Here is a 55,333-nt window from a genome sequence, read left to right on the forward strand (position 1 = left end):
CGCGGCACCGCCGACAAGCGACAGGTCGACGGCGTCAACGCGGCCCTGCAGCACAACATCGGCCTGGGCGGCGCGGCCGTCGTGACCGCGTACCAGCGCGCCGAGCGCTAGGACCGCGAACAGACGCGCTAGACGAAGGAAGCGGTCGAGGAGCTGGGACCGAAGGTGAGGGTCGCTGCGGGGGCCGGGGGCAGGCAATGGCCACCCGGTTTCCTGCGGCGCTGATTGGCTGATTGCGACGAGGCCGGTTCTCGGTCGGAGGCCCGGCCGGTCCATCCAAGAAATCACCAAGTGCGCTCGGCAACGATGCCGCGGTGGACCAGACACCTGAGCAAGTGCGCTTGTCGCAACGCCTGTGGGACCCCCTGTGGCAACAAGCCAGGCACCGGCCGGCGCGCCTCGGCCCCGGCCGCATCGCAGTACCCCTGCGCATCCTCGCCGTCCTTACCTGGGTCGGCTCCGCGATCATGCTGGCGTTCGGCTTCATCCCGGACCTGTTCGAGTCGAAGAACGGCAGCCTTTACGGCGGCGAACTCGTATTCCTCTACTCGCCGTTCTGGCCGCTGCTGTGCGGCATCGCAATCGGTTCGGGCGCGGCGGCCGCCGGCTACGTCGTCACCGCCACCGGCCCGGACGCCCCGCGACACCACGCGGTGCTGGCGTGGTGTGCCGGGGTGTGGGTCCCGCTGATCCCCGTCCTCATGCTCGCAATCGACCGAGACCGGCAGGCTATTCCCTCTGCCGTCGCGTGGCTCGCCGGCGCCGCGGTGGTGATCACCTGTCTGCACGTGCGCCATCGGGCTCCCCGGCCGTGGGTGGGGCTCGTCCTCGCCTGCCTTGTCGCGGCGCCATGGATCCCCGCCATCCATGCGAATCTCCGGTTCGGGCTCGCCCTGAACGCCGCCAAGCCACCGCCTGACGGCGAACTGCTCGAAATGTTCATCGCCGATGTCTCGACCCGGACCTACGTTCCCGGCATCGCGCTCGCCTTCGTCGGGGCCATGGCCACCGCAGGCGTTGCACTGGCCGCGCACTCCCGGTCGGCCGTCGCCCAGCAGATCTCTGCGCACCGTGGCGGCTGGCGGCTCACCGCATTCATCTGTGCCGTCGCAGCCGCCGTCATCGTGCTCGAGGTGTCCGGCGTCGCGGGAATCTCCTCGGGCTTCATCGAGAACTACTGGGGGCTTGGCCACCCTTGGACGTGGCCACACGCCATCCTCGTCGCGGTGGCGATCGCCTACGTGACCCAGCGCTCGTTCAGGACACCGTTGGTGCAGCGCGGCGACGTGGCCGCGACATTGGCCATCGGCGTAAGCGCCCTCGCCGTCCACATCCTGATCGCCCTCATGCTGATCGTGAATCTGGTCGCGAATGCGGTCACCGGACCGCGGGCAGACACCATTACACCGCCGGAAGGCCTCGTTCTCCTGATCGCCTGGCTGGGCCTCGCCGCGTTGATCCCCATAGCGCTACGTGAGCGGTGGGACGGCACGGTCGGACAGTCGGTTGCGAGAGTGGGACTGCTGTTCCTGGTCCCCGTCTACATCGGGGTGTTGGGCGACCAACTCGGTTACCACTGGCCCGTCGTCTTTTGGGCGAAGGCTCCGCAAGTTGCCATTTGCCTGGCCATCATCGGTTGTGTCGCAACGATCTTCGGCCTACTCGGCAAATCAACACCCATATCGTCGGAGATGGCGAACCGGCTGGTGCTCATCCCACTGCTGATCGTCAGTGGCGCATCCTGGCTGCCGAACGTCATCGCCGCCCCGTTGACACCGATCATCGCAGTCACCGCCGCGTTGTTTGCGCTGTTGTGGGCGTTTCCGGCAGCCGACCGCGACGACGAACACACCGGCGGCGTCCTGACGGTGTCAGCGCAGCTGTTGCTGGTCGCCGCGGCCGCGGCGATCGTCACCTGCCTCCCGGACATTTCGGCCGGCGACCCGACACTCGCGATGCTGCTGTTCGGCGTGCCATTGAGCGTCCTACTGTGCGCCAAGGTAACCGAAGTGTCGAGACAACAGCCGGTAGATATCCGGGGCGATCTCGTCGACGTCCCCCCAACGCGGCCGTCGTGACCGCCTACCGGCGCGCCGAACGCTAGAACCGCGCGAACCAGCTGGTTCGCGCGGTCTCACTCCGACGCCGCGCGAACCAGCTTGTAGTTCACGAACTCCCGGATCCCGAGGGATCCGAGCTCGCGGCCGACACCGGAGCGTTTGGTACCGCCGAACGGTAGTTCCACCGCATCCAGGCCGACACCGTTGACGTAGACCATCCCGGTGTCCAGGGCGTCGGCCACCCGGTCCGCCTGTGCCGCGTCATCGGTGAACACATACGAGCCCAGGCCGAACGGTGTGTCGTTGGCGATGCGCACGGCGTGTGCCTCGTCGGCTGCCCGGTAGACGATCGCGACTGGTCCGAACAGTTCCTCGTGATGAATCGGGTTGTCCTCGGCCACATCGGCCAGCACGCCGCAGGTGTGAAACGCACCTTGCCGCGCACTCGGCAGCAGCGCCTTGGCGCCGGCGTCGAGCGCCCGCCGAACCTGGGATTCCAGGTTTTTCGCCGCCCGCTCCGACGAGAGCGGGCCCAGCACGGTCTCCTCGCTCATCGGATCGCCGGGCGCCACTTCGGCCAGCTTGCCGACGAAAAGCTCGACGAATTCATCGAAGTGCCGGTCCAGGATGATGATCCGTTTGGCGCCGTTGCACGACTGCCCGCCGTTGTCGAGCCGCGCCTCGACCGCCGCGTCCACGGCTGCGGAGAGGCTCGCGACGTCCAGCACCAGGAACGGGTCGGAACCACCGAGTTCGAGGACCGACTTCTTCAGCGCGCCGCCGGCGAGCCGGCCGACCACCGCGCCTGCCCGCTCGGACCCGGTGAAACTGACTCCGGCCACGCGCGGGTCGGCGATGGTTTCGGCGATCTGCTCCTCGGCGGCGAAGATGGTGGTGAACACCGCTTCCGGAAAACCTGCCCCGGTAAAGATCCGCTGAATCTTCAGCGCGGACTCCGGGCACTGCGGGGCCGGTTTGAGCAGTACCGCGTTCCCGGCGGCGAGACTCGGCGCGGCGAACCGCGCGACCTGGTAGTAGGGGAAGTTCCACGGCATGATCCCGAGGATCACGCCGAGGGGTTGTTTCCGGAGCACCGCGCTACCGGTTCCCGACTGCAGGTCGATCGAATCCTCGGCGAGGAAAGCCTCGGCGGCACCGGCGTAGTACTCGTAGATGTCGGCACTGAACTCGACTTCGGCACGCGCCTGGCTGATCGGCTTCCCCATTTCGCGCACCGCGGTTCGGGCGAGATCGTCGAGTTGTTCGCGGTGCAGCTCGGCGACCCGCTTGAGCGCGGTGGTGCGCTCAGCTAGCGAGATGTTTCGCCAAGAACGTTGCGCCGCTTGCGCATCGGCGATCACGCCGGCCAGGGCGGCGTCGTCGATGAACGGCCGCTGCTCGCCGGTCTCACCGGTGGCGGGGTTGACCACTTGAAATGGAATCGAGGTTGACATTGCTGCGCTCCAGGTGCTCGTGAACGGATGGGATCAGGCGTCGAGTTGGTCGTATACGTCGGGACGGCGACGACGGATCACCACCGCGCTCACCGATCCCACGACAAAGGAGGCGACCACGAAGCCCATTACGCCGTAGGCCTGACCCTGCGTGCCGGTAAGCAGGCTGAAGTTCGTGACCACCAACAGCAGGATCACCGCCAGCCCGATGGTGGAGATGATCGGGGCAATCAATGTGTGCCAGATGCCTTTACCGGTGGCGACCCGCCGGAAGAACACCAGCATCGCGACGCTGACCAGCGTCATGAGGATCACCACTCCCAATGAGGAGGCGGCACCGGCGAGGGTGAACACGACAGACACCGGATCGAGCTGGGCGATAATCGAGGCCAGCACGAACACGCCGATCATGATGCTCACGACCAGGGAGGCACGCGACGGCGCGTGATGCTTGGTGCTGACCTCGCCCAGCCGCGAGGGCAGGACACCTTTCTGCGCCAGGACGAACACATACCGGGTGACGATGTTGTGGAAGGACAGCGCACACGCGAAGAAGCTCGTGACCAGCAAGACCCGGGCCAGGTCACCGAGAATCGGGCCCGCCACCGTGTGCATCAGGTCGAGCACGACGTTCTCGGGATCGTCGGCCGAGCGTTGCACCACGTCGCCGACGCCGACCCCCGCGACCACACACCACGCGGAGAAGGCCGAGAACAGGCCGATGACGAAGACGGCGATGTAGGTTGCGCGCGGAATGGTGCGGTTCGGGTCGCGGGCTTCGTTACGGAACACCGCGGTGGCCTCGAACCCGATGAAGCTGTAGAAGGCGAACATGACGCCGAGCGCAGGCACCCCCTCCCCCAGCGTGCTCAACGGAACCGAAAGCGAATGGCCCGCACCGCCATTGGTGGCGAATACCCCGATGTTCATCACGATGACGACGACGGTCTCCAACGCCAGGGCGATCAGCAGAACCTTCGAACTCAGCTCGATGTCGCGATAGCCGAGCAACCCCACCAGGGCTACCAGCATCAGGGAGAACACCCACCACGGAACATCGGTCCCGATCAGATTGCGGGCCGCGACACCGAAATACGCGGTCACGCCCAGCAGCATCATCGAGTACGCACAGATCGCGACCGCGGCGGCGCCGGTTCCGGTGATCCGGCCCAGACCCGCCTGGATGTAGGAGTAGAACGCGCCGGCGTTCGGCACGTATCGGCTCATCAGGGTGAACCCGACCGAGAACACGGCGAGCAGCGCGGTACACACCAGGAAGTAGTAGGGCGCTCCCGCGTTGGCGCTCTGCGCGATCAGAACCGGCAGGTTGGCGGCCACCACCGCCAGCGGCGCCGCCGCGGCGACGACCATGAAGACGATCGGGCCGACGCCGAGGTTACGGCTGAGCAGCGATATCCCGGCCGCGTCGGCGCGGGTGCTCGTCGCATCCGCGGATGCTGACTGAGAGCCTGTGGTCATGTGTGGGTTGTCCTTTGGTGTTCGATCTCGCGGGTCAGTTCTGACCGGGAATGAGCAGGGTGCGCAGCGAGGCGCCGGTGGCGAGTTCGTCGAGGGCGGCCGCGGCCTCCTCCAACGGACGACGGGCGGTGACGAGTTCGTCGATCTTGAGTTCGCCGTCCATGTAGCGGTCGACCAGCTTGGGGATGTCGATCGCGGGACGGACGCTGCCGTAGTTGGAGCCCAGGATGCGCTGATCGGCCTCGGCCAGGGCAAGCGGCTCGAAGGACGCCTTTTCGCCGGCTGCCGGAAGTCCGACGACGACGGCCGCTCCACCCAGGCCCAGCATTCCGATGGCCTGCTCGGTGGTGGCGATCTTGCCGATCGCGTCGAACACGTAGTCGGCACCGTCGGGAAGCAGTTCGCGAAGCGCCGCCACCGGATCTGTGTTCGCGGCGTCGATCGTGTCGGTGGCACCGAGGGTGAGCGCCAACGCGGTCTTCTCGGGCTGGATGTCGACGGCGACGATCCGGCTCGCACCCGCGATCCGGGCGCCTTGCACGACCGACAAACCGACTCCGCCGCAACCGATCACGGCTACGGTCGCACCTTCTTCGACCTTCGCCGTGTTGGTGACCGCGCCGACACCGGTGGCGATCGCACATCCGATCAGACAGATGACGTCGAGCGGGGCGTCCTTGCGAACGCGGATGGCTCCGCTGGCCGGCACGATCGCCTCCTCGGCGAACGAAGAGACACCCTGGTAGTGGTAGATCGTCTCGCCGTCGCGGCTGATCCGTGAGCTGCCGTCGTACAGCACGCCGCCGGGGGCGACGAGGTTCATCGCGACAGTGCAGCGGGCCTCATGACCCGATTGGCAGTACCGGCACTCGTAGCACGGGGCGACCCAGGACAGTACGACGTGATCGCCGATCTCCAGATCGGTTACACCGGGCCCCAACTCGGTGACCACCCCGCTGCCCTCATGGCCGAGCACCATGGGCACCGGCAGCGGCCACTCGTTGCGGATGATGTGCAGATCGGAATGACAGACACCCGTCGCCGCGATCTTGACTCGTACCTCACCCGGTCCGGGCTTGGCCAGGTCGACGTCGGCTACCTCGACTTTTCCGGCGTTTCCGGAGAACAACACTGCGCGCATTTTCGCTCCTAGTTCGATTTCTTCTTGGTGGTGGCTGCTGTCATGACCTCGTCGAGGACCGTCACCACGTGGTCGGCGTGTTCGGCCTGAAACGGCAAGGGGGGACGGATTTTCAGCACGTTCTCGGATCGGCCGGATGCGCTGATCAGGACGCCCCGGTCACGCAACTCATTGACCACTGCCGAGGCCGTCGCGGCGTCCGGCTCGCGGCTGACGGGGTCGACGACGAACTCCGCGGCCACGAAAAGCCCACAGCCGCGGACGTGCCCGATCTCGGGGTGTTGTCGGGCCACCTCCTCGAGCCCAGACCGCAGTCGTGCGCCGACGGCGCTCGCGTTGGCGATCAGGTCGTCATCCTCGATGACGTCGAGCACCGCGTTCGCGGCGGCGATGCTGACGGGGTTTCCACCAAATGTGTTGAAATAGCGAATGTCTCGACCGAATCTGTCCATCGCGGCGTCGGTTCCGACCACGGCGGCGATGGGGATTCCGTTGCCCATCGGTTTCCCGAGGACCACCAGATCCGGTTTCAGCCCATGCCGGGCGAAACCCCACCAGCCGGTCCCCAGCCGGCCGAAACCTGGCTGGACCTCGTCGGCAATCCACATCCCGCCGGCCTCGTGCACCGCATCGGCGGCCGGGGCCAGCCACCCCGCGGGGTCGGTCTGCACACCGTCGCTGGACAGCACCGAGTCGACGATCATCGCGGCCAGGCCGACACCGCGTTGGCCGAGCGTCGCGATGGCCGCCTTGACCCGGGCGGCGAAGATCTCGGCGGCGGCCGCGGGATCGTCCCGGTACGAGTCGGGTACGTCGACCAGGATCACTTCCGGACCGATGGGGTTGTTGGGCCCCAGGCTGGGCGAAATCTCGGCGGCGGCGGCCGTCGTGCCGTGGTAGGCGTGACTGGTGCAGATGATGCCGCGCGCACCGGTCTCGTACCGGGCCACCCGCAGCGCCAGGTCGACGGCTTCGCTGCCGGTGCAGGTGTAGACGATCTTCGACAACTCGGGCGGGAAGAGCGCAAGCAGCCGCTCCGAGTAGGCGATCAGCGGCTCGGTCAGATATCTGGTGTGGGTGTTGAGCACACGCATCTGTTCGTCCACCCGCCGCCGAACGTGCGGATGGCTGTGCCCGACCGCCGGAACGTTGTTGTAGGCGTCGAGGTAACGCCGGCCTTCGGCGTCATAGAGCCAGACGCCGTCGGCACGGACGACGCTTACCGGGGCCCGGTAGAACAGCCGGTAGCTGGGTGCGAGAACCGCGGAGCGGCGCCGGATGAGTTCTCTGGCCCCAGGTTCGAGCGACTCGTCGTTGCCGTCGAACGCGTTCGCCATGAAAGTGCGGTGAAGGTTCATCATCGGTTACCGCTCTGCCCGGGCTTCCGGTCGTCCAGCGCGGAGGCGGTGGGTTTCTCACAGACTGAATGCAGGTGTGCCGCAGCCTCTTCTGGGCTGATGGCCAGCACGCGGTGCAGCGTCGGCAACGTGAACCGCATCCGCATGCTGCCGTAGGCAGTTGGGTTCGTGCTCGCTCGCGAGGTCCACGTCAGCGCCTGCACACACAATCTGGAAGCCGCCAACGGATAGACGACAGCCAGCTCGTCGTCGGTCAGCGGCGTCACGGAGTGGTACCCGCCGATCACCTGGCCGAGCGCGCGGAGCGGCTCGGCCTGACGCATCATGGCGTAGGCACCTGCGATCGTCGGCTCGGCGACCCGCACGCTGTAGAGAGCGTCGTTGAAATCCAGTACCCCCGAGACTTGGTCCCGCTCGACATCGACCAGGACGTTGTTGTCGTTCAGGTCGTTGTGCACTACCGCGCGCGGCAGTGCCGACAGGGTCGGTTCGACATCGTCGAACCACCGCAAAGCGGTTCGCACATAGTCCATTTCGGCGAGCTCGGGGGCATCGGCCAGGCAGGACGCGATCGCGGTCCGGGCCCGGGTCACATCCCAGTGATGTGTGGCGCGCAGAGATTCCGGCGGAAATCCTTCGAGGGCCGCGGTGATGCGCGCGGCCGTGGCACCCAACTGGACCCGGAGGGCATCCGAATGCCGGTCCACCTTGGCCCATTCGACGCCGTGCACCCAGTTGAACACGGTCAGCACTTCGTTTCCGCCGTCGAGTCGGACGTGCCGGCCACCGCTGGCCGGCGGCACGATGGTGGGAACCGCGACTCCGGGGTCTCTACCCGCCATGTGTACGAGAATGTCTTCCTGCCAGCTTTGTTCGAGGTGGCCTTCGCCACGAATCTGCAGCTTCGCCAGAAAGCACTCGCCGGAATCGGCAGTGGCCCGGTAGTTGCGGTCGAATTCGCCGCCCAGAAACGTCAGGTCGACAATCGACAGTCCGTACTCCTCGCCGAGGAGGTCTGTCAGCGTCGACCCCCAGGAGTCATCGGTGACGGGCAGTGCACCTCGCGATTGCGGCATTGATCGTCCTTCCGCTGGCCGGGTGTCGCCGGACGCAGCACGTGAATGTGGGGCAGCACACATTCAATGAGTTCAAAGCGATGCGGTCAATGCCATAATTGGCGCGCATTTCGCCCATAAACTGTGCGCATTGCACATTTCAGATCCTGTGACCGCAGGCGCCGAGAGAGAGCGGGAACGACCCATGGAACAGCTGGACACCACCACGCAGCTGATCAGGACGACCGCCCGCCGGCTACTCGACGTCCACCTCGACGAGATCGTGGAACGCACCGTGGCCCGCACCATCGAGGACGAGCCCACCTACACCGGCGGTCCGGTCAGTCGAACGGACCTCCGGTACCACATGGATCGGACGATGCGGTTGGCGCTCTCGCGACTGGCCGGCGACGACATCCCGGCCGATCTCGAGTCCGTCGCGCTGGAGCTCGGCAAAATCCGTGCCCGCCAAGGTGTTCCGCTGTCCAGCGTGTTGCACGCGTTCCGGATCGATCTGAAGTCGTTGTGGGAGGCGCTGATCGACGAGGGTCGCGCGGTGGGCGCGGATGTGCGGGCCGACTTCCTCGAACGCTCGTCGCTGATGGTGTGGGAGGCCGTCGAACTCAACACCGAGCACGTCGTCCGCGGGTATCAGACCACCCAGGACAGTCTGGATGAAATTCGTTCAGCCGCATTCGATCAGCTGCTCACGGATGGCGGGCTCGAACCGAGCGCAGTCGAAGATGCGGCTCGCGTACTGGGGTTGCCCACCGAGGGCAGTTACCACTGCCTCGTCGGCTCCTTCCCGATTCCGCGGCCCGAAGTCCTGGCTGAATGCAGTGCGGCCCTGCAGGCATCTGGCCGGGCTTTCTACTTCAGCTGGTGGGCCCGGGAGCTACGCGGAGTGGTCCACGCCTCCGACGATTCCTTCGACATCGCCGGGGAATTGGCAGCGTTGAGCGGGCAGACATGCTCGGTAGTGACGGCCGCCGGGCTCGATTCGGTGGCACGCGCCATCCGCCTGGCGCGGATGGCCGTCCATGGTCGCTCCGACGTCGGGGTCGAACGACTGCAGGACAACTGGCTCCATGCCGTCGTCGCGGCGAACCAGGAGTTGTCCGAGGAGATCCACTCAGCTGTCTTCGGCCCGCTGAACAGGCTGAGCGAGAGCGAACGCCACGGTCTGACCGAGACGGTCGGCGACCTCACCGCCAATGGCGGAACCATCGCCAACATCGCCGAGCGAACATATCGGCACCGGAACACCGTGCGCGGACGACTGCGCGCGTTCACTGAGCTCACCGGCTTCGACCTGACCAAGACGAATGACCTCGCCACCGTCACCATCGCGTTCATGATCGACGCCAACATGAAGGCGACGGGTTGATCTCTCGACGGCGCGTCTGCTCGCGGGAGAACTAGAGGGTGATGACCTCGTAGGCACCGTCCGCGTGGCGCGCCCGGATCGTCTTCTTGTCGTACTTGCCCACGCTGGTACGCGGCACCTGCTCGATGAACGTCCAGCGCTCGGGCAGCCACCACCGAACCACCTTGTCCGCCAGGAATTCCCGCAGTTCGGCCGGCTCCGCTGAGGCGCCGTCGTGCAGCACCACGACAGCCAGCGGGCGTTCCTGCCAGCGCTCGTCGGGCACCCCGACCACGGCGGCCTCCAACACCGCGGGGTGGCCGATCAGATGGTTCTCCAACTCCACCGAGGAGATCCACTCCCCGCCGGACTTGATCACGTCCTTGGCCCGGTCGGTCAGCGTCACATATCCCTGCTGGTCGATCGAACCGACGTCTCCGGTGCGCAGCCACCCGGTGTCGAACTTCTCGGCATCGCGGCCCAGGTAGTAAGAGCCGGTGATCCACGGCCCGCGCACTTCCAGTTCGCCGACCGCGTCGCCGTCGTCGGGCAGGGGTACACCCTCGTCGTCGACGACACGCACCTCCACGCCGCACATCGGCCGGCCCTGGCTGACCCGCATCTCCCACTGACGTTCCTCGGACACCCCGGGCAGCGGCTTGGCCACCGTGGCCAGAGGCGAGGTTTCGGTCATCCCCCACGCCTGCTGGATGTACACGCCGTAGCGTTCCTGGAACGTCTGCATCAGGGACAAGGGCACTGCCGAACCACCGCAGGCGACCAGTCGCAGCGATGAAACGTCGTGCCCCGGTTCCTTTTCCAGCCGATGCATGACGTCGTTCCAGATGGTCGGCACGGCACCGGCCAGCGTGGGGCGCTGCGATTCGATCAGGTCTAGCAACGAGGCACCGTCCATGAACCGGTCGGGCATCACCAGATTGGCGCCGGCCATCAGGGCGGCGTACGGCAACCCCCACGCGTTGGCGTGGAACATCGGCACGATCGGCAGCACCGAGTCACTGCAACTGACGTCGAGCGCGTTGGCCGTGCAGGTGTTCAACGCATGCAGGTAGCTCGACCGGTGGCTGTACACCACACCTTTCGGGTTTCCGGTGGTGCCGCTCGTGTAACACATTGCTGCCGCGGAGTTTTCGTCGATCTCGGGCCAGTCGAACTCGGCGGGCTGGGCGGCCAGCAGCTCGTCCCAGCGCAGCACGGTCTTTCCGGCCAGGGCGCTGGTATCGCCGTCGCCGACCACGATCACGGTGTGCACGGTCTCCAGCAGGGGCAGCACCGGGGCCAGCAGCGGCACCAGGGATCCGTCGGCGATCACCACGCTGTCGGCGGCCTCGTTGGCGATGTAGGCGATCTGCTCGGGCGACAGCCGGATGTTCAGGGTGTGCAGCACCGCGCCCATCGAAGGCACGGCCAGATAGGCGGCGAGGTGTTCGGTGTTGTTCCACATGAACGTGCCGACCCGCTGGTCACCGTCGACCCCGAGCCCGCGCAGGGCATGGGCCAGTCGGGCCGCCTGCCCGCCCAGCTCGCGATAGCTGATCGTGCGGTATCGGCCCTGCCCACCTGCGGTGGTCACGGTCCGGTCGCCGTTGACGCCGCAGGCATGTCGCAGGATCGCGGTGATCGTCAACGGCCAGTTCTGCATCGTGCTCTTCACGGGCGCGATGGTATGCGCTTGCCGTTCGACACCGGCGGGAACGAATCGAATTTCCCGAACGATGTATGTAAGGGAAGATGAGCTGGTAACGACGGAAGGACGGCCCGATGCGCATGAAATGGTCCCTGGCGGCAGTCGCAGTGGCTGTGTTCGGGGTGATCGGCGCATCGTCCGCGGTGGCTTCGGCCGAGGAAACCGCTCAGCAGGTGATCAGCCGCCTGCAGTCCGAGGGGTACACCGTCACCATCGACAAGATCGGCACCGCGCCGCTGGAGCAGTGCACGGTCACCAGCGTGCGCAACCCCCAGCAGGTCACCCAGCTGGTGCCTTACGTCGGGCCGGGCCTCGGCGGCGATCGGATCCTGGTCCCATCGATCACCAGCCGGACCGTGTCGGTGTCGCTCAACTGCCAGCGCTGACGCTCACTTCGAACAGTTCAGCGAGACTGTGATGGTGCGTCGCACCACCACGGGTACGAGGTCGAAATTCCTCTCGCCGTCCTTGCCGAACCGTTCCACCCGGATGAGCTGGGTTTGGGTCTGTGGGTTGCGGATGCTGGTGACGGTGCACTGATCGAGTGGGGCGCTGCCTACCCGATCGATGTTGACGTAGAAGCCCTCGGCTTCCAGCAGTCCGATGGTCTCGATCGCCGAGTCGGCAAATGCCGATCCGGCGGGCGCCAATATGCTTCCCAAAGCCGCCCCCGACGCGGCCACCATGATGATCGATGCGTACATGGCCGTGTCATCCTTACCCTCTCGCATACCTTTTCGGTACGCGGTTCACCTTTGTTACGAGCCAGGCATGGGTAAAGGTTCAATACCCGACGAGGCCCGGCCGGGCGGTACCGGCCGGGCCTGTAGCTACATGTCAGGCGTGCGCGGGTTCGGCGGTGCGGTTGGCATGGTCGTCGACCATGGTGAGTTCGTCGAACGGATCGTCACCGCGCAGCACCGCATCGACCTTGGCCTTGTCCACGGTGTGCGTCCACGACCCGACGAGCAGGGTGGCCACCGCATTGCCGGAGAAGTTGGTCACCGCGCGGGCCTCGGACATGAACCGGTCGATCCCGACGATCAGTCCGACCCCGTCGAGTAGATCGGGGCGATGGGCCTGCAGGCCGCCGGCCAGCGTGGCCAATCCGGCGCCGGTCACGCCGGCGGCTCCCTTCGACGCGACGATCATGAAGACCAGCAGACCGATCTGCTGCCCGACGGACATCGGGGCACTCAATGCGTCGGCGATGAACAGCGCCGCCATCGTCAGGTAGATCGCGGTGCCGTCGAGGTTGAACGAATACCCGGTCGGCACAACGACACCGACGGTGCTTCGGTCGACGCCCAGGTGCTCCATCTTGGCGATCAGCCGCGGCAGCGCCGACTCCGACGAAGACGTCGAGAAGATCAGCAGGTACTCGCGGGCCAGGTACCGCACCAGCTTGAAGATGGACACCCCCGATACCGCACGCAGCAATACACCGAGCACGCCGAACACGAACACCACGCACGTCACATAGAAGCCCAGCATCAGGGTCAGCAGCTGGGTGACGGCGGTCCAGCCGGTCTGCCCGACGACGTTGGCGATCGCGCCGAAAGCACCGATGGGCGCCAGCCACAGGATCATGATCAGCACCTTGAACACGAGTTTCTGCAGGTGCTCGATGCCGCGCAGGATCGGTTCACCGGCGCTGCCCATGCCCTGCAGCGCGAACCCGACCAACAGCGCCACAAACAAGGCCTGAAGCACGCTGCCCGCCGTCAGCGAGGAGAACAGCGTCTCCGGGATGATGCCCTGGACGAAGTCCATGAGTCCGCCGGACTCGTGTGCCTTCTCCGCGAGTTCGGCGCCCTTGCCCGCCGCGCTCTCCGACAGATGCATACCGCTGCCCGGGTGGATCAGGTTGCCGACAACCAGACCGATGGTCAGCGCGACCGTGGACATCGCCAGGAAGTAGCCGAAAGCCAGGCCACCGACCTTGCCGACGGTGGCGGCCTTGCGTACCGAGCCGATCCCCAACACGATCGTGCAGAAGATGATGGGGCCGATCATCATCTTGATCAGGTTGACGAACATGGTGCCGAGCACACCGACGCTCTTGCCCACCTCGGGTGCCACGAGCCCGACCACCACGCCGACGACGACGGCCGCAATGACCGCGATGTAGAGCCAGTGCGTGCGGTCGCGACGCTGCGGGGGCGCCGGCTCTGATTGCGGGTGTATGGACACGGTCATCGGTCCACCTCCAGTTTCGGGTCCGGTTCGACAGTTCGGTTCATCTGCCGATGTCGCTGTACCAGTACCTTCGACCATAGGGTGAGCCAGGTCACGTTTTTGTTCATTACGTTCACGCAGCGATCTGGCCCCGAGGCGGGCGACTTCGGGGCCGGATCAACAATCGATCGCTCAGATACCTGCGCAGAGCGAGACAAACGGAATCGGTGCGCAGATGCCGACGGAGAAGTAGGGCGTGATGTCGCCGTTCCATGCCGGCGGCGGGGGCGGTGGAGGCGGCGGCAACGGGGCTGCCACGCAGGTGTTCGAGGGCGGATCGTATACGGTGCCCACTCCGCACTCGGTGGCGTTGCCGACCGCCGGAGAAATCGCCGTCACCACTGCCAGTGACGCGACCGCGGCCACGATAATGGTTGTCAAGCGATGAATTGCGCAGCTCATCGCAGGTCTCCCTTGGATCTACCCTCGACCCTGCTTATTGTCAGATTCTACGACTCAGCCCCCGCGAACAGCAGCCCCGAATTGACGGGCGCGAAGGTCGCAAGGGTCACCGGCGCGAACCCGCTACCAGCGGATATCCGGGCCACTATGTTGAAAGATCATTGCCTTCACAATCGGAGGTGCTGTGACGCACTGGCGGCGGCTGTCGGGGCTGGCCTGGCCGCGCTCGCTGGCCGGACAGGCCATCGCGCTGCAGGTCCTGGTGGTCGCGCTGGTGGTGCTGGCCGGCACGGCGCTGGCCCTGCTCGATGCCCGCCGCGACGGCGAGGACGCGGCCCGGCAGCAGGTGATCGGCATCGCCACGGCGCTGGCCGATTCCCCCTCGACTTCGGCGGCCATCGAATCCGGCACTGCGACACAGGTTTTGCAGCCCGTGACCGAGGCTGTGCGAACCGGCACCGACATCGCGTTCATCACGATCATGGCGCCGGACGGAGTCCGGTTCACCCACACCGATCCCAGCCAGATCGGCGGGCACTACCTGGGCACCGTCGAACCCGCGTTGCGCGGCGAGACATTCAGCGAGGTCTATACCGGGACCCTGGGGCCGTCGGTGCGCGCGATCGCACCGGTGCGTAGCGCCGACGGGCGCATCGTCGGCCTGGTGTCGGCGGGGATCACCCAGCAGACGTTGGGCCAGCGCTGGCGCGCGCAGATTCCCGTGATCGCTGCGGTAACCGCTGCCGCACTGGGGGCTTCGCTGATCGGGGGGTGGGCCATCCGGCGCCGGCTGCTCCGCCAGACCCGGGGTCTGCGGCCCGATGAACTACGGGTCATGTACGACCACCATGACGCGATCCTGCATTCGGTGTCCGAGGGGCTCATCGTGCTCGATCGTGACGGCGTGGCGCTGGCCAATGATGAAGCGCGCCGGCTGCTGGGCCTGGCGGCCGGACCGGTACGTGTGGAGGATCTCCCGGAGTTTCTGCGCAGCGCTGATCCCGGGGTGCGCGACGAGCTGCACGTCACCGCAGACCGGGTGCTGGTGGTCAACCGGGCCCGCGTCGCGGACTCCGGTTCGGAGGTCGTCACGATCCGGGATCGCACCGAATTACAGGGCGCCCTGGGCGAACTCAGCTCACTACAGGTCCTGGCCGACTCGCTGCGGGCACAGGCACACGAGTCGGCCAACAAGTTGCACACCGTGGTCACCATGGTTGAGATGGGCCGGCCCGAGGAGGCGGTCCGCTTCGCCACCAGTGAGTTGGAGCTGTCGCAGCGGCTCGTGGACCGGTTGTCACTGATCGTCGGGGAACCGGCCCTGGTGGCCCTGCTCCTCGGCAAGACCGCTCAGGCCGACGAACGCGGGATCACCCTGACCGTCACCGAGGACACCCAGTTGTCCACCGACACCGTGCTCTCCGGGCAGGAGATGGTGACGGTGCTGGGAAATCTGATCGACAATGCGATGGATGCCTGTGACCGTGAGGATCCGTGGATCGAGGTCACGGTGACCCAGGACGATCAAGAGTTGTTGATCCGGGTGGCCGACAGCGGCCCCGGTATGGACCCGGACACCTTCGAAAAGGCCATGCAGCGTGGCTATTCCACGAAATCAGCCGACACGGCCGGCCACGGGCTGGGGCTGGCGCTGGTGGCCCAGGTGATCCGCAAGCACGGCGGGACGCTGCGCGCCGACGTCACCTACGGTTCAGTGGTCACCGCAACGGTGCCGCGGCGATGAACGCTGACGCGAAGAGCAGAGGGGAACAGATGATCAGCGTCCTTATCGTGGAGGACGATCCATTGATCGCCGAAGCCCATCAGGCCTATCTCGGCCGCCTGGAAGGGTTTTCGGTGTCGGCGGTGGCGCACACCGCCCGCGACGCGATGCGGGCGGCGGCCGCGGCCGCCGCATCCGAGCAACCCATCGATCTGGTGCTGCTGGACATCGGTCTGCCCGACGCCAGCGGAATCTCGTTGGCCTCCGGCCTTTCCGGGCTGCGGCCTGCACCGGACATCATCGCCATCACCTCCGAGCGCGACCTGGAGATGGTGCGCGCGGCGGTGGCCCACGGCGCGCTGACCTATCTGCTCAAGCCTTTCGCGTTCGCGGCATTCCGCGACCGGCTGGAGCGCTACCGCCGCTACCGTTCGGCGCTGCCGTCTGGAACCGATGCCGCCAGCCAGGCTGAAGTCGACCGGGCCCTGGCCGAATTACGCATTGCCACAGACAAATCCACCGCGCCCAAAGGCGCGGCGCCGCAGACCACCGAGGAGATCGCTGCCGCGGTGCGCGACGAGCCTGACGGGTTGACCGCCGATGAGGCGGCCAAACAAGTCGGAGTGTCCCGAGTGACGGCGTGGCGCTACCTCGAGCGTCTGGCCGATGACGGCATCGTCATCCGCACGACGGAGTACGGCAAGGCCGGGCGGCCGCGTACCCGCTATCGGTGGCGCTGAATCAGGCGCCGGCCGCCTGGAGGGCGGGCAACTGGTGCATCTCGACCGCGTCCGCCGAGACCAGCTGCGAGTACAGGGACTCGGCGACGTCGAAGACGTTGACCTGGCCGGCGTAGTCGGCGATGTACAGCCTGGTGCCGCTGTCGGACATGGCGACTGCAGCGGGCTGTGCGTGGACGTCGACGCTGCCCTGGATCTGGCTGGTCAGCGCGCACCACACGATGACGCGGTCGTAGTCGACCACGTACGCGCGGGTGGCGTCGGAGCTCAGCACCAGCTGGGTCGGCGCCCCGCCGACCTCGACGGCGTCCACCACGGTCCCGGCGGACAGGTCGACGGTGTGCACGACACCGCGATGCTCAAGATCGGAGGTCAGCACGTAGGCGACGCCGTCGCCGATCGCGATGTCGCGGATCGGGGCGCCGATCCACACCGTGGCCTGCGCCTGGGCGGTTTCGGTGTTCACGACGACCAGCCGGCTGCCGCGGAAGTCGGAGGTGGCGACGTACAGGCGCTTGCCGGTCGAGTCGACCTCCAGGGCGTCCAGGTTGACGCCCGCGCCGGTGGCGATGTCGATCGTGCCGACCCGCTCGGCGGTGGTGTCGATGACGGCGATGTCGATGCGCTCCTGGCCGGCGCGGCCGGCGAACACGCGCTTGCCGTCCGGGCTGATGGCCAGGGCGGTGACGCTGAAGGCCAGCGGGTACTCGTTGAGCACGGCGCCGGTGATGGTGTCGACCGTCGCGATCGAGTCATGCCCGGCGGTGGAGACGCTGACGTAGGCACGGTCATCGGCCACGACGACGGCGAAAGGGTCTCCTGCGAGGCGGACCGAACCCACCACGCCCATGGTGTGGGGGTTGATCACGGTCAGGCTCTGCGCCGCGGTGTTGGTGACCACCACGGTGTCCCGGTCGGGGTCGACGGCGATGTCGCCGATCGGCCCGCGTCCGACCTCGGCCAGTCCGGCCACGTCGATGTCGTCGAGGGCACCGTCGAATGCGACGCCGCGGGCAGACGTATCGTCGATGGCGCGTTCATTGCGGCCGGGGCGCATCGCTTCAGCGAGCGCGCGCAGGAAGTTGTTTGCCATCGTCATCGGCACCTCCGCCGGCAAGGCTTTCACCGGCTCTAGATTCCAGGTCCATCTGCGCCGGGAGTGGCGCGTTTGCATTGAGTCTAGCGACGAAACCGACAGGTCCTGGACGAGTTCGTAGCGAATACACGGCAGTCGCCGACACTCTCTCAGAATGCGCTTAAGAAATTCTTCGTTATCGACTCGTTACCTTTTGGTCGCATTCGATTAAATGCCTGTTACCAGGGACTTCCCAGCACCCCCTGGACGTGTCGCATTTCACGAGCAGCGGGGCCGTCAATAACAATTCTTACCATCGCCGGCAAAAGTGAGCGGTAGATCACATCGCGACACGCCAGCAAACTTTCTTGGGCGTCAACTCGCGGAAGCGGGCAGAGACGCGGGAAATGTGTTACGGCTGTGAAAGATGAGCCGTGCCGGATCGTAAGTTCGCTGCCCACAGCAATGCCCCCGACACCGGTTAGAGCCGCAGCGCGGCGGCGGTGGCCGGACCGACGATGCCGTCGACCTTGAGCCCGCGCGTGCGACGCTGGAACTCCCTGACCGCGTCCTCGGTCTGCGGGCCGAACACACCGTCGACCTCGAGGTCCCCCGCATACGCCGAGTAGGCCGACTTGAGCCGGCTCTGCAAGTGGGCGACCTGAGGGCCTTCCATGGGCCGGAACAGCAGGGTCTCGGTGTACTGACCCTCGGGTACCGGTGGCCGGGGCGTGGGCGCCGGTTTCGCGATATCGCCGATCTGCGCCTGGATGTCCGCGCGCAGGATGTCCATGTCGATGGCGCCCGGATCCCACTTACCTTGCGCGCGGCCCGCATACTCCTTGTGCCCGATGGTGCGCTCAGAAGTCTGGGCCAGCCGGCGATTGATCGCGGCGCAGCACCGCACCAGCGCGAAATACTGTGCGTCAGGCCAGTTCTTGCGATGCGGCGCGGTGGGGCTGGTACCGCTGTTGGCGCACTCGATGCCGATCATGTGCCAATTGCCCATATTCGTCGGCAACCACGGATACATGCCGACACCGGCGTGCCAGGCCACCCCGAGGGCCACCACGGTGACTGTGCCGTCGCGCGCGATATGCAGCTGCGACAACGGGCCGGGAAGATCCGGGCGGCCGTCGGCGATCGACGCGGCGGTTGCCGTGTCCGACCCGGTGTGGTGCACCATCACCCCGCGGATGTCCTTGAAATCGCCGTGTCCCCGCGTCCGCCACCCGGGATACTCGACGAGGTCGATGCCTTCCGCCCGAAGCACATCGGCCAGCCAAACGGGGTCACCGGTCCATTGCCCTGTCTGAGGCACTGAGATTCGTCCTCCCTACGCAGCAAACTACCTGCGAGGACAAGCCTACGCGGGACCACCGACATCGTCCCGAACACACGAGGGCGGCGAGACAGGTTATGCATCAACTACTTTGCTCGATATCGCCTCACCTGGAACCCGATGCCGGGCGCTGTTCGCGAAAGCACCAATCAGCAAATAGTCGCTCACGGTGCCGGCGGCGCCTTCCATACGCATCTGCGCCCGAATGTGCGAGCATCTGCGCATGGACCCGAAGGACGATCCCGAGGCCCGCATCCGGGAACTCGAGCGCCCACTGGCTGACGCCGCTCGCACCTCGGAACTCGGGACCGGCGCCTCCGCCGCTCCGCCACCGACCCAGCCCTGGACGCAGGCGAACAGCTTCCCGCCACCGCCCCAGGGACCACCCGCACCGTGGCCGGGCTATGAGCCGTATCCGGCACCGCCGCAACCGCCGCGCAGCACGGGCAGCACGCACCTGTTCCTGGTGTTCGGCGGATTCGTGCTGGCCCTGGTGGTCGGCGGCCTCGTGACGGCCTATCTCATGGTCAACAAGACCGACGCAGGAGACACCGACGCCGGCACGGTCACCGACAGCCAGTCGACGACCATCCGGCAGACCACGATCAGCGGCGTGCCACTGCCCGGATCCGTTGCACCGACACAGGTTCCGGCAGGAGAGACGGTGATCGTCTCAGGGATCAACGAGCACCGGACCGTCGAATGCCGGGAAAACACCGTGATCGTCAGCGGCATCCAGAACGAGCTGGAGATCACCGGCCACTGCATTGCCGTGACCGTGTCAGGCGTCGAGAACGTCATCACCGTCGAATCCGTCGAGACCATCGGGGTATCCGGATTCGACAACCGGGTCACCTACCGCACCGGGCAACCCGACGTGTCGAACTCCGGTGAGTCCAACGTGGTCGAACAGGGCTAGCCGCTACAGCACCTTCGACAGAAACTCTTGCAGCCGAGGGTGTTTGGGGCTGTCGAACACCTCGGACGGAGTGTCGTCCTCGACGATGTTGCCGTCTGCCATGAAGATCACCCGGGAGGCCACCTCTCGGGCGAAACCCATCTCGTGGGTGACGACGACCATCGTCATGCCGCCCTCGGCCAGGTCCCGCAGCACCTGCAGTACATCGCCGACCATCTCTGGATCCAAGGCGCTGGTGGCCTCGTCGAACAACATGATCGAGGGGTTCATCGCCAGCGCCCGGGCGATCGCGACACGCTGCTTCTGGCCGCCGGACAATGTGGCAGGCTTGACGTTGGCCTTCTCCGCCAGGCCCACCTGGGTCAGCAACTCCATCGCCCGCTTCTCTGCGGCGGCCTTGTCCATCTTCTTGGTCAGCAGCGGCGCCAGCGTCACATTGTCGATCACCGTCATGTGCGGGAACAGGTTGAAGTGCTGGAACACCATACCGATGTGTTGACGGACCTTGTCCAGGTTCACTTTTCTGTCGGTGAGGTCGAATCCATCGACGGTGACCTTGCCCGCGGTGATGTCCTCCAACTTGTTGAGGCACCGCAGGAAGGTGGACTTACCGGACCCCGACGGTCCGATGACGCAGACCACCTCGCCCTTGCTGACCGTGGTGTCGATGCCGTCAAGCACGACCAGGTCGCCGAATGACTTCTTGAGGCCCTCGATGCGGATCTTGACGGTGCCCTCGGGCTCGGCGGCCGCGGCTTCCGGTACCAGCTGGGTCATTTCACCATCCTCTTTTCGAGCCGGTCGGAGAGTTTCGTCAGCGCCATGATGACGATGAAGTAGATGATGCCGATGATCAGCCACATGGTGAACGACTGGTAGTTGCGCGCGATGATCAGTCGTCCGGTCTGCGTCAACTCGGCGATGCCGATCACCGACAGGATCGAGGTGTCCTTGAGGGTGATGACGAACTGGTTGACGTACGACGGGATCATGGTGCGAACCGCCTGCGGCAGAATGACTTTGCGCATCGTCGGCAGATATCCGATACCGAGGCTGCGGGCTGCCTCCATCTGCCCCTTGTCCACCGCCTGGATTCCGCCGCGGACGATCTCGGTCATGTAGGCGCCGGCGTTGAGCGACAGCGTGATGATGCCCGCCGTCAGCGCCGTCATCTGGAACCCCAGCGCGGTCGGGATACCGAAGTAGATGAAGAAGGCCTGCACCAGAAGTGGTGTGCCACGGAAGATGTCGACGTACGTGGTGCCGATGGCCCGCAGCACGATCGACCGCGATACCCGGAAGAGCCCGAAGATGACGCCGAGTACCAGGGCGATGGCGATCGACACCACCGTCAGGATGATCGTCATCTTCAGACCAGCCATCAGGAACGGGAAGGTGCTCTTGACCAGACCGACGAACGAGTTGTCGGCCTCGGCGGCACCCTCACCGAGGTACTTCTCGACGATCTGGTCGTAGCGCCCGGAATCCTTGAGTTCCTTGAGACCCGCGTTGAACTTGCTCAGCAGTTCGGCGTTGCGGCCCTTGTTCACCGCGAAGCCGTAGCTGGAGCCCTTCTCCTTCGGCGTCACGGTCTTGAACCCGTTGCCCTGTTGGATGCCGTAGGCGAGCACCGGGTAGTCCTCGAAGACGGCCACGGAGTTACCCGTCTTGACTTCCTCGAACATCGACGCGGAATCGGCGAACGAGACGATCTGGAATCCGTACTTGTCCTTGATCGACTCGGCGAACTCGGCGCCCTGGGTGCCGTTCTTGACCGCGACCCGCTTGCCCTTGAGGTCGGCGTAGGACTTGATGTCCTCGTTGCCGGCCAGCACGGCCATCTGCACGCCGGATTCGAAATAGGGGTCGGAGAAGTCGAAGACCTTCTTGCGCTCATCGGTGATCGACATGCCGGCGATCACCCCGTCGGCCTGATTGGCCTGAACTGCCTGGAGCGCGGCGTCGAAGCCCAGCGGTTTGATCGTGATGTTGAACTTCTGGTTCGCCGCGATCTCGTTGATGAGATCGATGTCGATGCCGACGAATTTGCCGTCCACGTCCTGGAATTCGAACGGCGCAAAGGTGATGTCGGTGGCGACAATATAGGTCTCACCGTCGGCGGCGGCGCGGGCCGGGGCCAGCATCGCGGCCCCGAACAGGCCGACCAGCAACGCCACGACGGCGGCCATCAGCCGTTGCGGGGACCGGATGACTCCGGCGATGCCCTCGCCCGACGCGGATTCGGCTCTCATCGTCCACTCTCCTATCCAGGTAGAAACGACGAGTCCCCACGCTATCGTCGCGACACCGATTAGGGCGGTATTTCCGAGGGTCCGAGAGGCAGCACCGGCTTAGCCGCTGGAGTCGAAGTCGGCCGGGACTGACGCCGAGGGCACGACCGCGAACTCCTCGGCATGGTCGGTGTCGGCCGGCGCGCAGGTCTGGAGGTACTTGTGGCCCTGGGCCGTGGTCAGGCTGTCACTTGCATGTAATACGGGGCCGGCGATCCTCAGCAAGCGGTAGCCGAGCGGTCGCCGAACGAAGGACGGGTCCTGGATCGCATTGTTCAGGGTCAGGTAATGCGATCGCAGCAGAGCGTCGGCCCGTTCCTCACTGTGTCGCTGACACTTGCCGAAATCTGGCCGAATACACGGCGTTTCACTGTTGATCGATCCGCGGTGCGGATACCGCAGCCCAGTCCGCTTGCGCCATAGCGATTCTGATGGTCAGGGCGTTGTCGAGCACACAAAGCGCGTCGCGCTTCTGTTGTTGTTGCGCACTCATCGGACCCCCCCTGTCATCCCCCGTTAACCGCAGCTTTACCGATCGGTGAGCGCGCCGCCAACCCGAGGATCCATCCAATTGCACTGCGCGGGAACAAGATAGTTGCGCAGGAAAGGTCCGACCCGTCGCGCCATCAGCCAGTGGCAAACTGCGTGTCCGCCTTTACAAATCACTCAACCTGTCCACCTCGCAGCCTCGGGAAGCCAGGCTGTAAATGGATGTTCGGTCCGAGACGTCACATAAAGAGGTAGTGCACTACGCGTGAGGAATGGATATGGGCGGCCGTATGTTTTCTGCATGAGAGCGCTGGAAAGTACGGCGCTTGGTTCAGAGGAAGTTTCGACATGAGCGTTTTCCATCCGGTTTCCGTGGTCAAGCGCGAAGCCTCACGACAGAACGCACCGGTCCTGCATTCACACGAACCGGTGCTCATCACCGAACAGCAGGTGCTGTTCAGTACCGCCGCAGCAGCGGGCACGCCCACCCATCACAACGTCGTGGCGATGGTGTCACATGCGGTGTCGTCGGTGGCAGAACACTGGCATGCCCACGCTAACCGGCGGCGCGCCACCTACTACCCGCCACGGTGCAGCTATCTCGAGCACAGCCTGATGGCTCGGGAGATGGATCGACTCTGACCGCCCCGGGTCAGCCGGCCAGCGCGACCGGCGCGACCACCTCGGAGTACCGCGACGCGTCGCCGGCGATGGTCCGGCTGCGTCGGCCGTGGACATCGACCGGGACATCTCCGGCCAGGGTGATCCGGCTCAGCCGGCGGTACTGGTCGTCGTAGTCGGCTACCGCGTAGTGCTGGGTGGCCCGGTTGTCCCAGATCGCCAGGTCTCCGGGCTCCCAGCTCCAACGAATCGTGTTCTCCAACTTGATGACCCGATCTTGGAGTAGCCGGAACACGGTGGCCGACTCGGCGGGGCCGAGGCCGACGAACTGTTTGATGAAGTGTCCCAGCAGTAATACCCGCTTACCGGTCTCGGGATGGACCCGCACCACGGGGTGCTCGGTTTCGTAGTACTCCGACACGAATTCCTCGCGGTACTGCCGCTCGGCGTCGGCGAGAACCGGGCGCCCTTCGTCGTCGAACCGGTCTCCGGTGGCGTAGTCGTACTGGTTGGTGTGCACCGCCCACAGGTTCTCGACCAGCGCGCGGAGCGGCCCGGGCAGCGCGTCGTAGGCCGCCTCGGTCGATGCCCATGTCGTGGTCCCGCCGTAGTTCGGCAGCGTCACCGCCCTGAGCAACGAGGCTTTCGGGATGCGGTCGACGAATGTCACATCGGTGTGCCAACTGTTGGCCTTGTCATACCGCGAGTCGATGGGCAGGATCCGCTCGCCGCGCGAGGTGACGGTCGGGTGCGCTCTCGTCGGGGTACCGAGCAGCCGCGCGAAAGCCAACTGACCGTCGTCGTCGAGATGGTGTTGCCCGCGGAAGAAGATGACCTTGTGCTCGAGCAGGGCATCGTTGATCGCCGACGCCGTGGCCGGGTCAAGAGTGCCGCTGACGTCGATTCCATCCATGCGAGCCCCGATGTGGGCACCGAGCTTCACTACACGTAGAGAGGACACCCCGTCACCATCGGCAACAGGGCGCCTGAGCACCACAGTTGCGCTCACCACGAGCGCAACGAGCCGCGAAGGTCAGTCGATCCGGATGACGTAGGTGCCGTCGTCGTCGCGCTCGATCTGTCCGTCGAGGGCGTTGATCCACACCGGGGTGTCGCGTCGCGAACCGAGGAACGCGCTCTGCACGGAGCCCCCGGGCTGCAGGTCGACGTTCCACTCGTCGTCCTGGGCGACGATGGTGACGATCTCCTCGCCATTGGCGCGACGGATCGAGATCAGCTGACCGTTGGAGTCCAGATCCTCCAGGTCCGCATCGTCGTCATCGAGGTACCCATCAAGCTCGGCGTCATCGAAGATCTCGGCGTCCGAACCCCTGCCATCGTCATGCACGCCGACGACTGTACTCAGCATCACGTCCACCGATGCAGACCCCGGCGGATTGAACCGCTAACGTGCATCCGACGTTTACAGGCTATTCGCCCGGGGAACAAGATGTCCCGCTGTGGCGTTGGCGAGAAACATTGGTCTTGAACTTAGGAGGATCATTTATGGCTACCGATTACGACGCCCCGCGCGTCAAGGAGACCGACGAGCCCGCTGAGGAGTCGCTGGAACAGCTGGCCACGCGGCGCACCGCAGCCGACACGGCAGTCATCGACGAGGACGAGGTGGTCGACTCCTTCGACCTGCCCGACGCCGATATCTCCGGCGAGGAACTGAGCGTCCGGGTCATCCCCAAGCAGGCTGACGAGTTCACCTGTTCGAGCTGTTTCCTGGTGCAGCACCGCAACCGGATGGCCTTGCAGAAGGGCGACCAGCAGCTCTGCGTCGACTGCGTCTGACGCAGTCGACGATTCAAGGCCCGACGGCCGTCGCGCTCAGCGACAACAGTTCGGGTCGAGCACGGTGCACAACGCGACGAGTGAGTCCCGGCGCGGGCGGTGGTAGACGTTCATGCCGCGCCGTTCGGACTCCACCATCCCGGCCCGCCGCAACTGTGACAGGTGGTGGCTGACCGTTGATTCGGCCAAGCCGACCGCAGCCGCCAGATCACACCCACAGACTTCTCCGGCCTCGGCGCTGAACAACAGCGACACGAGCTTGACCCGCACGGGGTCGGCCAGCGCTTTCAGCCGCAGCGCAATCTCCAGCGCCCCGTCGTCATCGATCGGGCCGGCCGCCACAGGTGAGCAGCAGACCGGTTCAGAGGTGTCGACCACCGGCAACGCCTTGGGCATGCAGCCATTCTGCCAGAGGATATTGACATACGTCGAAGAGGTGGCATCATCGATGCCGTCCGAATAATTCGACATAAGTCGCAGAGGTTGGGAGCCTGTCATGTCCCGCGCACAACTCGCCTTGAACGTCGACGATCTCGACGAGGCCATCACGTTCTACTCGAAGCTGTTCAACACGGCACCGGCGAAGGTCAAGCCGGGCTACGCCAACTTCGCCATCACCGCTCCCCCGCTGAAGTTGGTGCTGATCGAAAACCCCGGGCACGGCGGAACACTCAACCATCTCGGTATCGAGGTCGAGTCCAGCGACCAGGTGCACGCAGAGATCGCCCGCCTCACGGACGAAGGCCTGTTCACCGAGGAGGAGATCGGCACCACCTGTTGCTTCGCCACCCAGGACAAGGTGTGGGTGAGCGGTCCCGCCGGCGAAAAGTGGGAGGTCTACACAGTTCTCGCCGACTCGGAATCCTTCGGCACCAACTCGCCTGCACTCGATGCCGCTGCCGCCGAGAGCGGGTGCTGCACATCGAGCGCACCCGAGACATCAGCGTGAACCCACCCGCTTCAACCAGACTTTCCACCCTGGATCGGCTGCTGCCCGTCTGGATCGCCGCGGCGATGGCCGGCGGCCTGCTGCTGGGCAGGCTTGTTCCCGGGGTCAACAACGCTCTGAATCGCGTTCAGGTTGACGGCATCTCGCTCCCGATCGCGCTGGGCCTGCTGATCATGATGTACCCGGTCCTGGCCAAGGTGCGCTACGACCGCCTCGACCGCGTGACCGGTGATCGCAAGCTGTTGATCAGCTCGCTGATCCTCAACTGGGTGCTGGGTCCCGCCCTGATGTTCGCGCTGGCCTGGCTCTTTCTGCCCGATCTGCCCGAGTACCGGACAGGTCTGATCATCGTCGGGCTGGCCCGGTGCATCGCCATGGTCATCATCTGGAACGACCTGGCCTGCGGCGACCGCGAGGCCGCCGCGGTGCTGGTCGCCCTCAATTCGATCTTTCAAGTGCTCATGTTCGCCGTGCTCGGCTGGTTCTACCTGTCGGTGCTTCCCGGCTGGCTCGGCCTTGAGCAGGCCCGCATCGACACGTCGCCGTGGCAGATCGCCAAGTCGGTACTGATCTTCCTGGGTATCCCACTGCTGGCCGGCTATCTGTCGCGCCGCATCGGTGAATCCGCGAAGGGCAGGGACTGGTACGAATCGACGTTCCTGCCGCGTATCGGCCCTTGGGCCCTGTACGGCCTGCTGTTCACCATCGTCGTGCTGTTTGCACTCCAGGGCGACCAGATCGCCACCCGCCCGTGGGACGTCGCTCGCATCGCGGTGCCGCTGCTGGCGTACTTCGCGATCATGTGGGGTGGCGGCTACGCACTGGGAGCAATCCTGGGGCTCGGCTACGAGCGCACCACCACCCTCGCGTTCACGGCCGCGGGCAACAACTTCGAACTGGCCATCGCGGTGGCAATCGCGACGTACGGCGCAACATCCGGCCAAGCCCTGGCAGGTGTGGTCGGCCCGCTGATCGAAGTGCCCGTCTTGGTGGCGCTGGTCTACGTGTCACTGGCGTTGCGACGCCGGTTCACCCAGGCGACTGCCACCCCGGCACCGATACCGGGCAGCCGATGACCTCACAGCAGCACCGGCCCAGCGTGTTGTTCCTCTGCACGCACAATGCCGGCCGGTCCCAGATGGCGATGGGCTTTTTCACCCACCTCGCCGGGGACCGGGCATCCGTGTTCTCGGGAGGCTCGGAGCCGGCGGACAAGGTCAACGCGGCGGCCGTGGCGGCGATGGCCGAAGTCGGTATCGACATCGCACACGAACAACCTCGGCGATGGACCGACGACATCGTCGAGGCGGCCGACGTCGTCGTCACGATGGGATGCGGGGATACCTGCCCGTACTTCCCCGGCAAGCGCTACGAGAACTGGGAATTGGCCGATCCGGCCGGCCTCGGGGTCGAAGCGGTCCGTCCGATTCGCGACGACATCGAGCGGCGCGTTCGCGTTCTACTCGTCGAACTCGGACTCGGCCCCGCCCACTGATTCTCCGGTGCCCGGCGGCGGTGGTCGCCTACCGTGACGAGCATGACTGAAGCCGCCATTCGACAGCGCATCGCCGATGGTGTGAATGCGATCCGTGCGCGCGACCTCGACACGCTCACCGCCCTGTATGCACCCGACGTCGTGTCCTTCGACATCGGGGCACCGCTGCGCTACGCCGGAGACGACAACAAGCGACGGGCCTGGCAGGAAGTCTTCACCGCGTACACCGGCCCGATCGGCTACGACGTGCACGAGTTGACCGTCACCACCGAGGGTGACCTCGCGTTCGTGCACAGCCTCAACCATGTCCGCGGCACCCTGTCCAGTGGCCGCGACATCGACATGTGGGTGCGGTGGACAGCGTGCCTGCGTTGCGTCGACGGCGTCTGGATGGTCACCCATGACCATGTCTCGGTGCCCGCCGACCTCGAATACGGCAAGGCTGTCCTGAATCTGACGCCGTGACCCCCCTGAACCGCCATCAACTGGAAGCATGAGGACATGAGAACCCTGATCACCCCACGCCACCTGGTCATCTCCGCTTGGTCCGCGGTCGCCGTGGTGGCAGCGGCGACTGCGGTCGCCGCAGTTCCCGCTCCGTCGAGCGTGCTGGCGGCCTGCCCGAACGGCGAGGACCCCGATACCTACACCGGCACCTGTGTGCCCTACCTGGTGCCGAACTCACGGAACCTCCCCAGCAGCAACAACCTGTGCCCGCCCGGAGTCAGTGGCACTGAATGCGGTTCGGCAGAGGTCCAGGCCACTCCCACTGCGCCGGTCGCACCGACGGGCCCTGAGCAGGCACTCGAAGACGTGAGCACGCCTGACTTCTGACGGCCGGTCATCAGCCCGGCCGGTGGGGAGGTATTCGATGTCGAACATGACAACCGGATCCCACTGGGAGATCCAGCTCGAAAATGACTGGTTCCGTGTGACTCGGTGGACGATCGATCCGGGTGGCGCCATCCCGATGCACCGGCACGACTACGAGTACGTGGTTGTCCCGGTGGTCACCGGCACCATGCACGTCGTCACTGCCGACGGCATCGAGATCGTCGCGGAACTCGTAGCCGGACAAAGCTATTCACGACCGGCAGGCTCCGAGCACACCGTCGAGAATCGCGGTGACCGCGACCCGATCGTCTTCGTCGAAGTGGAACGTCTGGCCTGACGTCGAGGCGATACCGGATCGCCAGTACGCAAAGCCGGCTGCCGCAGGAGGTGCACATGGTCAGCGTCACCGCCCCGTTATGGGTAGGCCTGCTGATCGGTGCCGCATTCAGTGTGCCCGCCTCGATCTGGGGAATTGGCAACCCGGAAACGATCATCCGGACTGCCAGGCTGGTTGATCGGCTCCTCCTCGGCTGCTTTCTGTTTGTCACCGCGATCGGTTCTGTATTGCTGTATGGGCTTTACGCGCTGGGATTCTCGATGCACTTCTCACCGAGGCCGACGTACTTGATCGGCGTCACCCTCGGCGGGATCATGTTCGGCGCCGGAGCGGCGGTGAGCGGCTACTTCCCCGGCACTGAAATGATCGCCCTCGGGGAGGGGCGCCGAGACGTCCTGGCAGCGCTGCCCGGCGGACTTCTCGGCGCCGCCGCGTGGACCGCGGTGTACCAGACCGATGTAGGCCGCTGGCTGGTGCACACCGCAGACCTCGGTGACCTGGTTGCTACCGGAGACATCGCCGATATCCGACCCATCCCCATGCTCGCAATCGCAATCGCTTACGCGGCAGCCGCGTTGACGCTGTTGTATTACTTGCCGCGATATGCCGGGGGTAGGCACAGTTGTCTTCAGCACCTACGCACGACCACCGCCCCGGTCGATGAACATGATCGGGCCTTTGCCGCGGATACCTCCGCCTACCTCGCCGAAGGTACAACCGCGCCGGCCTGGACCACCCTGCTTTCCCCGCCGGCCTCACAGCGGACGCCAAGCACGACCTTCTTCGCACGGACCACCGCCATGGCGGCCACGTTCGTCGCCGCGCTCGTGGTTCTGTCGCTGTTCCTTCGTCAGCCCTTCGGCATGTCGACCACCTACTCCTGGGTGGTGGGGCACCTTTTCATGCCGGGCTTCGACTACAGCCGACAGGTCTTCGCCACGATCGGCTGGGAGCCCCTTGTGGTTCTCGGCGTCCTGCTCGGATCTCTGTTCTCGGCACTGTTCATCACGGGTCGCTTCAATGCGTTCCGCCCCGTCGTACCGCCCTCATGGCGCAACCGATTCGGCCCCAGCCGCGCCAGGCGGGCAGCGGCATGCTTTGCGGGATCCTTTTTCGTGATCTTCGGGGCCCGGATGGCCGGTGGATGCACCAGCGGGCACACCCTCAGCGGCGGTATCCAGTTGGCGGTCAGTGCATGGCTTTTTACTGCGGCTTTGCTCGGTGGGATGCTGCTCACCGCCCGCTTCGTCTACGGCCATTGCAGCTGGCAGGTCGAGCCGGCGCAGCCCGAGCTGTAAAGGCCGTCTCGATCACGAAATGTCGGCGAGCGTTCTTGCGGGTTTGCCGACAGCACCACTCCTGCTGGGAGAAGTTCCCCCGAATCGGGGGACGACGTGAGCTCCCCGCGCCCATAATCTCGGTGCCATGGCGAACAACGGAAACAATGATTGGACCCAACCAGCAGCTCTTGCCATCCCCAAGGAGGGCTACTTCGAACTGACCCGGGGGCGCTATGGCCCGGTGTTTCCCCGCACCCCCGCCTGCTACGGCTTCAACATCATCGCCAAGGTGAAGGAGGGCCGCGAGGACGCGATCCGCGCCTACGGCAAGCAGCTCGAAGCGGCGGTCGCCGCGCAGCCCGACGTGCTGGCCCCGCTGAAGCTGCATTACCTGCGGTGGAATCTGTTCGACGTCGGCTCCGGTCTGCATTTCCAGTACCAGGGCATCTTCGACACCGACTTCGACAAGTACACCGAGGACGCCGTCAAACTGTTCAGCTCGACGGGCATCACCACCGCCTTCGTCAACCTTGAGGGCTTCCCGGAGGACTGGAAGACGAACCCCGAGGCGTTCATCATGTTCGTTCGCAACCACCAGGTGCCCAGCTTCCTGGAGTATGGCGAATACCCGTACGTCACGTCCGAGGAGGTCAAGAAGGCGTTGCGGCTCAAGGCCGCGTTCTCCGAGATGCTGGACCAAATGCAATGACCGATCTCGAATTCGACGATATCCAGCACATCATGCTGACCGGGACACCCCACTTGACCGGTCGGTACGAGTTCCTGTCCTTCGACACCCCCGAAGCAGGGCAAGCCTGGCTGGCCGAGATGGTGCCCCTCGTGCAGTCGGCCACCGATGTCCGCGAGACGGTCAACGTGTTCAAGCGTTGGGTCAACCTGGCCTTCACCTGGAACGGGTTGCGCGCATTGGGCCTGGACGAGGAGACGCTGGCGACATTCCCGGACGAGTTCCGGGAGGGCATGGCGTCGCGGGCCGACATCCTCGGGGACACCGGGGCGGCCGCACCCGAACACTGGGTGGGCGAGCTGGCGAGCGACGATCTGCACGCGATTGTCATCCTGTTCGCCCGGGACGAGGAGGAACGCCTGCGGTGCGTCGGCGAACACGACGCACTGCTGGCCCGCTGCCCGGGGGTGCGGTCACTGTCGCATCTGGATCTGGCCGCCACCGCACCGTTCGAGTACGACCACGATCACTTCGGGTACCGCGATCCGGTGTCCCAGCCGCAGATGAAGGGTTCCGGTGAGGTGTTGCTGCCCGGCTCGGGCGGGGCGCTGGCAGCGGGCGAGTTCATCCTCGGCTATCCGGACGAAGAGGGGTTGGTCGCGAACCAGCCCACCCCCGAGGTGCTTTCGCGCAACGGCAGCTTCATGGCGTACCGCCGGCTGGAGGAGCATGTCGGGGTCTTCCGCGACTACCTGAAGCAGAATGCCGAGGGCGCCGAGGGCGAGGAGCTGCTGGCCGCCAAGTTCATGGGCCGGTGGCGCAGCGGTGCACCGTTGGTACTCGCACCCGAACATGACGATCCGGAACTGGGTGCGGATCCGATGCGTAACAACGATTTCGATTACGGAACGATGGATCCGCACGGCTATGCCTGCCCGATCGGCGCCCATGCCCGCAGGCTGAATCCACGCGATACCGAGCCGAATCCGAATCGGCGCAGGATGATCCGGCGCAGCGGCACCTACGGGGCGGCCTTGCCCGCAGGCGTCCCTGACGACGGAGTCGAACGCGGTATCGGGATGTTCCTGATCTGCGCCAGCCTGGTCCGTCAGTTCGAGTTCGCCCAGAACGTCTGGATCAACGACAGTTCGTTCAAAGATCTGGGCAACGAGCACGACCCGATCTGCGGCACCCAGGACGGCACGCTGGACTTCAAGATTCCGAAGCGGCCGATCCGCAAGGTACACAAGGGGTTACCGGCATTCACGACGCTGCGAGGCGGGGCGTACTTCTTCCTGCCCGGCCTGAGCGCACTGCGTTACCTCACAGACCTCAAAAACTAGGAGACACCATGGCTACACAGTCATACGCCCGTACCTACAACCAGGCCCACATCGCCCGGCCGCGCAACGGCAAACGACGCGTCAGCATCTACTGGTCCTGGAGCTACCCGTGGGAGGTCCAGCGCGACCCCGCCGAGCTGTACAACCGGTTCTCCACGGTCACCGAGGTGCGCCTGGCCACCTGGCCGGCCTACGAGACGCCCGAGTACAGCCCCAAGGAGTTCCTGCAGGGCATCGACGGAACGCTGGAACTGTTCCACCGCTCGTCCTTGGCCTTCCAGGACGTCGCCGGCGAGGCGACCGGGCATCCGGTCGCGGTGTTCCAGCGGGTCGATCAGGCCGGGTACCGGCTGCCGATCGATGAACGCATCCTGGACGACACCGACACCCTGATGATCTTCGGCCTGGACCACCTGCTGGGCGACGAGGCCGCCACCGAAGAAGAGATCGCCGCGATCCAGCAGTGGCTGAAGCGCGAGGGCACCTGCCTGATGCTGGCGCCGCATCACGACGTCGGGTTCATCGACGACAAAGAGCAGCAGCAGATGGAGTACCTGCACCACGGTGATCCGCTGACACCGCGGATCCAGCGCTTCAGCGGCTACGCCCGGTCGCTGCTGACCGGACTGAACATCCCGGTGCACAACACCTGGGGCCTGCGTCCGGCCACGGTCGAGGGCACCAGACAGATTGTGCCGCTTACCACTTTCCGCGATCTGGATTCCGCGGGCCTGCTGCGCGACGTCAGCACGCTGGCCTTGCATCCGCACCTGCCGCACTACGAGCTGACCGCGCCCGAGGGACCGGACCTCAGAGTCTTGGGCCGGCAACCGATCGACATGACCCGGCCGCATCCGTTCACCCTGGCGGGGAACACCGAGTTCAACGCCATTGTCCACATGCCGCCGTCCGGTGACCGCGCCGGTGACATCGTGCTGGTCGACTCAACCCATTTCACGACGCTGTTCGGCGCCAGTGACAGCCTGAAGTCCTTCTGGCGCAACCTGGTGACGATGGCCTGATGGGGGCCGGCATGAATGACCTGCTGCTGCGGGGCTCGAATATCGCCGTCGTCTTCTTCGTCGTATCGAGCACCCTGGCGGTCGGTCTGGGCTTGACTGTCGGCCAGATCCTGGCTCCGCTCAAGAACGTTCGCCTGGTTGCACTGTCCCTCGCGGCGAACTTCGTGCTGGCGCCGCTGGCAGCGTTCGGGCTGTGGCGGGTGTTCGATCTGGACGATCCGCTCGGGATCGGGCTGCTGTTGTGCGGGCTCGCTGCCGGCGCACCGTTCCTGATCAAGCTCGCCGAGTTCGCGAAGGCCGACATGGCTTTCGCGGTGGGCCTGATGGTGCTGTTGATGGTGGTCACCGTGGGCTATGTGCCGCTGATCCTGCCGATCTTCGTCTCGGGCGCCGCGGTGAACCCCGCTCAGATCGCGATGTCTCTCGTGGTTCTGATGCTCCTTCCGCTGGCCGCGGGCCTGCTGCTGCGGGCCCGCGGTCCCGGGGTGGCCGCCCGCCTCCAGCCCGTGATCGCGAAGATCTCCACCGTCAGCATGATTCTCGTGATCATGTTCACGATCGCCGCCCATTTCAACAGTGTGCTGTCGGTTTTCGGCACGTTCGGCATCCTGGCGGCTGTCATCTACACGGTGATCTGTGGCGGGATCGGTTGGCTCATGGGCGGTCCCGGGACACGGGAGGTGCTGGCTCTGGGAACCGCTCAGCGCAACGCCGCAGCGGCGTTCGTGGTGGCCGGGCAGAACTTCGATGATCCGAAGGTGGTCGTGATGATCACCGTGGTGTTGATCGCCGAGTTTCTGATGTTGTTGCCGTTCTCGCGGCGGCTCGCGCGCTCTCGCTGAGCAGCCCGAGCCGGTCGGCCTCGGCCACCGCGGCGGCGCGGGAGGAGACACCGAGTTTGCGGTAGATCGCCTTGGCCTGACTCTTCACGGTTTCCCGGCCCAAGATCAGCTCACCCGCGATGCGCTGCAGTGACAGGTGGGTGGCCAGGTAAGGCAGCAGCCTGAGCTCGGCCGTCGTCAGCGACGGCCGAGCACCACCGGCCGCGCGGGCCGCCGACAAGGCCTGGATCTGGTCCAGCCATTGCCCCACGCCGACGGCCTCGGGTTCACGCCGATGGGCACGTTGCGCCGCGCCCAGGTGACGGTCGCACAGGTCGGTGTCATCGATCTCGACAGCTGCGCCCGCCACCAGCACATGTGCCATCAGGGCGGTGCGGGCGGACAGATCACCCAGCCGTTCGAGGAGCCGTTCGGTCGCGCGGGCGGCCGAGCGCGCTCCCGCCACGTCGCCGCGCCGGGCCCGGACCAGCGCGTCGACCGCGTAGACCACCACGATCGGGACCATGTCGGACAAGTCGCGTGAGTCGACGATCGAACGCGCGGCGTTGGTGTGTGAGATGGCGGCCGACAGGTCGCCGTCACCGAGGTCCAATGCGGCGAGATGTGCCAGCACGGCGGCCTGGAATCCGGGTAGGTCTTCGATCACCGGCAACGCAGATTCCAGGGTGGCCCGGGCCTGCTCGGATTCCCCGAGCATGGCCAGGGCCGTACCTTTCATCGTGGTGGCCGCACCCCACCATGGATTGACCAGGTGATCACCTGCACCACAGACGGTTTCCGCAAAACGGATCACCTCCCCCACGCCGCCGATACCGATCAAGGACCCGATCAGCGCCGCGGCCACCTCCACCGACGGTGTGCCGTCGGAGAGCGGTTTGCCGGAGTCGGCCGCGCTCGCGGTCAGCAATGACCGCTGGATCAATTCGGCGTCACCGGTCATCACCCCCAGCCAGGCCCGCGCGATCGCGGCGTCGGGGTAGTCGGTGAAGGTCTGCTCATCGATCAGGCTGAGCCGCCGGGCCAGGACGCCGACCCGGCCGTCGAAGCCCAACCGCACCGCGTCCATCACCACCAGCGCGGCGGCCTGCGCACGGTCCTCGGCGGCCAGCGCCTGGGTCAATGCGCCGTCGACGTCACCGGCGTGGGCCAGCCGATCCGCGGCTCTCGCCGCCAACTCCCGGAACCGGTCCGGATCCCGATCGCGCAGTCGTGCGCGCAACAGATCACCGAACAATCGGTGATACCGGTACCAGACACCTTGGGTATCAAGGGAAACCAGAAACATGTTGCCCGAGTGGGTGATTGCGTCGAGCATCGCGGCCGAATCGGTACGGCCCAGCAGCGCGTCGAGTTCGTCGGCACAAAAGCGGTCCAGGACAGCTGATTCCGTCAGAAACGTGGCGGTGTCGGGATCGAGCTGACTGAGCACTTCCTCGACCAGATAGTCGGCCAGCAGCCGGTGCCGACCGGTAACCGCCTCGGCGGGCGCGCCATCGCGCAGCGCCAGCGCCGCCATCACCACACCGGCCGCCCAGCCTTCACATTTGTCGAGAACCCTTGTGACCGTGGCCTTGTCCATACCGGCACCGAGGGCCGCGAATGCGGCCGCACCTTCGGATCCGGACAGCTTCAGCTCGGGAACTCCGATCTCGCTGACATAGCCCTGCAGTCGGCGTCGCGCCAGATCGAGCGCGGGAATCTGCCGGCCGACCAGTACCAGCGTCGTCGAATTCGGGGCCAGGTCCACCACTGCGCGCAGGGCGTCGACGGCTGCGCTCGCCGACAACTCGTGAACATCGTCGAGCACCAGAACGACAGGCCCACAACTTTCGAGCGCCCGGACGAATGCCGACACCAGTTGGCTTTCGGCGCGGCCCGCGCCCTGCAGGTAGTCCAACACCGCCGGGTCGATGGGCTTGACCTGATTCAGTGCCGTGGCCAGGTGCAGCAGCAGGTGCACGGGGTCGTTGTCGAGATTGTCGAGCCGCGCCCACGCGAACGAACGCTGATCGGCGTCGTCCCACTGCTCGACCACGGTGGTCTTTCCGTATCCCGCGGGGGCGGCAACCACGACCAGACCGGTGCGATCCTGCAGTACCCGGGTCACTCCCGGGCGGGGAACACCGGCGCGTGCGGTAGCCGGTCGTCCGACTGTCGCCACCGGAATGTGCGCCGGCCAGGATCGTGCTACCACTTGGATATTTTAGGCCAGGGGCGCCACAGCGCGGCTTTCCGCACGATGGGCGCGGGCGCGGAGCGTCAAATCTGTTGACGGGCTACGACAGCGACGGATTCAGAAAGACATACAGCGCAACGATTTTCCCGTCACGCACCAGGATGACGTCCAACCCGGTGTACGCCGGCTCCTCCCCCTCGGTGCCCGAGCCCCACGCAAGGATGCCCGCATTCGCGAGAACCTGCGGTTCGCCGCGGTGGGTGTACACGAATTGCGGGTGCGTCGCCCGCAGGTCGCCGGCAAACTTGTCCACCGCGTCGCGGCCCACGAAGGCGCCGTCCGGTGAGTAGACGACGCAGTCGTCGCAATAGAGATCGTCGATTGCGGCGCGCCGGCGTCGGGCGTCCCCCTCCCCGAATACCTCGGGGAGATTGCGGGTGAGCAGTTCCAGAGTCCGTTCGTTCGCAGCCATGCCCAATTAAACGGACTGCAGTCCTATTCCATTCCGGCGGGCGTCGCCGTCAGCGTCAGAAGTGCCAGCGGGTGGTCTTGACGCGTTCCTGAAACGCCTCGAGTGCCGCCAGGTCCTTCTTCATCAGCGGCTTGTTGACCTTCTCGGTGAAGAAGTCGATCAGCGGACCCGCGAAGAACGCGGTCATCACGGTCCCGATGCCGACCTGCCCGTGGAACGCCAACGCCAACGCGACGAACAAGAGGTCCTGGGCCACCCGCACCACTCGGTACGGGAGGCGCGTGTGGTCGACGATGATCGGGGCGATCGCGTCGTACGGGGCGTTGCCCAGCGCGGCGGTCATGTACATCGACGCACCGGCGGCAAACAACGTGATCCCGACGAGGAACATCACGGTCTGGATCAACCGGGTGGGCTCGCTGGGGACATGTGGGCTCAGCAGAGCCGAGAACCATTGGACGAAGTACCCGGTCATCACCATGTTGATGACCGAGCCGATCCCGATGTACATGCGGCCGAAGAAAAAGACCGGGATCAGCAGCACCGCATTGCTGATGAGCTGGTACGTGCCGAGGTCGAGACCGATCGTGTTGCTGATGCCGATGTTGGCCGCGGTGTAGGGATCCACGCCGACCTGCGCGACGCGCAACACTGCGGACCCGAAGCCCAGGACAGCCACACCCACGAGCGCCCAGAACGATCGCCGCCAGTAGTGCATGTTCTGACTACCCACAATCCACGACTATGGCAGAGCTAGGTAGTCGTCGAACGCGGCGCGCCGGAAACAGGTCGTCCGACCACCCAGCAAACACCTCGGCCCGCGCGCACCCTCGTCTCACCGGCTGGCTGACCTCGCAGGGTGAGTGCGCTCCGTTCTAGGACAGCTTCGTCAACGTGAACGAGAACCGGTCACTGCGCTCGGCCGGGCCACAGTCGCTCGCTTCCCAGGTGGCGTAGCCGTTGCCGGCCAGCGACGCGTCGTCCCAGGACAGCGTGCGTGAGGCGGTGAGCGGGGTGCCCTCACAGGTCCCCGCGTCTGGCCACGGGCTCACCATCGTCCAACGCCCGTTGTCCAGGTGGGCCTGGCCGCCATACGGCGCCCACGTCGCGCCGCCGGTGGCCGCCACGTCGGCGCATCCCGAACCACAGGACGTCACGGTCCAGGTGCTCCAGGTCGACGGACCGTCGTGGTCATAGCGATAGGTGCCGTTGAGGTCTTCGGCGGCAGCCGGGCCCGCGAAACCGATCGCCGTTCCGGCCAGAACCATCGCCGGAACAATGCCCATGACAAGTCTCACGTTCGCACTCCCTGAAGTCGCCCCGACCCGGTGACCAAAAAATTGACGCGCAGAGCATCTCACACGAACGTGCCTCGGGGACCGCAGGATTGACACAGCGACGGCCGTGGGGGCCGCCGCTGAGTGTGCCCGTACTTAGCTGGCAGGTCCGGCCCGCCACCCGTACCGGCGGGCGGGCCGGCGGCCGGCGGCTAGCGGGATTCGACCTCGAACTCGATCAACCCGGCGCTGCGGGCGTTGACGACGACGTGTTCCCAGCTGGTCGCCGCGGCCGCGATCACCGTTATGGCCGTCGCGAAGCCGGCGAGTGAGGCCAGCACCGTCGCCCACGGCCCGTCGATGGCTACGCCGAGCAGAATGGCGAGGAACGCCCCGGCGAGCACCAGTCCGGCGGCCGGCGCGCTGCGCCACCATGCCCGGCGCGATGATTCGATCGGCGTGGTCATGTAACCCACTGTCCCCGCGCTGGCTGAGCAGGGATGAAGCGTTTCCTATGGAAATGTTCTGAACCGAACCGCCCGTCGGCAAAATCACTCGACCCCTACCGATGCACGTTGCCCGGCTAAGGTGGTCCAACATGGCCAACTTGGACCGTCGAAAGATGATGATGCTGTCGGGTCTGGGCGCGATGGCGGCGGCAATACCCGCCCCTCTAGCCAATGCCCTCCCGACCAGGCCCCAGACACCGCGCATTCCGGCGCCCTCAGCGCCGCAGGCAGCGATGAACTACGTGTTCGCGGACGAATTCGACGGGCCCGCGGGCTCGGCGCCGAATTCGTCGAAGTGGACCATCGCCAAGGCCCGCGAGACCATCAAGGACCCCACGTACTGGGAACAGCCGGGCCGTATCGGCCAGTACCGGGACGACCGCAAGAACGCATTCCTGGACGGCAAGGGGAACCTCGTCATCCGGGCCACCAAGGAAGGCGACGCCTATTACGGCGCCAAGCTGGCCAGCGTGTGGGAAGGCGGGGCCGGGCACACCTGGGAGGCGCGGATCAAGTTCAACTGCCTGACCGCGGGCGCCTGGCCGGCCTTCTGGCTGGGCACCCTGGGCGAGGGCGAGCTCGACATCGTCGAGTGGTACGGCAACGGCAAATGGCCGTCAGCCACCACCGTGCACGCCAAGTCAAACGGCGGCGAATGGGAAACCCACAACATCGCCGTCGACACCGGCTGGCACACGTGGCGCACCCAGTGGGATGCCACCGGCGCCCGGTTCTGGCAGGACTACACCGAAGGGGCGAAGCCCTACTTCGAGGTTTCGGCGAGCCAGCTCCCGGACTGGCCGTTCAGCCAGCCCGGCTACACGATGTTCGTGGTGCTGAACCTCGCGGTCGCGGGCTCCGGCGGAGAAGACCCCAGCGGCGGGACCTATCCGGCCGACATGCTCGTGGACTACGTACGCGTCTGGTAGGTGCGCGAGTGCCACAACCACGGCACTCGGCTCATACTCCGGCAGCAACTGCGGAGCGAGGCAGCGGGCGACCGGTGTACTGAAAGGCCGCGCGGACCCCGATGTCCACCGCATGGTCAGCGAACCGCTCGTAGTACCGACTCAGCAGCGTCACGTCGATCGCGGCTGCAATCCCGTGGCTCCATTGTGGATCCATCACCTTGCCGAACAGGTTGCGGTGCAACGAATCTATTCGGTCGTCGTCGCACCGCAGCTGGTTCGCCCTGACCGGATCGCCGGACAGCACGACATCTCTGGCAGCACTGCCCATCTGCACCCCGATGGCCGCCATGTCGGCGAAGACGATGCTGATGTCCTGGGGCACGGCGCGCTGCGGGTGCCGTCGGCGAGCCGCCTCGGCGACGTGTAACGCCAACGCCCCCATCCGGTCTGCGTCGACGGCGTGCTGCATGCTGGTGACAACGGCGCGCAGATCAGACGCGACGGGAGACTCCAGGGCCAGCAGGCGGTAGGCCATGGCCTCGACCCCAGCGGCCTTCGCCGAGATACGCCGGTGATCGCCGATGGCTTCTTCAACCGCCGAAATCTGGGCGCACAGAAGCGCTTCGGTGGCATGGCTCATGGCGATCCCCGCCGCATGACAGAGCATCGCGATGTCCGCGGTGAGGAGATCCAACTGTCGATGAAACTCATCTCGCATGTTCCCCACGATAAGAGGCGGAAACGTATGGATGGGCGCCCCGCGGCATCAACGATTCGTAAGTATTCGGTTGGCGCACGTGCGGCGGTCGACGATGGAGCATTACGTTGGCGTCGACCGGTGTTGGTTGTCAATGGATGTCACACAAGGATCCGAAGATGAGCTGTTCGATTCACATGAGGAACGTCGTTGCGTTCTTGAGAGCCGGCTACCCGGCCGGCGTGGCCCCCACCGGGCACATCGCGTTGCTCGCCCTGTGCCCACGGCGGATCACCGACGCCGAGATCGCCTTCATGGCAGACGAATTCAAACTACAGCGTCGGGTCGGCTAGACCTCCATACGTGAACCGATGATGACGGTCCGTTCCGGAGGCAGGTTGAAGTACCCCGCCGCATCAGCCGTCACGAGCGAGGTGGCGATGAAAAGGCGCTTGCGCCAAGGGACCATGTTGGGTTCAGTTCCCGGGACGAGGTCCAGGTGCGACAGAAAGTACGACGCATTCTCGAGATCGATGCCACCTTCGGTTTCCTCGGCGGGTATCAGCTTGAGCGCCGCCGGGACATTCGGCCGCTCCATATAGCCCGCATGGATCGTGACGTGCAGGATGCCGTCGTCACGGTAACCGAGATCGTCCACCGTAATACGGTTCTGATCAGACACGCGCGGAACGGGTTCCGTCTCCACCGAGGCGATCAGGACGTGCTCGTGCACGACGTGGTTGTGTTCGACATTGGCGCGCATGGCCAGCGGCACCGTGTCGTCGCCACGATTGAGAAAGACTGCTGTTCCGGGTATCCGGGTCAAAGCCGGCCGATGTTGGGCAATGTCGCTGACGAACGGACGCAGTGGGCCTTCGATTTCGCGGCGGGACGCGGTCACCACCGCCCGGCCGCGCTGCCATGTGGTCATGACGACGAAGGCGGCGACCGCAATGACGAGCGGCAGCCAGGCCCCGTGCACGAGTTTCGTGAGGTTCGCGGCGAAGAACAGAAGGTCGACCGTTATCAAGGCCCCGCCGCCGAGCACCAGCACCCACAGCGGCCACTTCCACTGCTGCCGGGCCAGGTACAGGAATAGCGTGGTGGTGATGGTGATGGTGCCCACGACCGCCATGCCGAATGCGTATGCAAGCGCCGCAGACGTTTCGAATGCGAACACCAGCGTGAGCACTGACAACATCAGCATCCAGTTGATCCACGGCACATAGATCTGGCCGATCGTCGACGCCGAGGTGTGGGTAATCCGTAGGCGCGGCAGGTATCCGAGTTGCACCGCCTGCGAAACCACCGAGAACGCGCCGGTGATCACCGCCTGCGAAGCGATGACGGTCGCCGCCGTCGCCAACACCACCATCGGGATTTGCGCCCATTCCGGTGTGAGCAGGAAGAACGGTGCGCTCGACTTCGTCTCGTCGGCCAGGATCAGGGCGCCCTGCCCGAAGTAGTTCAACGTGCACGCGGGCAGCACCAGACCCAGCCATCCGACAGTGATGGCGCGCCGCCCGAAATGGCCCATGTCGGCATAGAGCGCCTCCGCACCGGTCACCGAGAGCACGATCGCGGCGAGCGCGAAGAAGGCGATGTGAAAGTGCCCCGCCAGGAACGTAATCGCGTACCAGGGGGACAGCGCGGCCAGAATTCCGGGGTTGGCGACGATGCCGGCGACGCCGCAGGCGCCGATCGCGGTGAACCACGCGATCATCACCGGCCCGAAGAAACGGCCGACCACGGCGGTTCCCTGTCGTTGGACGAGAAACAACCCGACGATGATCACCGCGGTGATCGGTACCACCCACGCTTCGAGCCCGGGTTCGACGACCTTCAGTCCCTCGACGGCCGACAGCACCGAAATGGCCGGGGTGATCATCGAGTCCCCGAAGAACAGTGCTGCCCCGAACAACCCGAGGGCGGCCAGGAGCATGGTGGTGCGTCGGCCACGGGTTCCGCTGCCGCGGCGCAGCAGCGTGATCAACGCCATGATGCCGCCCTCACCGTGGTTGTCGGCGCGCATCACGAGGGTGACGTAGGTCAGGGTGACGATCAGCATCACCGACCAGAAGATCAACGACACGACGCCGTAGACGTTGGCATCGTTCAGCGGCACCGGGTGCGGATCGGCCGGATTGAACACCGTCTGCACGGTGTAGATGGGGCTGGTGCCGATGTCGCCGAACACGACGCCCAGCGCACCGATGACGATCGCTGGGCGCAGGGTGTGGGCGGTGCCGTGTGAAATATCGGCGGGCGCGGACATGGTGGGCACGAAGGTCGACCGTCCTGTCAGAGCTGGGTGAGACTCGGATACCTCCGCTGATTGTGCATCCACACCCTGGGACGTACCCGGGTATCGGCGCCGGTTACGGGACCGCCTGGGGAGTCACCAGGTATTTCTCCCCGGTGGCCTTCTTCAGGTAGCTGTTGAACGCGTCGGGCTTGAGCAGCCCGGCCAGTGACACCTCTTGGGTGTAGGCGCTCGCGAACGTCGTGGTGAGCTCCGCTGCGACGCGGGCGCGCAGCCTGGCGATGGTCTCCGGCCCGGCGCCGGCGAGAAACGGTGTCAGCAGCCAACCGCCCACGCCCCAGGCCATCCCGAAGTTTCTGGTGAGGACGGTGGGGCCCGTGTCGAGGCTGCCGTAGATGTACACCTGCTTGTGCACGGCCGACCCGTATCGGGAGTATTGCGCCGCGGTCGCATTGGCCGCCTGCTCCATACCGTTGAGGATCTGGCTCGCCAACGTTCCGCCGCCGGTGGCGTCGAACGCCAGCGTCGCCGACGTCGCCTTGAGCGCCTCGACGAGATCCGTTTCGAAGGTCGGTGACGCCGAGTTGCAGACGTGGGTTGCGCCCAGGCCACGCAGGATCTCTTCCTGTTCGGCCTTGCGGACGATGTTGACCAGCGGCACCCCGTCGGCGAGGCACGCCTTGACGAGCATCTGCCCCAGGTTCGACGCCGCGGCCGTGTGCACCAAAGCCGAATGTCCTTCGCGCCTCATGGTTTCCAGCATCCCCAGTGCCGTGAGCGGATTGACGAACGACGATGCGCCGTCCCTGGCCGTCGCACCGTCGGGCAGGACCAGACACGCCGCGGCATTGACCACCCGGTACTGCGCGTACATCCCGCCGCCGGCGATCCCGACCGTCTTGCCCAGCAGGGCTTGCGCGGCCGGCGAGGCTCCCGCGGCCACCACCGTGCCCGCGCCTTCGTTGCCCACCGGAAGCGAGGTGCCGACGCGGGCAGCCAGACCGGCCAGTGCCCCGTCACGCAGCGGAGCGGTGACGACGGGACGTTCCGGGGTGCCCGCGACCGTCGCGGCGGACACGTCGGCGGCGGCCGGGATCAGCAGACCCAGGTCCGACGGATTGATCGGCGACGCCTCGATCCGGACCACGACGTCGTCTGGCCCCGGGGTGGGCACCTCGACCTCGTGCAGCGACAGTTCAAGCGTGCCGTCCGGTGTCACCAACGACCGCAACTCCAGAGCGGTCTTGGGTAGTTGCTCAGTCATGTCTGAACACTACGTCGCTACACGGAGCATTTACCCCCGGTGAACAGATCGCAGGTGGTCAGCAACCCGTTGAGCACGCCGGCCGGGATCGTCGGACACGAAGTCGGTCAGGCTGATGGCACGCAATGAGGTGAGATCGCGGGCCTTCTGCGTGCCGATCAGCACCGCCACGGCGTCGCCCTCTGCTGTGGTGATCGTGAACGAGTCGTCGCCGTCGCCGTACTGCCCCGCACAGTCGACTTGGCAGGTCCCGGTCGTGGGATCGATTTTCTCGTCGAACATGTCGTTGATCCACCCGGCGGACAGGTCCCGGACGGCCAGCGGGTTCTGCGGCTGCGGGAATCCGGCAATGGCGTAGGCAGCGACCTGGATCAGCGGGTTGCCACCCTGCATGGGATCCATGTGCACACCGCCTTCGAGGACGACGCCGGTGAACTGACCGGGCCGCGCTTCCGACAGCTGGTCGTTGACGTCGCTGAACACGTTGAGGAAATTCAGTGGGGCGCCGATCTCGTAGATCGGGATGTAATCGTTCGGGTCGTCATCGCCGGGATCAGCGGTCCCGTTCGTTTCCAGCGCGTCGAGCCGGTCCATGGCGTCGGGGATGATCGAGCCCATCGGAACCGCGTCGTAAATCACCACGCCGGCAAGCTCATTGGGCGCGTCCAGCCCCTGTTCGCGTCGGCGGCTCAACCCTTCGGCGTAGTACCCGGCCACCCCGGGAGCAAACCCGCCGCCCAGCGAGTGCCCGACGAGAACGAACTGCGTGGGCACGTCGAGGTTCTCGGCGCGGCCGGCCTTCAGCTCCGCCGTGTCCATGCTGGCGTTGAGCGCCGTGCGATCCGGATCGAGGAACAACTGCGCGACCGCCTCGTGCAGGTTGTCACCGCCGAGCCACATGCCGTCTTCCTCGAACGGGTTCGACGTGAACGTGGTGGTGACCACGATGCTGTTGGTCGTATGGGCCAGGTAGGACGCGGTGTAGCTGTAGAGCGGCCCGTTCGCGAGGAAGCCGTGCTGAAGGTAGATCATCCGGGTGGGCGGCTCGCTGTTCGCGGATGTCGGGAAATACCAATTGGATTCGACTTCGTGACCTTCGGAGATGACCAGGGTGGACGTGCTGACCTCGACGGAGTCGCGCAGTTCCGGCGGGACCACCGGGTCCCCGCCGACAGCGCGCTCCAGAGTGGCCAGGGTGTCGAAGATGGCGCCACTGATCACCGACAACGGCTTGGGATAGTTCTGCGGCTCGGGATTGAGTGTCAGCGCTCCGAGACTGCGGATCACGTCGTGGATCGTCTCGACCGGATCGTCGTGGGCCGGGATATCGCGCTGTTCACGTTGCGCGGCAAAGGCGGACCTGATGCTGATCGACGGTCGGACCCGGACCTGAACCTCGTTCGATGGCGCTTCGGTGGGCTTTGGGGTGACGTCCTCCGAGCCTTCGGGACTGCCGAGGACGCTCGCTGGGTTCCGCTCGCCGCGGGTGGCCTGCCGAATCTCGCTGCGCGCCTTGGCCTGAATTGAATCGGCGAGTTGGCGGATGGGCCTTTGCGTCCCCGCCCTGCGCTGTTTCGTCGTGGTCTGTGTGTCTGTGGCCGCTTTCGATATCGCAGATGTCGGCCGCTGTTTCACCACGCGTGTCTTCGGTTTCTGCGTTTTCTCGATGGAGGCGTTGTGCGTGGCCGCAGGCTTCGCATCGTGCTTCGACCCGCCCTCGTCGTCAGCTTGGGCTGTCCCTGCCCCGGCGAGTACGGCGGCCGATAGTCCGGCCGTGAAAATTCCAGCACCCACCCACGCTGCGACACGCGTCATTACTCGCCCCCGTTACATCGAACCCGAACTTTGTCACGCTAGCGGGGGTCGGCGCTCCGTCGGACAGGATTCGACGAGATGGCGGAATGATCAGTCCAGCAGTTGTGCGAACCCCTAGCCGAGTTCGAGGGATTCGCGCGACATCCGGAAGAAGTGTCCGGTGCCGGTGTCGGTGCAGGTGACGCCAGCGGGTTGCGACTCGCAGTTCATCGGTCCGGCCGAACGCGTCTGACCGTAGGCCAGCGTGGGCATTCCGGTGTCGAAGATGGTGTCGCCGTGGCAGTGCACCTCGGGAGCGCTGCCCGGTTTCAGGCTGACGCGGTCGCCCCAGTCCAGGTGGCAGTCCGCCGGTTTGGCCGGCGGGGTGTAGGTGTGGTCCCGGATCTCGCAGACGACGCCGTTGCTGCCGTCGAAGCCGTTCGGGACCAGGCACCAGATGTTGCCCGACGGGGTGACGAACTTGGGCGGCGGAGGGCAGGCGTATGCGGTGGCGGGGAGGGCGATGACGGCCGCAGCCGCGGCGACGAACGGGATGAGATGACGTTGGTTTGTGCTCATGGTCTTGAGCATGTGGGGCCGGCCTTGCGGAATTCTCAATGGATTCTGGAGGGGAGCGGGCATGTTGTGGAGGTCAGTTCCACTCCCCAGGCGAGCGCCGCACCACGCCGCATGGCGTCGGTATCGCCGCTGGTCAGATAAGCCCTCTGGGCTACCGGTCCGGCCTGGGCAGCGGGATGGCGCGCGGCGATCGCGGCGGCCAGCCGCTGGACCGGGTCGATCAGCGTGGCGTCGGGCAAGGCGTCGGCGAACCAGTCACTGACGGCGGGATAGTGGGTGCACGCCAAGACCACAGCTTGAGCCCGCTGCAGCGGGGCCACGATTCGGCGCAGGTCGGCGACGAACCCCGGTGACCCGGTGCGGCCGGCCTCGATGTGCGCCGACAACGGTTGCGCCACCCTGGACAGCACCTCGCGGCCGGGCCGGGCCAGCCCGCGCCGGTAGCAGCCGCTGGCGATCGTGCGTCGCCCGCCGACGATGCCGACGGGTCCTCGGACCTGGTCGGGGACAGACGCGAGGCCGTGACCGATGATGCCCTCCACTGGCACCGGCGCCTGGCTCAGCCGCGGGGCGACCGTGCTCGCCGCATTGCAGGCCAGCACCACTTCGGTGGCGCCCCTGCCGGCGAGTTCGGAGACCACTGCGTAGAGCCGGGCTGTCAGGTCCGCGCTGCGCATCCGGCCGTAGGGCGTGGCTCCGGCATCCGACCAATACAGCACCGGCAATCCGGGCACGTGCCGGTCCAGCTCGCGCACCAGCCCGATGCCTCCGATGCCCCAGTCGACGATGCCGAGGCACGGCGCCGGCGTCATGGATAGGTGAGCGGGGCGGTGAGCCCCTTGTCGAGCGGTCCGGAGTCGAACGCCATCACGCGCTGTGACGGTGTCGCGGTCAGCAGCCGCAACTGCGCGCCGGGGAACCGGCTGGCGAGATACCAGCGGTACTCGTGTTCGGCTCGGATCGGGTTGTGCCGCAGCATCTCCCGCCATGCGGGATGGCTGGTCAACGCGGTCAGATCGGCGGCGAACTGCGGCCGGTCCCGACGGGTGCGCACGTGCTCGAGCACCGACCGGGCCAGCACCGGGAGTTCGCGAACCCGTATCGGGTGCTCGACCATGTCGACCACCCAGAGCCGCCCGCCGGGCGCCAGTACCCGGCGGATTTCTGCCATCACCGGATCCCAATCCAGATACCGGAACGACAGAAAGCAGATCACCACGTCGACGTGATCGTCGGGGACGTCCAGTTGCGGACCGTCGACCCTGGCGAACCGCAGCCGGGAACGATGCCGGCCACGGTTACCTGCCTGGGCGAGCATGCCCGAGGAGATATCCACGCCGATGCCGAAGTCGAGTATGCCGTCGTCGTCCAATGCGCGTAGCAACGCACCAGTGCCGCAGCCAATTTCAAGTACCCGCAGCCTCCGCCCGAGTTCGGCTCGGGCATGTGCGGCGCGTTCGGACACCCACCGCCACTCGGTGCCGCGCGCCCTGATGTCGGCGTAGGCACGGTCGTAGAGCTCAGCCACCGGATCGTACGAGCCGACGGAACCGGCGGGGTCGGGCATGCTCAGTACCGGCGGTTGCGCTGCCGCTCCTAGGTACTTGCGCGCGGCGCCGAGCGGCCCGTGCGACTTTCGTCCCGGCGTGTCGATCAGGTAGAGATCGGCGCGGGACATCGGGCGGTGCCCCGCCCAGGAAAACCGGTCCTTGCGCGTCGACACCGTGGTGTAGTTGCGGTTTCCGAACGCGGGCACACCGAACACGTTGGCGAAGAACGGCGCGAACCAGCGCGTGGTGCGGCAGGCGTGAAAGTAGGCGCGCCCCGTGGTGGTGAAAGGGATTGTCATCGACCGCCATTCGTGCGGTGAGAACTGCTCGGGCCAGTCGGTCGATCCGAACATCGGGCCGTACATTCCGGAATGGCTGATGAGGTGCAACTGATCGATCACGCGGCCGGTCTCGGTCAATCGGGTGAGCTGCGCGGTGAAGTCCGCCTTGTGATGCAGGCCCGACACGATGACCTCGACGTCGGGATGAGCGGCGGCCAGCTCACGCGCCATGGTCGCCGCTGCCACCGCGAACTCTGCTGATCCGCCCCGGTAATGCGTGGTGTGGCCCACCCAGATCACCGGCGCAGCAACCGTTTCAGGGGATATCTGGCCGAACGGGATACGCGGGTGCTGCTCCTGCGGAATCCAGGCTCCGTAGTTACCGACCAACTCCAACATCTCGGAGCGATCCAGATCGAACACCCTCATACTGGTCGCAGGCGGGCTGTAGAAATGCAGGGTCAATCCCCCATCCAAGCCGGCCATATCGTGGATCACCTCGCTGGTGATGCTCGTGACCTCGCCGGTGTGGTGCTCGGTGCTGCTGGTGACGGACAACCGCGGACCGTCCCAGTCGAACCGCCGCTCCTCGAACCGGCCGTCCAGGACGATGACGAAACCGCCTGCCCCGCCGTGGTCGTGGGGTGCGCAGCGCTGCCATGGTCGCCACCGGGCCAGCATGATCTCGACCTCGTCGTCGACGCGCAGGATCGTCCGGGAGTACGGCTCACCGTCGTTGGGGTCGGCCGCCATCGCGGCCAGCGCCGGGCGCATACGGGCGGTCCGGATCAGCAGTTCCGGCCCGGGGACCTCGCCCCGGACCGCGACGCCGGCCAGGTCATCGAGCAGCGAATCCAGTCCGGCAGCGTCGTCGTACAGGACAAGGAGGTGCGAAATCGTGGTCATGCCGGAACGATGACGCCGACACCTTGCAGGATTCTCAACGGATCCTTGCGGTAGCGCCGCGTGGCGTCACAATGGGATGCGGACCGCGCCGAACACCGGGAAGGCAAGCGATGAGTGACACTCGTCTCGGGTTCGGCCTGCTGGGTCCGCTGCAGGTCACCGTGAACGACGCGCCTGTCGCTCTGGGTACGCCCAAACAGCGTGCGGTGTTGGCATTCCTGCTGATCAACCGTAATCGGGCGATCAGCACTGAATCGCTGATCGACGCTGTCTGGGACGGCGAGCCGGTGCCCGCGGCCCGCGCCACCATCCACACGCACGTCTCCAACTTGCGTCGCCTGCTCGGCAATGATGAGCCGGAGACACCCGCAGCGCTGGTCAAAGCGGCTCCCGGCTATCGGCTCAACGTGGCTGCCGGCAGTTGCGATCTGGACCGGTTCATCGCCGAGAAGAGTGCCGGGATCAACGCTGCCGCAGCCGGGCGGTTCGACGCAGCTGGCACGCACCTGGCCGCAGCATTGGCCCAATGGCGCGGAGACGTCCTCGAGGATCTGCGCGGATTCCGATTCGCCGATACCTTCGCCGCGGCCTTGACCGAGGACCACGTGCTGGTACACACCAGCCGTGCTGAGGCCGAGATCGCCTGCGGGCGCGCCGCGACCATCATCGCCGACCTGGAAGACCTCGCCACCAAGCATCCGTACCGCGAACCCGTGTGGGCTCAACTGATCACCGCCTACTACCTCGCGGAGCGGCAGTCCGATGCGCTGGACGCCTACCGGCGCGTCAAATCGGTACTGGCCGAAGACCTCGGCATCGACCCCGGCCCCACCCTCAGTGCGCTGCATGCGCGGATCCTGCGTCAGGAGCGCCTCGATATCCGGCAGATCGCCATGGTCACCGCGGCGCGCACCGTGAGCGCCGGCCGCACCGCGGCCAGCCGAGGTTCGACGGCCGCCGCGCTGCGTGATGCCGACGGACGCCGATACCCGTTGAAGCCGAACGTCACCCGGATCGGCCGGTTGCCCGACAACGACATCGTGCTCGATGACGCCGAGATCAGCCGCCACCATGCCGTGATCATCGACACCGGAAGCAGTTTCGTCATCACCGATTTGCAGTCGGCGAACGGTGTGCAGGTGCGGCAGGAACGTATCCACCCCAGTGCCACCGTCGGCGACGGCGACCACATCCGCATCTGCAGCCGCGAGTTCACCTTCGAACTTCAAAGCGCTGCGCCGTGACATCTATGCGCAGCGGCCGGGTGTGGGCCCTCATCGCCGTCTTCGCCGCGATCACGCTCGCCGCCGGGGTGATCATCGGGACCCAGCTCGGCAGGTGGCCGCACCCGCGGGACTCCTCCCCCACCGCGTCGCTGGCCGCGGAGTTCGCCCAACTGGAAACCGAGCTACCCGCCACGGCGGGGATCGCACTCAGCGGCGCCGGACCGGGGGCGGAGCCAATGTCCTTGGGACAGTGGCAGAGCGGCCCGGCCTGGTCGACGATCAAGGTGCCGTTGATCATCGCCGCGCTACGCGCACAAGTGCCGCCACAGATCACCGAAGCGATGACCGCGGCCATTACCCAGTCCGATAATGCCGCAGCCGAGTCGATCTGGGACAGCCTCGGCACACCGGCCGAGGCCGCAAGCAAGGTCGAGGCGGTCCTGCGGCAGGCCGGTGACCCGACGATCGTCCAATCGCAACGCGTGCGCCCCGAGTTCAGCGCGTCGGGGCAGACCGACTGGCCGCTGGCCGATCAGGCGCGGTTCACGTCGGTGGCGGTGTGCGACAAGGCGAATGCACCGGTGTTCGACCTGATGGGCCGGGTGGAGCCCGATCAGCGATGGGGTCTCGGCACCATCGGGGGCAGCCGGTTCAAAGGCGGCTGGGGCCCCTCACCGACAGGCGGCTACCTGGTGCGGCAAATCGGGGTGCTGACCACCCCGAGCGGAACGGTGGCCGTGGCGCTGGCCGCGCTGCCGGTCTCCGGGAAATTCGAGGACGGCACCGCCGCGCTCACCACGATGGCCAATTGGCTGAAACAACGGCTGGGGGCATTGCCCTCCGGTGACTGCCCGGCTCACCAGAGGTAGACGCGGGCGTTCTTTCCGCCCGTGCACGTGATCCAGCTGTCGCCCGGGGACTGCTGGCAGTGCATCAGGAAATTGGCACCGTCGCACAGTGCACCGGGCACCCTGCCGCAGTCCACGGCACCGGGGGCCGACACCGCGCGCGGCAGCGGGCTCGCGTCGCCGTATTCGGCCCAGTACGACGTCAGCACGCTGTTGGTGAAAAGGCATGAGGTTTCCGGTGTTCCACGTCCGGCGCGACTGCCGAACCCGCTGGCCGTGGTCGCTGCGAAGCCGTCATCGCACGACTGGTGCAGGCTGCTCTGATCGGGACCGGTGACCAGCGGCGGCAGCGGACCTCCGGCCTGCCCCGGATCCTTGCCGGACGCGGATGGTGGTGTGTCCGGGGACTGGCCGGCGTTGGTGGCAAGCATGCCGATCACGACGCCGAGGCCGCCGAGGATCAGCGCGGCCGACACTGCGATGACGGTCGGCAGCAACCAGGCCCGGCCACGCGGCTCGGAACGCGCGGGCTCCGCCGGTCGGTCCGGCTGTGGACTGACCGTGGGGGCGGCAAGCGTCGCTATCGGGTGCGGCAAGGTGGTCGGCGCCGAGCCGGCCCGCAGCGCGCGTTGGGCCGCACGGCCCAATGCACCCGCGGACCCGTACCGGTCGTCGGGGTCTTTGGCCATGCCGCGCGCCACCACATCGTCCAGGGTGGGGGGCACCGCGGGATTCGTGACGCTGGGCCGCGGAGGCGGTGCGGAAATGTGAGCTGCGAGCAGACTGTCCAGGTTGTCGCCGGGGAACGGTGGGTGGCCGGTCAACGCCTCGTACAGCACGCAGGCCAGCGAGTAGGAGTCGACCGCCGGTGTCACCGTCTGGCCCGTGAATCGTTCGGGCGCCATGTAATTCATGGTGCCGATGCGGGAGCCCTCGGTGGTCAGCCGGCTGTCGCCCTGGCTCTCCGCGATGCCGAAGTCGACGAGGTAGGCGAAGTCGGCCCCGGTGACGATGATGTTCTGCGGCTTGATGTCGCGGTGGATCAGTCCGGCGGCATGGGCAGCGTCCAGGGCCGCCGCGATCTGGGTGATGATGGCCACCGCGCGCGCCGGTTCCAGCGGACCGTCGGAGATGAGGTCCGACAGCGTCGCACCCTGCACCAAACGCATGTCTATGTAGAGGCTGCCGTCGATCTCGCCCCAGTCGTGGATGGGGATGACGTGCGGTTCCTGCAAGACCGCCGCCGCATGCGATTCCCGCTGGAACCGGGTACGGAAGATGGCGTCGTTGGAGTACTGATCGGCGAGGATCTTCAAGGCCACGGTCCGGTTCTTGTCCGCATCGAAGGCCTCGTACACCTCCCCCATCCCGCCCTTGCCCAGCAGGCGCGTGATCGAATACTTGCCGAACGTCGTACCGACGCGCGAATCCACTTCCAATCTCCCCTGATCGTTCGCTATAGACGCAGTATCGCCTGCACGGCCACGCCATGCAGATGATTGCCGACCTTGCGGCCCGGTCAGGGGCTCCCGATCGCCGGCACGGTGTCGGGCGGGCCCTTTGGCCGTTGGTACCCGGGGCAGGCTATCTCGATCATGACCTGGCGCCATCCCGGCCCTGCCTCGGCAGGCATCCGTCCACTGATCGTGTAGACGTCGTCGACCTTGATGGCCGTCATTTCCTGCGAGTCCTGGGTGAAGCCACTGCCTTCGGGGATGTGGAAGCCCGCCGCCGTGACGACCAGGCGGTGTGTCGTCGCCAGCATCACCCGCACGCTTCGTCGATGATTCGTCGCCGACGGCGAGGCATAGATCAGCAGGTTGCCGTCAGGGAACCGGGTGCAGGTGACCTGCGCGGCCAGGGTGTGGACATCACCGTCGATGACGATCTTCACGTCGGACAGCCCTGCTCCGGGCGCACACCCTGCCACCAGTGCGATCGCAGCCGTCGGCGCCGCGATGCCGACCCGGGCACGCATCTGCGCAGTATGAACCGACTCTGGCGCGGGAGCGACCGGAACGCGGGACCCAAGAATTAGGTAGCCAACTACGCTACGCAGCCCCTGTATCAGGCAGGACACTTGACCGGTGGCGGTGCGAAACGAGAATCCCCGGGAAAGGGGCACGGCGAATAGCGCGCAAGCCGCGCAGGACAGCGAGATCCGGGGGCGCACATGAGGATCGGCAACTCGATGATCAGAGCGACATGCATGGTCGGCGTGGTGGTGGTCGGCTTGTTCCAGCCGGCGATGAGTCATGCCGATCCGTCACCCGCACCGACAGGGGGCACGGTCACTCTGGCGGACCTGCTGTCCGCACCCGTGCCGGCGCTGTGCCGACACGATGCGGGCACGCTGGTGAACGGGCAACTCCCGCCACAGGATTCGCACCCCGGTTCGGTGAGGATCGCCCAGAGAAACGATGAGCCGGACCTGAGCTACAAGGTCGCGTTCGGCAACCTCACCGGCGGCGCCAACACCGATGCCGCGATGGTGACCGACTGCAGCGCCGGTGGGGTGCCGTGGCCAGAGACGGTGCAGCTCTACACGGCCGGACCGACGCTGTTGGGTGGAGTGAACCTGGGCGATATCACCCACAGCCGCGAGGTCGTCACCGACCTGTCGATCAGTGATGGCGTCGCGCACGTGAACTGGCTGGCCAACGGTCCCGACGATGGCGAGTGCTGTCCCACGATCAAGATGGCTGCCGACGTGCGGTGGGACGGCTCCACAGTGAGCGCTCAGAACGTCCGCAGGCTCAACTGACTTTCGCGCGTCCCCGTTAGAGCTTGCTCGCCGCGAAATCGGCTGCCTGCGCGACCTTTCCGGACTGCACGTAGGACACGTGGGCACCCATGTCCCAGCCGCCTTCCCAACAGATCGGGTCAGCTTCGTTGCACTGATCAATCGAGTTGGCGGCGTACTGCGGGGCGAGCGTCGGCAGCGGCATCCCGGAAGCCAGGAGGCCCGAGAAGCTGGTCCGCGGCGCACCGAACAGTGCGGTGGCCGCCACATGATCGGCGGTCTGGGGAGACGCTGCGCTGGTGGCCTGTTCGATGACTGCCGCGCCCTGCGAATAGCCGCCCAGCACCATCTTCGTGTTCGGGCAACTGGCAGCGATGGACTCGATCAGGGACCGCGCCGCGTCGGTGCCGGCCGGGGTGCTGTTGTGGAAGTCGTTGTTGGCCGGGTAATCCACCGCGGCTGCGTCGACGGTGCGCGGGGCTACCCGGGCCCGCAGATCATCGACGAACGGACCGCCGACACTGCCCAGACCAGGCGGTTCATTGGTGCCGCGGGCGAACACCACCTCGACATCGGGGCACGGCGCCGCCGTGGCCGACGCGGGCATCACCATCGGGACAGCTGCGGCGAATGCCGCCAAGGCCAGGATCAAAGCAGGCTTGCTGGTCATACCGATCGATCGTAGGACGGCCGGCGCCGTTCCCCCGATCGGTGGACCCACGATTCGGGCGATTCATGGCCTGACCAGCGGACAGACGCGGCAGCCCTCAACCGGGATGGTGATTTCAACACACCAACACCCACCGAGGGGGACACCGCATGACCACCAACACCACCACCAACCGCATCGGCTTCGTCCGCCGCTTCGCTCTCATCGCCGCAGCGGCGGCGGTGCCGGCAATCGGACTCGGCGTCGCGCCGACCGCCGGCGCACAGGCCGTCGAGTTCGGTCCGTGCGGAAAGAAGGACGACAACGTCGCGCTCTGGAAGGACGTCAAGTACGCCACTCCGCAGCACAAGGACGGCGCCATCGACGTCGTGTTCCCCGGCGGGGACAAGTCCCGCGGCTACGCGGTCCGGCAGGGACATAAGCCGGCCCAGCTCACCGACCTGCTGGTGATCCCGACTGCCCGCGAAACCGGCATCGAATGCGACAACCTGTTGGACGCCAACGCTCCCCACTACTTCAAGGACGCCTTCGAGCAGGCCAGCATTCTGCCGCCAGGCAACCAGGGCCAGGCCCCGGACTGGGCGCTGGGCATCAACTCCGCCGACAACCGCGGCCAGAACCAGCTCCACGTCCACGTGACCCTGCTCGACCCCACGGCCCGCGCCGACATCGACCAGGCCGTCAAGAACCACAAGGTCACCAAGGACGTGAAGGGCTGGAAGGATTCCGTGATCGGCGTGCGCGGGCACACCGAGGTCTCCCAGATCGAGAAGAGCCCCCGCGGCTACCGGGCGTGGAACACCGACAACATGGACCAGAACTTCTTTACCGCGTTGAACACCGACATCGTCGCGCCGCTGAAGAAGGCGGGCGCCGATGTGGGCATGAACAACGAGACCCTGCTGATCACCAAGAACCACCAGGGCCCCGGGTTCATCGTGCTCGCCAGCGATGAGAAGTCCGGCATTGCGCCCTTCGGCGTCAACAACATCGAGCGGCTGCTCGACAAAGGCTGACTCCGTCTCAAACCCAACGGCCACCCGAGTACGGGTGGCCGTTGGTGTTCGGTGCGGAGGTATTCGCGCTATTCGGCGTTGCCGCCTGACGCCGGCTTCG

57 protein-coding genes and 1 pseudogene (2 of these 58 cut by a window edge) are annotated in these 55,333 nt (G+C 66.0%); 25 read left to right on the forward strand and 33 right to left on the reverse strand.

All coding sequences use genetic code 11. From position 1 onward, the window contains the following. A protein-coding gene (locus ACZYZ7_RS27700) for a lipid-transfer protein (RefSeq protein ID WP_090428904.1) crosses the window boundary here: on the forward strand, nt 1–111 show its end. Its footprint begins 1,080 nt before the window's first position; the window shows 111 of its 1,191 coding nt (coding positions 1,081–1,191); its start codon lies off the left edge, out of view; the stop codon is at nt 109–111. A 203-nt stretch (nt 112–314) separates the two neighbouring features. Further along, nucleotides 315–2,078 carry a hypothetical protein gene (locus tag ACZYZ7_RS27705; protein WP_463742234.1) on the forward strand — a complete coding sequence of 588 codons (1,764 nt, stop codon included), beginning with the start codon at nt 315–317 and terminating at the stop codon, nt 2,076–2,078. A gap of 56 nt (nt 2,079–2,134) precedes the next feature. On the opposite strand, the gene ACZYZ7_RS27710 is transcribed toward ACZYZ7_RS27705, so the two are convergent. Genes ACZYZ7_RS27710 through ACZYZ7_RS27730 form a run of 5 tightly spaced genes read right to left on the reverse strand, consistent with a single transcriptional unit; the run spans nt 2,135 to nt 8,568 of the window. Continuing rightward, nucleotides 2,135–3,514 (reverse strand): NAD-dependent succinate-semialdehyde dehydrogenase, encoded by a 1,380-nt coding sequence (locus tag ACZYZ7_RS27710; RefSeq protein ID WP_463742235.1) that lies wholly within the window; start codon nt 3,512–3,514, stop codon nt 2,135–2,137. Between the two features lie 33 nt (nt 3,515–3,547). Next, complete coding sequence (locus tag ACZYZ7_RS27715; protein ID WP_450070089.1) at nt 3,548–4,993, reverse strand: APC family permease; 1,446 nt, start codon at nt 4,991–4,993, stop codon at nt 3,548–3,550. A gap of 34 nt (nt 4,994–5,027) precedes the next feature. Next, a complete protein-coding gene (locus ACZYZ7_RS27720; protein WP_463742236.1) occupies nt 5,028–6,134 on the reverse strand; it encodes a zinc-binding dehydrogenase in 1,107 nt (368 codons plus the stop codon). A gap of 8 nt (nt 6,135–6,142) precedes the next feature. Continuing rightward, complete coding sequence (locus ACZYZ7_RS27725) at nt 6,143–7,471, reverse strand: aspartate aminotransferase family protein (protein ID WP_450070091.1); 1,329 nt, start codon at nt 7,469–7,471, stop codon at nt 6,143–6,145. 20 nt (nt 7,472–7,491) lie between these two features. Next, a complete protein-coding gene (locus tag ACZYZ7_RS27730; RefSeq protein WP_450070092.1) occupies nt 7,492–8,568 on the reverse strand; it encodes a phosphotransferase in 1,077 nt (358 codons plus the stop codon). A gap of 184 nt (nt 8,569–8,752) precedes the next feature. Here ACZYZ7_RS27730 and ACZYZ7_RS27735 point away from each other — a divergent pair, with 184 nt between their 5' ends. Continuing rightward, nucleotides 8,753–9,934: a PucR family transcriptional regulator gene (locus tag ACZYZ7_RS27735; RefSeq protein ID WP_135457659.1), complete on the forward strand. Its 1,182-nt coding sequence runs from the start codon at nt 8,753–8,755 to the stop codon at nt 9,932–9,934. 31 nt (nt 9,935–9,965) lie between these two features. Here ACZYZ7_RS27735 and ACZYZ7_RS27740 read toward each other — a convergent pair whose 3' ends face one another. After that, entirely contained in the window at nt 9,966–11,588 is a 1,623-nt protein-coding gene (locus ACZYZ7_RS27740; protein WP_450070093.1) for a fatty acid--CoA ligase, read from the reverse strand. Between the two features lie 107 nt (nt 11,589–11,695). Here ACZYZ7_RS27740 and ACZYZ7_RS27745 point away from each other — a divergent pair, with 107 nt between their 5' ends. Continuing rightward, a complete protein-coding gene (locus ACZYZ7_RS27745) occupies nt 11,696–12,007 on the forward strand; it encodes a hypothetical protein (protein ID WP_450070094.1) in 312 nt (103 codons plus the stop codon). A gap of 3 nt (nt 12,008–12,010) precedes the next feature. Here ACZYZ7_RS27745 and ACZYZ7_RS27750 read toward each other — a convergent pair whose 3' ends face one another. The 3 genes from ACZYZ7_RS27750 to ACZYZ7_RS27760 form a co-directional block, all read right to left on the reverse strand. After that, entirely contained in the window at nt 12,011–12,325 is a 315-nt protein-coding gene (locus ACZYZ7_RS27750; RefSeq protein ID WP_450070164.1) for a hypothetical protein, read from the reverse strand. Between the two features lie 133 nt (nt 12,326–12,458). Continuing rightward, complete coding sequence (locus tag ACZYZ7_RS27755; RefSeq protein ID WP_450070095.1) at nt 12,459–13,820, reverse strand: cation:dicarboxylate symporter family transporter; 1,362 nt, start codon at nt 13,818–13,820, stop codon at nt 12,459–12,461. Between the two features lie 171 nt (nt 13,821–13,991). Next, nucleotides 13,992–14,240 carry a hypothetical protein gene (locus ACZYZ7_RS27760; RefSeq protein WP_450070096.1) on the reverse strand — a complete coding sequence of 83 codons (249 nt, stop codon included), beginning with the start codon at nt 14,238–14,240 and terminating at the stop codon, nt 13,992–13,994. Nucleotides 14,241–14,445: 205 nt separating this feature from the next. Here ACZYZ7_RS27760 and ACZYZ7_RS27765 point away from each other — a divergent pair, with 205 nt between their 5' ends. Together ACZYZ7_RS27765 and ACZYZ7_RS27770 are read left to right on the forward strand one after the other, a co-directional pair. Continuing rightward, nucleotides 14,446–16,005, forward strand: coding sequence for a sensor histidine kinase (locus ACZYZ7_RS27765; protein ID WP_450070097.1), 1,560 nt, complete (start codon nt 14,446–14,448; stop codon nt 16,003–16,005). Between the two features lie 29 nt (nt 16,006–16,034). Continuing rightward, nucleotides 16,035–16,724 (forward strand): response regulator, encoded by a 690-nt coding sequence (locus ACZYZ7_RS27770; RefSeq protein ID WP_135460233.1) that lies wholly within the window; start codon nt 16,035–16,037, stop codon nt 16,722–16,724. 1 nt (nt 16,725) lies between these two features. Here ACZYZ7_RS27770 and ACZYZ7_RS27775 read toward each other — a convergent pair whose 3' ends face one another. Together ACZYZ7_RS27775 and ACZYZ7_RS27780 are read right to left on the reverse strand one after the other, a co-directional pair. Continuing rightward, entirely contained in the window at nt 16,726–17,817 is a 1,092-nt protein-coding gene (locus ACZYZ7_RS27775) for an MmpL3/TtfA transport complex stabilizer (RefSeq protein WP_450070165.1), read from the reverse strand. Between the two features lie 463 nt (nt 17,818–18,280). After that, nucleotides 18,281–19,120 (reverse strand): peptidoglycan recognition protein family protein, encoded by an 840-nt coding sequence (locus tag ACZYZ7_RS27780; protein WP_450070098.1) that lies wholly within the window; start codon nt 19,118–19,120, stop codon nt 18,281–18,283. Between the two features lie 244 nt (nt 19,121–19,364). Between ACZYZ7_RS27780 and ACZYZ7_RS27785 the strand changes: the two genes are divergently transcribed. Further along, entirely contained in the window at nt 19,365–20,060 is a 696-nt protein-coding gene (locus ACZYZ7_RS27785) for a DUF3060 domain-containing protein (protein WP_450070099.1), read from the forward strand. 3 nt (nt 20,061–20,063) lie between these two features. Here ACZYZ7_RS27785 and ACZYZ7_RS27790 read toward each other — a convergent pair whose 3' ends face one another. From ACZYZ7_RS27790 to ACZYZ7_RS27800, 3 genes are all read right to left on the reverse strand, one after another. Then, nucleotides 20,064–20,837 (reverse strand): amino acid ABC transporter ATP-binding protein, encoded by a 774-nt coding sequence (locus ACZYZ7_RS27790; protein ID WP_090427717.1) that lies wholly within the window; start codon nt 20,835–20,837, stop codon nt 20,064–20,066. Continuing rightward, the gene (locus ACZYZ7_RS27795; RefSeq protein ID WP_450070166.1) at nt 20,834–22,249 is read right to left on the reverse strand and encodes an amino acid ABC transporter substrate-binding protein/permease; all 1,416 of its coding nucleotides are present in this window, start codon (nt 22,247–22,249) and stop codon (nt 20,834–20,836) included. Before ACZYZ7_RS27795 ends, ACZYZ7_RS27790 begins: the two co-directional genes overlap by 4 nt. Nucleotides 22,250–22,718: 469 nt before the next feature. After that, nucleotides 22,719–22,844, reverse strand: coding sequence for a hypothetical protein (locus ACZYZ7_RS27800; protein WP_450070100.1), 126 nt, complete (start codon nt 22,842–22,844; stop codon nt 22,719–22,721). A gap of 344 nt (nt 22,845–23,188) precedes the next feature. On the opposite strand from ACZYZ7_RS27800, the gene ACZYZ7_RS27805 reads away from it, so the two are divergent. Continuing rightward, nucleotides 23,189–23,482: a hypothetical protein gene (locus ACZYZ7_RS27805; protein WP_450070101.1), complete on the forward strand. Its 294-nt coding sequence runs from the start codon at nt 23,189–23,191 to the stop codon at nt 23,480–23,482. A 10-nt stretch (nt 23,483–23,492) separates the two neighbouring features. Here ACZYZ7_RS27805 and ACZYZ7_RS27810 read toward each other — a convergent pair whose 3' ends face one another. Then, nucleotides 23,493–24,422: a TauD/TfdA dioxygenase family protein gene (locus ACZYZ7_RS27810; protein WP_450070102.1), complete on the reverse strand. Its 930-nt coding sequence runs from the start codon at nt 24,420–24,422 to the stop codon at nt 23,493–23,495. 72 nt (nt 24,423–24,494) lie between these two features. Further along, a complete protein-coding gene (locus ACZYZ7_RS27815) occupies nt 24,495–24,830 on the reverse strand; it encodes a hypothetical protein (RefSeq protein WP_450070103.1) in 336 nt (111 codons plus the stop codon). Nucleotides 24,831–24,967: 137 nt separating this feature from the next. Here ACZYZ7_RS27815 and ACZYZ7_RS27820 point away from each other — a divergent pair, with 137 nt between their 5' ends. Beyond that, the gene (locus ACZYZ7_RS27820; protein ID WP_135457682.1) at nt 24,968–25,261 is read left to right on the forward strand and encodes a DUF4193 domain-containing protein; all 294 of its coding nucleotides are present in this window, start codon (nt 24,968–24,970) and stop codon (nt 25,259–25,261) included. Between the two features lie 36 nt (nt 25,262–25,297). Here the strand turns inward: ACZYZ7_RS27820 and ACZYZ7_RS27825 are convergent, their stop codons facing one another. Beyond that, nucleotides 25,298–25,657 (reverse strand): Rv2640c family ArsR-like transcriptional regulator, encoded by a 360-nt coding sequence (locus tag ACZYZ7_RS27825; RefSeq protein ID WP_044519995.1) that lies wholly within the window; start codon nt 25,655–25,657, stop codon nt 25,298–25,300. A gap of 100 nt (nt 25,658–25,757) precedes the next feature. Between ACZYZ7_RS27825 and ACZYZ7_RS27830 the strand changes: the two genes are divergently transcribed. The 10 genes and pseudogenes from ACZYZ7_RS27830 (at nt 25,758) to ACZYZ7_RS27875 (ending at nt 34,051) form a co-directional block, all read left to right on the forward strand. Beyond that, entirely contained in the window at nt 25,758–26,210 is a 453-nt protein-coding gene (locus ACZYZ7_RS27830; RefSeq protein WP_135457684.1) for an ArsI/CadI family heavy metal resistance metalloenzyme, read from the forward strand. Then, a pseudogene (gene arsB, locus ACZYZ7_RS27835) lies at nt 26,183–27,705 on the forward strand (ACR3 family arsenite efflux transporter). Before ACZYZ7_RS27830 ends, arsB begins: the two are co-directional and overlap by 28 nt. Before the next feature lie 42 nt (nt 27,706–27,747). Further along, nucleotides 27,748–28,170, forward strand: a complete 423-nt coding sequence (locus ACZYZ7_RS27840; RefSeq protein ID WP_135457689.1) for a YybH family protein — start codon at nt 27,748–27,750, stop codon at nt 28,168–28,170. A 36-nt stretch (nt 28,171–28,206) separates the two neighbouring features. Next, complete coding sequence (locus ACZYZ7_RS27845; RefSeq protein WP_135457691.1) at nt 28,207–28,539, forward strand: hypothetical protein; 333 nt, start codon at nt 28,207–28,209, stop codon at nt 28,537–28,539. Between the two features lie 46 nt (nt 28,540–28,585). Further along, complete coding sequence (locus tag ACZYZ7_RS27850) at nt 28,586–28,876, forward strand: cupin domain-containing protein (protein ID WP_450070104.1); 291 nt, start codon at nt 28,586–28,588, stop codon at nt 28,874–28,876. Nucleotides 28,877–28,932: 56 nt separating this feature from the next. Continuing rightward, a complete protein-coding gene (locus ACZYZ7_RS27855; protein ID WP_450070105.1) occupies nt 28,933–30,174 on the forward strand; it encodes a YeeE/YedE thiosulfate transporter family protein in 1,242 nt (413 codons plus the stop codon). A gap of 127 nt (nt 30,175–30,301) precedes the next feature. Continuing rightward, on the forward strand, nt 30,302–30,865 hold the full coding sequence (locus tag ACZYZ7_RS27860) for a hypothetical protein (protein ID WP_135457697.1): 564 nt from the start codon (nt 30,302–30,304) through the stop codon (nt 30,863–30,865). After that, complete coding sequence (locus ACZYZ7_RS27865; RefSeq protein ID WP_450070106.1) at nt 30,862–32,187, forward strand: Dyp-type peroxidase; 1,326 nt, start codon at nt 30,862–30,864, stop codon at nt 32,185–32,187. The genes ACZYZ7_RS27860 and ACZYZ7_RS27865 overlap by 4 nt, the downstream gene beginning before the upstream one ends. A gap of 8 nt (nt 32,188–32,195) precedes the next feature. Next, nucleotides 32,196–33,209, forward strand: a complete 1,014-nt coding sequence (locus tag ACZYZ7_RS27870) for a hypothetical protein (protein ID WP_135457701.1) — start codon at nt 32,196–32,198, stop codon at nt 33,207–33,209. Next, nucleotides 33,209–34,051: a bile acid:sodium symporter family protein gene (locus ACZYZ7_RS27875; RefSeq protein WP_450070107.1), complete on the forward strand. Its 843-nt coding sequence runs from the start codon at nt 33,209–33,211 to the stop codon at nt 34,049–34,051. Before ACZYZ7_RS27870 ends, ACZYZ7_RS27875 begins: the two co-directional genes overlap by 1 nt. Here the strand turns inward: ACZYZ7_RS27875 and ACZYZ7_RS27880 are convergent. The 5 genes from ACZYZ7_RS27880 to ACZYZ7_RS27900 form a co-directional block, all read right to left on the reverse strand. Next, on the reverse strand, nt 33,981–36,245 hold the full coding sequence (locus ACZYZ7_RS27880) for an AAA family ATPase (protein WP_450070108.1): 2,265 nt from the start codon (nt 36,243–36,245) through the stop codon (nt 33,981–33,983). The two genes, ACZYZ7_RS27875 and ACZYZ7_RS27880, sit on opposite strands and share 71 nt — an antisense overlap. An 82-nt stretch (nt 36,246–36,327) precedes the next feature. After that, nucleotides 36,328–36,699 carry a nuclear transport factor 2 family protein gene (locus ACZYZ7_RS27885; RefSeq protein WP_450070109.1) on the reverse strand — a complete coding sequence of 124 codons (372 nt, stop codon included), beginning with the start codon at nt 36,697–36,699 and terminating at the stop codon, nt 36,328–36,330. 55 nt (nt 36,700–36,754) lie between these two features. Continuing rightward, the gene (locus ACZYZ7_RS27890; RefSeq protein WP_463742237.1) at nt 36,755–37,432 is read right to left on the reverse strand and encodes a YczE/YyaS/YitT family protein; all 678 of its coding nucleotides are present in this window, start codon (nt 37,430–37,432) and stop codon (nt 36,755–36,757) included. 142 nt (nt 37,433–37,574) lie between these two features. Then, the gene (locus ACZYZ7_RS27895) at nt 37,575–37,997 is read right to left on the reverse strand and encodes a hypothetical protein (RefSeq protein WP_450070111.1); all 423 of its coding nucleotides are present in this window, start codon (nt 37,995–37,997) and stop codon (nt 37,575–37,577) included. 191 nt (nt 37,998–38,188) lie between these two features. Beyond that, entirely contained in the window at nt 38,189–38,443 is a 255-nt protein-coding gene (locus ACZYZ7_RS27900; protein WP_450070112.1) for a hypothetical protein, read from the reverse strand. Nucleotides 38,444–38,574: 131 nt separating this feature from the next. On the opposite strand from ACZYZ7_RS27900, the gene ACZYZ7_RS27905 reads away from it, so the two are divergent. Beyond that, a complete protein-coding gene (locus tag ACZYZ7_RS27905) occupies nt 38,575–39,414 on the forward strand; it encodes a glycoside hydrolase family 16 protein (RefSeq protein ID WP_135457711.1) in 840 nt (279 codons plus the stop codon). A gap of 31 nt (nt 39,415–39,445) precedes the next feature. On the opposite strand, the gene ACZYZ7_RS27910 is transcribed toward ACZYZ7_RS27905, so the two are convergent. Then, nucleotides 39,446–40,114, reverse strand: coding sequence for a phosphate signaling complex PhoU family protein (locus tag ACZYZ7_RS27910; RefSeq protein WP_450070113.1), 669 nt, complete (start codon nt 40,112–40,114; stop codon nt 39,446–39,448). Nucleotides 40,115–40,290: 176 nt separating this feature from the next. Between ACZYZ7_RS27910 and ACZYZ7_RS27915 the strand changes: the two genes are divergently transcribed. Further along, nucleotides 40,291–40,446 carry a DUF3349 domain-containing protein gene (locus ACZYZ7_RS27915; protein ID WP_450070114.1) on the forward strand — a complete coding sequence of 52 codons (156 nt, stop codon included), beginning with the start codon at nt 40,291–40,293 and terminating at the stop codon, nt 40,444–40,446. Here the strand turns inward: ACZYZ7_RS27915 and ACZYZ7_RS27920 are convergent. From ACZYZ7_RS27920 to ACZYZ7_RS27945, 6 genes are all read right to left on the reverse strand, one after another. Continuing rightward, complete coding sequence (locus ACZYZ7_RS27920) at nt 40,443–42,368, reverse strand: potassium transporter Kup (protein WP_463742255.1); 1,926 nt, start codon at nt 42,366–42,368, stop codon at nt 40,443–40,445. The two genes, ACZYZ7_RS27915 and ACZYZ7_RS27920, sit on opposite strands and share 4 nt — an antisense overlap. 103 nt (nt 42,369–42,471) lie before the next feature. Further along, nucleotides 42,472–43,620: a zinc-binding dehydrogenase gene (locus tag ACZYZ7_RS27925; protein WP_463742238.1), complete on the reverse strand. Its 1,149-nt coding sequence runs from the start codon at nt 43,618–43,620 to the stop codon at nt 42,472–42,474. Between the two features lie 30 nt (nt 43,621–43,650). After that, nucleotides 43,651–45,435: a hypothetical protein gene (locus ACZYZ7_RS27930; RefSeq protein ID WP_463742239.1), complete on the reverse strand. Its 1,785-nt coding sequence runs from the start codon at nt 45,433–45,435 to the stop codon at nt 43,651–43,653. Between the two features lie 114 nt (nt 45,436–45,549). Next, a complete protein-coding gene (locus ACZYZ7_RS27935) occupies nt 45,550–45,993 on the reverse strand; it encodes a DUF6636 domain-containing protein (RefSeq protein ID WP_463742240.1) in 444 nt (147 codons plus the stop codon). Between the two features lie 35 nt (nt 45,994–46,028). Next, the gene (locus tag ACZYZ7_RS27940) at nt 46,029–46,805 is read right to left on the reverse strand and encodes a glutamate racemase (RefSeq protein WP_463742241.1); all 777 of its coding nucleotides are present in this window, start codon (nt 46,803–46,805) and stop codon (nt 46,029–46,031) included. Then, complete coding sequence (locus tag ACZYZ7_RS27945; protein WP_463742242.1) at nt 46,802–48,730, reverse strand: methyltransferase domain-containing protein; 1,929 nt, start codon at nt 48,728–48,730, stop codon at nt 46,802–46,804. The genes ACZYZ7_RS27940 and ACZYZ7_RS27945 overlap by 4 nt, the downstream gene beginning before the upstream one ends. A gap of 110 nt (nt 48,731–48,840) precedes the next feature. On the opposite strand from ACZYZ7_RS27945, the gene ACZYZ7_RS27950 reads away from it, so the two are divergent. Then, entirely contained in the window at nt 48,841–49,974 is a 1,134-nt protein-coding gene (locus tag ACZYZ7_RS27950; protein WP_463742243.1) for a BTAD domain-containing putative transcriptional regulator, read from the forward strand. 5 nt (nt 49,975–49,979) lie between these two features. Continuing rightward, nucleotides 49,980–50,825, forward strand: coding sequence for a serine hydrolase (locus tag ACZYZ7_RS27955; RefSeq protein ID WP_463742256.1), 846 nt, complete (start codon nt 49,980–49,982; stop codon nt 50,823–50,825). Here ACZYZ7_RS27955 and ACZYZ7_RS27960 read toward each other — a convergent pair. Both ACZYZ7_RS27960 and ACZYZ7_RS27965 read right to left on the reverse strand, forming a co-directional pair. Continuing rightward, nucleotides 50,813–52,237, reverse strand: a complete 1,425-nt coding sequence (locus tag ACZYZ7_RS27960; protein ID WP_463742244.1) for a serine/threonine-protein kinase — start codon at nt 52,235–52,237, stop codon at nt 50,813–50,815. The genes ACZYZ7_RS27955 and ACZYZ7_RS27960 overlap by 13 nt on opposite strands. A gap of 86 nt (nt 52,238–52,323) precedes the next feature. Then, nucleotides 52,324–52,782: a lipoprotein LpqH gene (locus ACZYZ7_RS27965; protein WP_450070121.1), complete on the reverse strand. Its 459-nt coding sequence runs from the start codon at nt 52,780–52,782 to the stop codon at nt 52,324–52,326. A gap of 213 nt (nt 52,783–52,995) precedes the next feature. Between ACZYZ7_RS27965 and ACZYZ7_RS27970 the strand changes: the two genes are divergently transcribed. Beyond that, a complete protein-coding gene (locus ACZYZ7_RS27970; protein WP_450070122.1) occupies nt 52,996–53,568 on the forward strand; it encodes a hypothetical protein in 573 nt (190 codons plus the stop codon). Between the two features lie 16 nt (nt 53,569–53,584). Here the strand turns inward: ACZYZ7_RS27970 and ACZYZ7_RS27975 are convergent, their stop codons facing one another. Further along, nucleotides 53,585–54,217, reverse strand: coding sequence for a cutinase family protein (locus ACZYZ7_RS27975; protein WP_450070123.1), 633 nt, complete (start codon nt 54,215–54,217; stop codon nt 53,585–53,587). A 149-nt stretch (nt 54,218–54,366) separates the two neighbouring features. Between ACZYZ7_RS27975 and ACZYZ7_RS27980 the strand changes: the two genes are divergently transcribed. Beyond that, complete coding sequence (locus tag ACZYZ7_RS27980) at nt 54,367–55,233, forward strand: CDP-diacylglycerol diphosphatase (protein WP_450070124.1); 867 nt, start codon at nt 54,367–54,369, stop codon at nt 55,231–55,233. A gap of 68 nt (nt 55,234–55,301) precedes the next feature. On the opposite strand, the gene ACZYZ7_RS27985 is transcribed toward ACZYZ7_RS27980, so the two are convergent. After that, a protein-coding gene (locus ACZYZ7_RS27985) for a hypothetical protein (protein WP_450070125.1) crosses the window boundary here: on the reverse strand, nt 55,302–55,333 show its end. Its footprint extends 1,087 nt past the window's final position; the window shows 32 of its 1,119 coding nt (coding positions 1,088–1,119); its start codon lies beyond the right edge, outside the window — the gene reads right to left on this strand; the stop codon is at nt 55,302–55,304.

The organism is Mycobacterium sp. IDUB_17, from assembly GCF_055419465.1.

Excerpts from the sequence above, each read along its gene's own strand:
- ACZYZ7_RS27710 (WP_463742235.1), bottom strand. The coding sequence starts at position 3,514 with ATGTCAACCTCGATTCCATTTCAAGTGGTCAACCCCGCCACCGGTGAG.
- ACZYZ7_RS27715 (WP_450070089.1), bottom strand. The coding sequence starts at position 4,993 with ATGACCACAGGCTCTCAGTCAGCATCCGCGGATGCGACGAGCACCCGC.
- ACZYZ7_RS27720 (WP_463742236.1), bottom strand. The coding sequence starts at position 6,134 with ATGCGCGCAGTGTTGTTCTCCGGAAACGCCGGAAAAGTCGAGGTAGCC.
- ACZYZ7_RS27725 (WP_450070091.1), bottom strand. The coding sequence starts at position 7,471 with ATGGCGAACGCGTTCGACGGCAACGACGAGTCGCTCGAACCTGGGGCC.
- ACZYZ7_RS27730 (WP_450070092.1), bottom strand. The coding sequence starts at position 8,568 with ATGCCGCAATCGCGAGGTGCACTGCCCGTCACCGATGACTCCTGGGGG.
- ACZYZ7_RS27735 (WP_135457659.1), top strand. The coding sequence starts at position 8,753 with ATGGAACAGCTGGACACCACCACGCAGCTGATCAGGACGACCGCCCGC.
- ACZYZ7_RS27745 (WP_450070094.1), top strand. The coding sequence starts at position 11,696 with ATGCGCATGAAATGGTCCCTGGCGGCAGTCGCAGTGGCTGTGTTCGGG.
- ACZYZ7_RS27750 (WP_450070164.1), bottom strand. The coding sequence starts at position 12,325 with ATGTACGCATCGATCATCATGGTGGCCGCGTCGGGGGCGGCTTTGGGA.
- ACZYZ7_RS27755 (WP_450070095.1), bottom strand. The coding sequence starts at position 13,820 with ATGACCGTGTCCATACACCCGCAATCAGAGCCGGCGCCCCCGCAGCGT.
- ACZYZ7_RS27770 (WP_135460233.1), top strand. The coding sequence starts at position 16,035 with ATGATCAGCGTCCTTATCGTGGAGGACGATCCATTGATCGCCGAAGCC.
- ACZYZ7_RS27775 (WP_450070165.1), bottom strand. The coding sequence starts at position 17,817 with ATGGCAAACAACTTCCTGCGCGCGCTCGCTGAAGCGATGCGCCCCGGC.
- ACZYZ7_RS27785 (WP_450070099.1), top strand. The coding sequence starts at position 19,365 with ATGGACCCGAAGGACGATCCCGAGGCCCGCATCCGGGAACTCGAGCGC.
- ACZYZ7_RS27790 (WP_090427717.1), bottom strand. The coding sequence starts at position 20,837 with ATGACCCAGCTGGTACCGGAAGCCGCGGCCGCCGAGCCCGAGGGCACC.
- ACZYZ7_RS27795 (WP_450070166.1), bottom strand. The coding sequence starts at position 22,249 with ATGGCCGCCGTCGTGGCGTTGCTGGTCGGCCTGTTCGGGGCCGCGATG.
- ACZYZ7_RS27800 (WP_450070100.1), bottom strand. The coding sequence starts at position 22,844 with ATGAGTGCGCAACAACAACAGAAGCGCGACGCGCTTTGTGTGCTCGAC.
- ACZYZ7_RS27805 (WP_450070101.1), top strand. The coding sequence starts at position 23,189 with ATGAGCGTTTTCCATCCGGTTTCCGTGGTCAAGCGCGAAGCCTCACGA.
- ACZYZ7_RS27815 (WP_450070103.1), bottom strand. The coding sequence starts at position 24,830 with ATGCTGAGTACAGTCGTCGGCGTGCATGACGATGGCAGGGGTTCGGAC.
- ACZYZ7_RS27820 (WP_135457682.1), top strand. The coding sequence starts at position 24,968 with ATGGCTACCGATTACGACGCCCCGCGCGTCAAGGAGACCGACGAGCCC.
- ACZYZ7_RS27825 (WP_044519995.1), bottom strand. The coding sequence starts at position 25,657 with ATGCCCAAGGCGTTGCCGGTGGTCGACACCTCTGAACCGGTCTGCTGC.
- ACZYZ7_RS27830 (WP_135457684.1), top strand. The coding sequence starts at position 25,758 with ATGTCCCGCGCACAACTCGCCTTGAACGTCGACGATCTCGACGAGGCC.
- ACZYZ7_RS27840 (WP_135457689.1), top strand. The coding sequence starts at position 27,748 with ATGACTGAAGCCGCCATTCGACAGCGCATCGCCGATGGTGTGAATGCG.
- ACZYZ7_RS27845 (WP_135457691.1), top strand. The coding sequence starts at position 28,207 with ATGAGAACCCTGATCACCCCACGCCACCTGGTCATCTCCGCTTGGTCC.
- ACZYZ7_RS27850 (WP_450070104.1), top strand. The coding sequence starts at position 28,586 with ATGACAACCGGATCCCACTGGGAGATCCAGCTCGAAAATGACTGGTTC.
- ACZYZ7_RS27855 (WP_450070105.1), top strand. The coding sequence starts at position 28,933 with ATGGTCAGCGTCACCGCCCCGTTATGGGTAGGCCTGCTGATCGGTGCC.
- ACZYZ7_RS27860 (WP_135457697.1), top strand. The coding sequence starts at position 30,302 with ATGGCGAACAACGGAAACAATGATTGGACCCAACCAGCAGCTCTTGCC.
- ACZYZ7_RS27865 (WP_450070106.1), top strand. The coding sequence starts at position 30,862 with ATGACCGATCTCGAATTCGACGATATCCAGCACATCATGCTGACCGGG.
- ACZYZ7_RS27870 (WP_135457701.1), top strand. The coding sequence starts at position 32,196 with ATGGCTACACAGTCATACGCCCGTACCTACAACCAGGCCCACATCGCC.
- ACZYZ7_RS27875 (WP_450070107.1), top strand. The coding sequence starts at position 33,209 with ATGGGGGCCGGCATGAATGACCTGCTGCTGCGGGGCTCGAATATCGCC.
- ACZYZ7_RS27885 (WP_450070109.1), bottom strand. The coding sequence starts at position 36,699 with ATGGCTGCGAACGAACGGACTCTGGAACTGCTCACCCGCAATCTCCCC.
- ACZYZ7_RS27900 (WP_450070112.1), bottom strand. The coding sequence starts at position 38,443 with ATGACCACGCCGATCGAATCATCGCGCCGGGCATGGTGGCGCAGCGCG.
- ACZYZ7_RS27905 (WP_135457711.1), top strand. The coding sequence starts at position 38,575 with ATGGCCAACTTGGACCGTCGAAAGATGATGATGCTGTCGGGTCTGGGC.
- ACZYZ7_RS27910 (WP_450070113.1), bottom strand. The coding sequence starts at position 40,114 with ATGCGAGATGAGTTTCATCGACAGTTGGATCTCCTCACCGCGGACATC.
- ACZYZ7_RS27915 (WP_450070114.1), top strand. The coding sequence starts at position 40,291 with ATGAGGAACGTCGTTGCGTTCTTGAGAGCCGGCTACCCGGCCGGCGTG.
- ACZYZ7_RS27920 (WP_463742255.1), bottom strand. The coding sequence starts at position 42,368 with ATGTCCGCGCCCGCCGATATTTCACACGGCACCGCCCACACCCTGCGC.
- ACZYZ7_RS27925 (WP_463742238.1), bottom strand. The coding sequence starts at position 43,620 with ATGACTGAGCAACTACCCAAGACCGCTCTGGAGTTGCGGTCGTTGGTG.
- ACZYZ7_RS27930 (WP_463742239.1), bottom strand. The coding sequence starts at position 45,435 with ATGACGCGTGTCGCAGCGTGGGTGGGTGCTGGAATTTTCACGGCCGGA.
- ACZYZ7_RS27935 (WP_463742240.1), bottom strand. The coding sequence starts at position 45,993 with ATGAGCACAAACCAACGTCATCTCATCCCGTTCGTCGCCGCGGCTGCG.
- ACZYZ7_RS27940 (WP_463742241.1), bottom strand. The coding sequence starts at position 46,805 with ATGACGCCGGCGCCGTGCCTCGGCATCGTCGACTGGGGCATCGGAGGC.
- ACZYZ7_RS27945 (WP_463742242.1), bottom strand. The coding sequence starts at position 48,730 with ATGACCACGATTTCGCACCTCCTTGTCCTGTACGACGACGCTGCCGGA.
- ACZYZ7_RS27950 (WP_463742243.1), top strand. The coding sequence starts at position 48,841 with ATGAGTGACACTCGTCTCGGGTTCGGCCTGCTGGGTCCGCTGCAGGTC.
- ACZYZ7_RS27955 (WP_463742256.1), top strand. The coding sequence starts at position 49,980 with ATGCGCAGCGGCCGGGTGTGGGCCCTCATCGCCGTCTTCGCCGCGATC.
- ACZYZ7_RS27965 (WP_450070121.1), bottom strand. The coding sequence starts at position 52,782 with ATGCGTGCCCGGGTCGGCATCGCGGCGCCGACGGCTGCGATCGCACTG.
- ACZYZ7_RS27970 (WP_450070122.1), top strand. The coding sequence starts at position 52,996 with ATGATCAGAGCGACATGCATGGTCGGCGTGGTGGTGGTCGGCTTGTTC.
- ACZYZ7_RS27975 (WP_450070123.1), bottom strand. The coding sequence starts at position 54,217 with ATGACCAGCAAGCCTGCTTTGATCCTGGCCTTGGCGGCATTCGCCGCA.
- ACZYZ7_RS27980 (WP_450070124.1), top strand. The coding sequence starts at position 54,367 with ATGACCACCAACACCACCACCAACCGCATCGGCTTCGTCCGCCGCTTC.